Source organism: Streptomyces sp. NPDC000941 (assembly GCF_053599555.1).
Genome location: NZ_JBSFMM010000052.1, coordinates 1 through 56,132 on the forward strand (window position 1 = coordinate 1; position 56,132 = coordinate 56,132).

The following is a 56,132-nucleotide window of genomic DNA, read 5'->3' on the forward strand; positions in this document are numbered from 1 at the left end:
TTCGGCGATCGAGGCCATCATTCCGTACTCGACCCCGTTGTGAACCATCTTCACGAAGTGTCCGGCGCCGCTCGGACCGCAGTGGAGATAGCCCTCCGGCGCCGTTCCGTCGGTGTGTCTGCTCGGGGTCGGCTCGGCGGAGCCGGTGCCCGGCGCGATGGTGCGGAAGATAGGGTCGAGCCGGGCGACGGGCCCGTCCTCACCGCCGATCATCAGGCAGTAGCCGCGCTCAAGTCCCCAGATTCCGCCGGAGGTTCCGCAGTCCAGGTAGTGGATGCGGTGCGGGGCGAGCTGAGCGGCGCGGGTGATGTCGTCGCGGTAGTAGGAGTTGCCACCGTCGATGATGGCGTCGTCCGGGTCGAGGAGCTCGGTAAGCTGGTCGAGGGTGGGCTGTACGACGGCGGCGGGCAGCATGAGCCAGGCGGCCCGCGGCCGCTCCAGCTTCGCCACCAGGTCGCCGAGCGAGCGGGCGGCGACTGCGCCCTCGCCCTCCAGCACCCTGACGGCGCTTTCGTTGACGTCGTAGACCACACAGTGGTGGCCGTCGCGCATCAGCCGGCGCACGAGGTTCGCGCCCATCCGGCCGAGCCCGATCATGCCGAGCTGCATCGGGGTGTCAGTGGCCATGGCTGCTCTCCTCTAGCAGGTGTTGTCAATTGATCCCGCTTGATGGCTCACTACGGGGGTGACGCGCCTCGCACAGACCGAGAAGACGGTAGTTCGCCTGACTGTTTATCGGTCGTGGCTGTAGGTGCAACATCTCGCGGGGCTCCTAGGAGTGCCCTTGGTGTTTCAGGGCGCGGTAACGGCGGATGAGCGCATTGGTCGACGAGTCGTGGTCGAGTTCCGGCTCAGCGGCGGAGGTGAGTTCGGGGGTGATCTGCACGGCGAGTGCCTTGCCGAGTTCCACACCCCACTGGTCGAAGGAGTCGATGTCCCAGACTCCCCCCTGGGTGAACACGCTGTGCTCGTACAGCGCGACGAGCGCCCCGAGCAGACGGGGTGTCAGGATTTCGCCGAGCAGTACGTTGGTGGGGCGGTTGCCCTCCATCAGCCGATGCGGCGCGACGTCGGGCGGGGTGCCGTCGTCCCGTACTTTTTGCTCGGTCTTGCCGAAGGCGAGCGCTTGAGCCTGAGCGAAGACGTTCGACGACAGAATGTCGTGGTGGTCGCTCAGTGGGTTGAGGCTCTTGCCGAAGCCGATCAGATCGATGGGAATCAGCCGGGTTCCCTGGTGGATGAGCTGGTAGAAGCTGTGCTGGCCGTTGGTACCCGGCTCTCCCCAGTAGACGGGTCCGGTGTCGTAGTCGACCACGTGGCCGTCCACGGTCACGTGTTTGCCGTTCGACTCCATGGTGAGCTGCTGTAGGTAGGCCGGAAACCGTTTCAGATACTGTTCGTAAGGCATGACGCCGATGCTCTGGACCCCGAAGAATTCCACGTACCAAACGGCGAGGAGCCCCATGAGCACGGGGAGGTTCGCCTCGAGTGGAGCCGTGCGGAAGTGTTCGTCCATGGCGTGGAAACCCGCGAGCATGTCGTGGAAGTGTTCGGGCCCGATCGCGATCATGGTGGACAGGCCGATGGCGGAGTCCATCGAATAGCGACCGCCGACCCAGTCCCAGAACTCGAACATGTTGTCCGTGTCGATGCCGAAATCCGCTACGCGCTGGGCATTGGTCGAGACCGCGACGAAGTGCCGTGCGACCGCCTCGTCGCTGCCGAGCGCACCCACCAGCCAATCGCGTGCCGAGCGGGCGTTGGTCAGGGTCTCCAGGGTGCCGAAGGTCTTGGAGGAGATGATGAAGAGAGTTTCCTCCGGGGAGAGGTCGCGGGTCGCCTCCACGAAGTCGGTCGCGTCAACATTGGAGATGAAACGGAACGTCAGGTCACGCTGGCTGTAGTGGCGCAGTGCCTCGTACGCCATGACCGGCCCGAGGTCGGAGCCACCGATGCCGACATTGACGATGTTCTTGATCGCCTTTCCTGCGTGGCCTCTCCACTGGCCCGACCGGATGCGCTGGGCCAACGCGGCCATGCGGTCCAGGACGGAATGCAACTGGGCGACGACATCGACGCCGTCGACGACGAGCGAGCGCCCGCGCGGCATGCGCAAGGCCACGTGGAGGGCGGGACGGTCCTCGGAGACGTTGATGTGCTCCCCGCGGAACATCCTGTCTTTGCGCTCCTCAAGTCCGCACTCCCGGGCGAGCTCGCACAGCAGTCGCACCGTCTCGTCGGTCACCCGGTTCTTGGAGTAGTCCAGATACAGTCCTGCCGCTTCCGCGCACAGGCGGTCGCCGCGTCCCGGATCCTGGGCGAACAGCTCACGCAGATGGGTGGTTCCGATCTCGGAGTGATGTTGCTCGAGCGCTTTCCACGATGGCTGTTGCCGGAGGGGGGTAATGGACATCTATCGGCCCTCACGTCAGGACGGACTGGGTCAGACAAGAGCCTCTCGCTGCGCGGAGATACACGCCAAGAGGTCGTTCCAGGAGGCCGCAAAGGACGCCGCTCCGTCGCTTTGGAGCTTCGCGGCAAGGGCGTTGACATCCACGCCCGCGTCGGCGAACCGCGCGAGCACCGCGTCGCAGCCGTCGCCATCGGCCGGCAGAGGCTCGCCTACTTCTCCGTGATCGTAGAAGGCCTCGAGTGTCTCGTCGGGCATAGTGTTGATCGTGAACGGCGCGGCGAGTCCGTGGACGTAGAGGGTGTCCGACGCTGCGGGGTCCTTGGTACGAGTGCTCGCCCACAGCAGCCGCTGCATGCGTGCGCCTACGTTCTCCAGGCGCTGTGCCCGCTCCCCGTCCATCAGCATGCGATAGGACCGGTAGGTGTCCTGGCCGACGGCGAGGCCGAGTCGGTCCCGCAGATCGTCCGGCACCTTGCCGCTGACGGCCGAATCCCACCGGGACATGAAGACCGAGGCCACCGAACCCACCGCGGGATCGAGTGCTCGCTCGGCCCGCCGCTCGACCCCGGTCAGGTACGCGTTGGCGGCGGCCCTGTAGTGGTCGGCCGAGAACAACAAGGTGACGTTCACCGGTATACCCGAGGCGACGCACTCGGTGATCGCCAGGAGTCCTTCGACGGTGCCGGGGATCTTGATGAACAGGTTTTTCCGGCCCGCTCGTGCGTGCAGTTCCTTCGCCGCTTCGATGGTCCGCGCAGTGTCGTAAGCCAGAAGAGGCGACACCTCCAGCGAGACCCAGCCGTCCATGCCGTCCGTTCTCTCATGGATGGACAAGAACAGATCCGCGGCCCGCTGAAGGTCCTTGATGGCCAGCTCGAAGAAGAGCTCCTCGTCGGGCAGTCCGGATGCGGACTTGGCACGGATCGCGTCATCGTATCCGCCAGAGGAAATAGCCTTGTCGAAGATCGACGGGTTCGACGTCAGACCGGTGACTGAGTAGCTGTCGATGTAGTGCTGCAGTTGCCCGGAGTCGAGCATGCCGCGCGTGATGTTGTCCAACCACAGGCTCTGCCCGAGTTCGTGCAGGGATTGAGTCGCTTTCACGTGTGTCTCCTAGCCCTGTGACACCAGCTCGCGTGCTGCCTGGGCGACACGCTCAGGTGTGAAGGCGCACTTGTTGAGCAGCTGTTTGAGGGGCGCGGAAGCGCCAAAGCTGTGCATACCTGCGATCGGCCTACGGTCGCCGACGTACCGCCCCAGCCGAGCGTGGAGGCCTCTTTGACCACCACCCTGGGAGTCACCGTGGGCGACAGCACCTGGTCACGGTATGCCCGTGGCTGACGGTCAAACAGTTCTGTCAGGTGCAGCAGCGACAACAGCGCAGAGGCATGTAGGGAGCGATCCGGGTCCGGCCAGATCAGATCGGCGGGATCGAAGCGCAGGAGCCGATGCCACAGCGGGAGGGCGACGGGTGCCATGCCCCTCGCAGTTCCAGGACGCCCGGATTCGGCCTTCCGGATCGCGTCCATACCCAATCTACGAATCGGGTTCACCGACAGCGTGTCCAGGTAGGTCATCGCTCAGCCGCCCTCCATGCTCCGCGCGGCATGTCTACGGTTGCACTGCGTCGACGAGCCTGCCCGAGAAGCCGGAGTAAAGCGGCCGTGCGATGAGGCAGGTCACCGGTTCGGGGAGGACCGCCTGTGCGGGCAAGATGCTTGAATGCTGGCCGAGTGCGGGTCGTCTCGCTCACCCACTCCTGCCAGCCTAGGAGCGCCCGTGCCCACCCTCAACTTTTCATCCGGCCCCAGCCCCTAGGTGTGTCCGCGTAGGTCGGGGAGGGTCGGGACGCCCGCGCCCGGGGTTGCGTCCGGGCGGATGGAAGGGCTCAGGCAGGACGATCGGCGGTTCGACGGGCCTGGTCCTCGGCGAAGGCGTCCCCACGCAGGTACATCGCCAGCACCAGGTCCGCCTGCTCGATCGCCTGCTTGCGGTACAAGCTCGAAGTAGGGGAAGTGGAGCATCAGCGGATAGTCCTCGGGGCTGGTGGCATCGCAGCACTCCATAGCGCAGGTCGAACGGCTCGGCGTCGACCAGCAGACGGATGAGCTTGCCATTGATGACCGTCTGGCCGGACTCGGGATAGCCGTAGCCCGCCTCCGCGTATGGCAGTGGATGCAGTTCGTGGACGCCGTTGAGATAGCTGCCGGGCAGGCCGTGCGGCTCACCCTCCTCAAGATTGCCCCGCCAACCGATGTGTCCGTTGGACAAGACGAAGACGGATTCGCTCTGTGCCAGAGCGTCCCAGCAGAGCCCAGTCTCGCGCACGCGCCAGGGCTCGACCACGTAGGCAGAATGCGTAATCACGCTCTGTCCCCCACCAACTCGTCGAGGTCACCCACGACGACGTCCGCGCCGCGCTGGCGCAGCGCGTCAGCCTGACCGATCCGGTCGATTCCGACGACGTACCCGAAGTGGCCTGACCGTCCAGCCTCCATGCCGACAAGCACGTCCTCGAAGACCGCGGCCGCGCCGGGCTCGACGCCCCGGTCATACGCAGCTTCGAGGAAGGTGTCCAGGTGCTGCTTGCCGGGCAGCTTGCGCTCGACGGCGACGACACCATCGATCCGTACGTCGAACAGTCCCTCGATCCCGACCGACGCCAGGACATCATGGGCGTTGGCACTGGAGGAGACCACGACAGTGGGCAGTCCTGCCACCCGCACGGCTTCGACGTAACGGACGAGCCCGTGTACGCCTCTACGCCCTGCGCGTGGATCTGCTCCAGCAGCAGGACGTTCTTGCGGTTCCGAGACCGTGCACGATTTCCAGCTCCGGAGGGTCGTCGTCCGAGCCTTCGGGCAACTCGATGCCAGGAAGGCTCGTACGCCGTCGGCACGCGGACGGCCGTCGACGTACTCCTCATAGTCGGCCGCTGCATCAAGAGGCCGACAACCCAGGCCTTCCCGGCGGCGGAGGGATTCGTCGAAGGACTCCTTCCAGGCCGCCGCATGCACCACCGCAGTCTTGGCCAATACCCCATCCGGATCGAACAGACGGGCACACATGACATCCGGGATACCCAGCATTGTCATGATTTGCCATGCCCGTTCTGCTGCTCGTTAATCCCCGAGTCTGCGAACAGCAATACCGACAGGTCGGCGTAAGTCGCAGGCGATAAGGGGCTCCTCGAAATCGGCAGCGATGCTCTTCCTGTCAGTTGCTTCGACCTTGAACAATATAGAGATGGTGCCGACATTGGCCGTCAGGATCGTGGACTACTTCAGATACCGCTGGTTGGTCACCTGAAACCGGGGTTCATCCTTGAGTGGCCGAGGCTCGGCCTCCGCCAAGCCATGTCCGGGGCAGGCACTGCCGAGACGCCGCTTGCGCGGGTCCCAGGATCGTCTCCTGCAGGCGTCTGACGGCATCGATGTGGTCCGCGGTCCATACCATCTTCACGGCTGCTGCGGTTCCACTTCCGTCCGCTTCGCTGAGGTCGCGGCGCACCGCCTGGACGAGGAGGCAGGTAGGGAGCCGGCTTTCGATTCGGTCGGGAACAGTGCCCGTGCCCGCCAGCGCTCGCGCTGTCTTCTCGTACCAATCGACAAGCGGCACGCTTGCCTCAAGGACCTCTGCACGTTCCGCGGTCCGATTCCCTTTGGGGGCCGAGTCCTCGCCCCTCCAGAGGTGGAGGACGGCGTCGGCTGTGAGCCGGATGATGACGCCCGCATTGATCAATGCTGTTACACCTGCCAGGGGGACGTGCTTCGTGCCGCGTTCAGCAAGGAAGCCGCGGAAGGTTTCGTCCAGTCGGCGTGCCGCCGATACTGCACGGTCTCTGTCGTCGCTTGGTATCGGAGCCGTCGGCACGCGTGCGTCGTAGCGGGTGAGGCTACATTCGATCGCACTGCGCAGGTAGCAAGCGCTGTGGGAGAAGGTCTCGGACAGGGCCTTGCCGAGTGCGGAGCCTGCCCCCCGTGGCCAGAACAACCCCCCGGCCACGAGGCTCACTGCGCAGCCGATGGCCACGTCCTCAAGGCGGACAAGCCCGACGTTCCATCCCTCGGGCTCGACGATGTTGTACAAGATCAACAGTGCGGTGCTGAAACCGGCCTGGCTGACGGTGAACGAGACAGCTTCGGGTGCCATTCCGGCGAAGGCCACGGCTGGCGGGAGTAGGAGCCAGAGGGCTATGGGGTGCATGCCCAGAGTGGCGATGAGCCCTCCGCCGATCAGGAACCCAACGGCGTTTCCCAGCAAGCCGCGTAGGGCGTTCTGCCCGGTGTTCAGTGCACTGGAGCGCAACACGGTCAGCGCGCCGAAGACGACCCAGAACGAATGTTGGACGCCGGTGAACTCCGCCACGAGCACAGCGAGGCACAAGGCGGTCGCCCCGCGCACACTGTTGTGGAGCCACACCGAATGCCGTTCGGCCTGCGCACTCACGCGCTCCCGCGCGGAGGAGAGCGGGGACTCCACCCCCTCGGTCCGACACCCCAGAAGGTGTTGCCACCAGCTGCGCTGATGGGCGGCCACGGCGACTTCGATATTCACAGAGATGGCCGAGATCGCGCAGGCCATCTGCTGAGCGTGAAAGCTCGGCTGCAACGACCTGACAAACTCCGACACCGCCACGTCCGAAACCGCCCACGGGGATGTATCGCCGCGGTGGAGTGGAACGAGAGACGTGACCGTGCGCTCCATGGCTGCCCGTGCCTGTTCCAGACGCCTCAGACCGGCGTCCAGCTCGCTCGGATCGCCGACGGCTGACTCCAGCATTGCAGCGCCCCGCTCCAGCAGAGCCGCAGATTCCAACTTCACTGAGCAAACCGCTGTCGCGGCTGGCCCGGGCTGAGACTCCAGCGGCGCTCGCTTTAGAATCGTATTGAGCCACACCACCTGGTCGATCACCCGAGTCAGAGCGCGCGCTGCCGTGCTAAGTCCCGTTGGCCGGTAAGACGTGCTGAAGAAGGACGTGCGCACGGCTGTCACGGCAGCGGTGGCCTCTTCGGTCAGCACGTCGAGCGCCGCTCTACTCTGCGGCTCAAAGTCTCTGCGAACGCATTCGGCCTCGGCGCGCAGCCGCCGAGCAAGCAATCCGCACGCGTGAGCGGCCGACAGCCGCAATGGCTCGCGGACAGGTGCAGGCCAAAACACGGCGATGGCGATCAGCGAGGCCGCCCCGCCCAGCAGCCAGCCGCCGAGCCGGTCCGGGATCGAACTCACCGAGCCAGGCATCGTGACCGGCAGGATGAAGCTCACAAGGAGGGCGGTCGTCGCGCTGGCCAGCACAGAGCTGACCACGCCGACGAACAGAAGCGTGGAGACGATGGCGAGGGTGGCCGCCGCAGCGGCCCAGATCACCTGGGACGCCAGTGTTCCCAGGCAGACCAAGATGGCCCCGGACAGCACCAGACCGGTCTGCGCTGACAGCCGCACGTGCATCGGACCGCTGAAGTCAACGAACAGCAGGCCTGCCAGGGCACCGAATGCCGCGAAGATCGCAAAATCCCGGTCGCCGACGAACTCGACGGCAATCGCTACGACTGCGGGCATGACAACTCCGATTCGCACCGCTCGCCGCAGCATCGAAGGCCCTGCGGGGCGAGCACGGAACCATCGAAAGATCCGCACGTACGCAGGACCGCGATGCCTCCAGTTCTCCGGAGAATCGAAGCCCCGTGACACCGCGCTCACGCCTTCCATTCTCTGCGCACAGGCAGCGTCCCGCATGAGGCGACTGGAATCACTGCTGCACTTGCACGCCGACTGCGCCGCGGAGGCCCGGAGACGCCGCCTGGCCAGAACGCGGAGGCCACTCTCTGCTGCCCGGCCCACAGCCTGGCGACCGTCGCTGAGCTGGAGCTTCCACAGCGAAGCTCAGCTTGGACGCTCGGCACAGTTACCGTGGAACTCTGGCCGGGCCTGCGAAATGAAAGCTGATGGCGTCTCCGGCCCCCCGCTCTATCCCGCCGCACCGTAAGGAGCGGACAAATGCCCATCGCAACCCCCGAGGTCTACAACGAGATGCTGGACCGGGCGAAGGCTGGCAAGTTCGCCTACCCGTCTACCAACGTGACCTCGTCGCAGACGCTGCACGCCGCTCTGCACGGCTTCGCCGAGACGGAGAGCGACGGCATCGTCCAGATCTCACCTGGCGGTGCCGAGTTCCTGGGCGGCCAGTACAACAAGGACATGGTCACCGGCGCCGTCGCGCTGGCGGAGTTCGCGCACATCGTGGCTGAGAAGTACCCGGTGAACGTCGCCCTCCATACCGACCACTGCCCGAAGGACAAGCTGGACGGCTACGTGCGCCCGCTGCTGGCGATCTCCTGGGAGCGCGTCGCCAAGGGTCAAAACCCGCTCTTCCAGTCACACATGTGGGACGGCTCCGCGGAACCCCTCGCAGCCAACCTCGCCATTGCCCAGGAGTTGCTCGCCGAGGCCGCCAAGGCCAAGATCATCCTGGAGATGGAGATCACTCCCACGGGCGGTGAGGAAGACGGCGTCTCCCACGAGATCAACGACAAGCTGTACACCACGGTGGAGGATGCGCACCGCACCGCCGAGGCGATGGGCCTGGGTGAGAAGGGCCGCTACCTGCTCGCTGCCTCCTTCGGCAACGTGCACGGCGTCTACAAGTCGGGCCACGTCGTGCTCCGCCCGGGTCTGCTGCGCGAGCTGCAGGACGCGGTCGGACAGAAGCACGGTAAACCTAACCCGTTCGACTTCGTCTTCCACGGCGGCTCCGGCTCCATGATCGAGGAGATCAATGAGGCCCTGGACAACGGCGTGGTCAAGATGAACGTCGACACCGATACCCAGTACGCCTTCACCCGCGCTGTCGCCGGCCACATGTTCCGCAACTACGACGGAGTGCTGAAGGTGGACGGCGAGGCCGGCGACAAGAAGGCCTACGACCCGCGCACCTGGGGCAAGGCCGCCGAGGCAAGCATGGCCGCCCGGGTCGGCGTAGCCTGCAAGAACCTGCGCTCCGCTGGCAAGAAAATGAAGTAATCGCGCGAGGGCGTCGACTGAGCACCGCACCTCACCAGATAAGACATCCTCTTAGTAAATACGGAAAAGGATCCGGGGCCGGCGTGCCAGTAGGTGGGACCCGGCGTACGCTGAGCAGATGTAGGGAGTTCTGCGGTGCACATGCGAAGGGACACCCGTATGAGAATGCGTTCCACGGTCGGTAAGGGCCTTCAGAGCACAGGATTCTCAACGATCCGCTACGGACTGGCGCTCAATCTCCTGTCGATTGGGCGGCTCAAGTTCGAAAGTTATGAGGTCGATAACATTCGGCCCCTGGTCACCGCGAGTCCTGTATTCTCGCGACTCCTCACCCAACTCGGCGAACAAAAACTGGCCAGGCTCATCGGTGTAACAGAGATGATTACGGGATCACTGATTGCGGCGAGACCGTTCGCGCCGAGAGCCTCGGCGCTAGGAAGCCTGGGAGCCGCTGGGATATTCGCCACGACGCTCAGTTTCCTGGCCACAACACCCGAGGCGTGGCAGGAGAGGCACGGAGAACCAAAGCTCTCTCTCGCCGGCCAGTTCCTGGTGAAAGACATCGTGTTGCTAGGGGCTTCTCTGCTCACGGCTGCCGAATCTCTGCAGACCGGACAGCGTACGTAGTCCACAACGCGATAGCGACGAATCCCGGGAGCCTTTTCACATGCAGGAGTGAATTGTAGCTCGGGGCTGAATTTTGACGGCCGACTGTAACCCTAGGCTAGCTCAATCCTCCGCGGGTCACTCTTCCATGTCTTCGCCGCGCTCACGGAGTTCATCCACGAAGTCATCGACAGCAAGGAGGGCCTGACCGCCGCTCGCACCCGCGGCCGGGTCGGCGGACGCCCTAGTACCAGTTGCAGTTCGCTATCGCTGCTGGTCAGAGCCATGTTTTGGAGTGTACTCGGCCGATGTCCCGTCAGGTGGCGGGAGTTCGTGACCTCGGGTGCGGCGGGCCGTTGTGTTTGTCGTGGAAGATGATGTGCGGCCCGATGTCTGGTCGGCGGAACTGGAAGAGTTGCTGGTGCGGATCGGTCACCGGTTCAGGCGGGTGGATCTGCGGCGGCGAATGCGGGCCTATGTGCACGGCCTGCTCGGGCCGGTGGACCGCAAGAACAGCTGGCAGCTGGCCGAGCATGCCGGTCACCGCACTCCCGTCGGACTGCAGCACCTGCTGAGCCGTGCCTGCTGGGATCCCGACGAGATCCGCGATGACCTGCGAGGAGTTCTTGGTGGTGCTGGCGGCAAAGGTTCGCCGCAAACTCGACAACGGCGCCAGGCGCCTGCGGGAGGCGGACCGACATTTGAAGCGTCCGGACTCGAAGTACTCCTCGAAGCTCTCCTATCGGATGAACACCCGTGACCGGCGGCCGACACGACGGATCACAGCCAAGGTCATCACGCTGCAGCCCGCGATAGTTCAGTAGTCAAGCAACGGCATTGACCCGTAACATCGAAATGGAACAAGATCGAACACCGGATGTTCTGCCACATCACCGCGAACTGGCGCGGCAGGCCCCTGACCAGCTACCAGATCGTCATCGAGACCATCGCCGCCATGACCACTCGCACCGGGCTCAGAATCGGAGCCGAACTCGACACCGGCCGATATGACCTGGGCACCACAGTTCCACCCGCAGCAGGAGACCGCCCGGGTATGGATCACGCGCCACACCAGCGGTAGCACGGTGCCCCTGACTTTCCATGATCGTCCGGGCGAGGGGTGAGACCTTGTCTTACGGACTCGTGACATGGTGAGCGTGGTCCTGTGGTGCGGCGGAGTCGGCGCCTAGCGTGGGCGGCATGCGTGTACTGGTCACCGGCAGTGCCGGGTTCATCGGGTCCCATGTCGTGGAGGCACTGGCGGCGCGCGGACACGAGCCCGTGGTGTTCGACGTGCGGGAGGACGCGGACGCGGACGTGCGGAGCGGGGAGGCGGTCTCTCGTGCTCTGCGTGGGGTGGACGCTGTGTGCCATCAGGCGGCGATGGTCGGGCTGGGCAGTGGCTTCGCCGACGCCGCGGAGTACGTCTCCCACAACGATCTCGGCACCGCCGTACTCCTTGCGGCCATGGCGGACGCGGGCGTTCGGCGGCTCGTGCTGGCCGGGTCGATGGTGGTGTACGGGGAGGGTCGGTACACCTGCGAGCGGCACGGAGTGGTGCGGCCGGGCCCTCGGGACGTCGCCGATCTGGCGGCCAGGCGCTTCGAGCCCACGTGTCCGTTGTGTGGCGAGGAGTTGTGCTGCGGTCTGGTCGGGGAGGATGCGCCTGCCGACCCGCGGAATGCGTACGCGACGACGAAGCTGGCCCAGGAGCACCTGGCGGCGGCATGGGCACGGTCGACGGGCGGGGCGGCGGTGTCGCTGCGCTACCACAACGTGTACGGGCCGGGCATGCCGCGGGACACCCCCTACGCGGGCGTCGCCTCTTTCTTCCGCTCGGCGCTCGCCCGGGGCGAGGCCCCGCGCGTGTTCGAGGACGGACGCCAGCGGCGGGACTTCGTGCACGTACGCGATGTGGCGGCGGCCAATGTGGCGGCGCTGGAGGCGGACGCGGCCGAGGGCGTGCTGGCCGTGTACAACACCGGCAGCGGTGAGCCGCACACCGTCGGTGAGATGGCGCAGGATCTGGCCCTGGCGTACGGCGGGCCCGCGCCCGTCGTGACCGGGGAGTACCGGCTGGGGGACGTCCGCCACATCACGGCGGATTCGTCGCGGCTGCGGGCCGCGTTGGGCTGGAAGCCCGCGGTCGCTTTCCAGGAGGGGATGCGGGAGTTCGCGCGGGCTCGGCTTCGCGGGGAGTGACGGGCGTGACCCACGGTCTCATCCCTCGGCTGCGGGAAGGGTCACCTCGAAGCGGCAGCCGCCGGGGATGTTGCGTACGGCGGCGCGGCCCTGGTGGGCCTCGACGATGCCGCGGACGATGGCGAGGCCCAGGCCCGCGCCGGCCGGGGGCGTGCGGGCGTGGGTGCCGCGCCAGCCGGTGTCGAAGACGCGTGGCAGATCCTCTTCGGGGATGCCGCCGCAGCCGTCGGTGACGGACAGGACGACACCGTCCGGGCCGCGCTCGGCCGCGACGGCGACCGTGCCGTCGGTCGGTGTCCGGCGGATGGCGTTGACCAGCAGGTTGCCCAGCACCCGGCTCATCTCCTTGCCGTCGACTTCGACCGTCACCGGCTCGATGCGGTCGCCCACCAGCCGCACACCGTGCTGGCGGGCCAGCGGGTGGGCCCCTGCCAGGGCGTCGCCGACCAGGTCGTACAGGGAGATGCGGGAGGGTGTGAGGGCGAGGGCGCCGGCGTGGATGCGGGAGAGTTCGAAGAGGTCGCCGACCATGTCGTTGAGGCGTTCGACCTCCGTGCGGATCTGCTTCAGGTAGCGGTCTGGGTCGGCTGCGACGCCGTCCTCCAGGGCCTCGGACATGGCGCGCAGGCCGGCGAGCGGGGTGCGCAGGTCGTGCGAGATCCAGGCGACGAGCTCGCGCCGGGAGGACTCCAGGGCGCGCTCGCGCTTCCTGGACTCGGCGAGCTTCGCGCTGGTCGCGGCCAACTCGCGGCTGAGCGCGGCGAGTTCGGCGGTAGCCGGGACGTTGGGGGCCGCGAAGTCGCCGCCGTCACCGAAGGATCGGGCGGCGAGCTGGAGCTCCCGGCTGCGGGCGACGACCCAGCGGCCGAGCAGCAGCGCGGTGGCCAGGGAGACGACGGCGGCCATCGCGACCACCGTCGTGACGACGGTCAGGTCGTGCGCGGAGAGGAACATCGCCTGCGCCACGGCCAGCGTGCCCGCGAGCATCGAGGTGACGGCGACGGCGGCCACCACGGTGAGCGAGGTGGTGAGCGACCGCCGCCGGGTCAGCAGCAGGACGCACGCCCCGAGCACCCCGGCCGCGGCGGCGCCGAGGAAGGCGAACAGCGCGATGAGGAGGATGTCGCGCACGGTCACTCCTCGCCGTCGGCGGGGTCGAAGCGGTAGCCCATGCCCCATACGGTCTGGATCAGGCGGGGCCGCGCCGGGTCGTCCTCGACTTTGCCGCGCAGTCGGCGGACGTGGACGGTGACGGTCGACAGGTCGCCGAAGTCCCAGCCCCACACCGCGCGCATCAGGTCCTCCCGGCTGTACGCGCGGTTCGGGTGCTGGAGGAAGAAGGCGAGAAGGTCGAACTCACGTACCGTGAGGGCGAGTTCACCGCCGTTCTTGGTGGCGCGGCGGGCGGCGGGGTCGACGGTGAGACCCGCCGCGCTCAGGGGCCGTACTTCCTGGGCGGGCCTGGCTAGCCGTGTGCGGCGCAGCACCGACTCCACCCGCAGCACCAGTTCCCGGGGGCTGAACGGCTTGGTGACGTAGTCGTCGGCGCCAACCTCCAGGCCCAGGATCCGGTCGTCCTCGTCGCCGCGCGCGGTGAGCATGATGACCGGCACCGGCCCGCGGCCACGCATCCGGCGGCACACCTCCAGGCCGTCCATGCCCGGCAGCATCAGGTCCAGCACGACCAGGTCGGGCCAGTGCGCGGCGGCACGGGAGAGGGCGGCCGGCCCGTCCCCGGCACGGTCCACGACGTACCCGGCACGGTCCAGATATCCCGAGACGACCTCGGCGACGGTGCGATCGTCCTCCACCACAAGGACGCGGGCGGCATCGGCCGGCCGGTGTTCGGCGGCCCCTGTCCCCATCGGCTCGTACGGCTGTTGCATGCAGCCAGCCTCGCACCGCATCCCCGCCGATGCCGCTCCCCACTGCCGACGTCCGTGTTTCGTAAGGAGCCGGAGCCCGAAATGCACCTTTTGCGCTCGTAGGGTGAGAGCCGTGACGACCTCTCCCACAACATCGGACGTCGATGTGGTGCTGCCCTGCCTGAACGAAGCCGAGGCCCTCCCCTGGGTGCTCGCCCGCATCCCGCACGGCTGGCGCGCCCTCGTCGTCGACAACGGATCCACCGACGGCTCGGCACAGCTGGCCCGCGAACTGGGCGCGTCCGTCGTCCACGAGCCCTCCCGTGGTTTCGGCGCCGCCTGCCACACGGGGCTGACCGCCGCCACCGCCGACGTGGTGTGCTTCTGCGACTGCGACGCGTCCCTCGATCCGGCGCTGTTGGTGCCATTCGTGAGCGAAGTGCGTGCCGGGGCCGCCGACCTGGTGCTCGGCCGGCGCCGCCCGCAGGGCCGGGGCGCATGGCCGGCACACGCCCGCGTCGGCAACCTCGCACTCGCCCGGATGCTACGCCGCCGCACCGGACTGCGCCTGCACGACCCCGGCCCGCTGCGCGCAGCCCGCCGCCAGGCGCTCCTAGGCCTCGCCCTCACGGACCGGCGCAGCGGCTATCCGCTGCAGATGGTCGTGCGGGCCGCCGACGCGGGGTGGCGAATCACCGAGCACGATGTCCCGTACCTGTCGCGCACCGGCGCCTCCAAGGTGACGGGCACCTGGCGCGGCACCTGGCAGGCGGTGCGCGACATGCGTCGGGTGCTGGCCGAACCGGGCCCATCGTCCTCGGGAGCAGGAGTCCCCCGTTGAACACGCCGACCACGCTGCTCGTGATCGCCAAAGAGCCGCGGCCGGGGCGGGTGAAGACCCGGCTGACCCCGCCGTTCACCCCCCGGCAGGCGGCGGCGCTCGCCGAGGCGGCTCTCTCGGACACCCTGCACACCGTGGCGGTGACCCCCGCATCCCGGCGTGTCCTCGTGCTCGACGGGACACCGGGCCCGTGGCTGCCGCCCGGCTTCGATGTCGTACCGCAGTGCGCGGGCGGGCTGGACGAGCGGCTGGCGGACGCCTTCGCCGGATGCGACGGCCCCGCGCTGCTGATCGGAATGGACACCCCCCAGGTGACACCCGAACTCCTCACCGTGGACTTCACGGGCTGCGACGCGTGGATCGGCCCCGCCGAGGACGGGGGCTTCTGGACCCTCGGACTCGCCGACCCCGATCCCGGCCTCCTGCGGGGCGTCCCCATGTCGACGGCCGTGACAGGGGCCGTCCAGCGAGAACGGCTCGTCGCGGCAGGCCTGCGCGTGCGCGATCTGCCCCGCCTCCGCGACGTCGACACGGCTTTGGACGCCGCGGCCGTCGCGGCGTGCGCTCCGCACGGCCGGTTCGCCGCGGAGTTCGCCCGGCTCACACAGGTCACGGGCCGATGAGCCTCCCGCATGACATCGGGCCACCAGCCGCCTCGGGAAGCACACGTGTCGCCACGCCCCCGTGGAGCGCGGACGACCCCTACTCCCACGCCCTGCGCACCGGTCGCGGCCCGCTCTTTCTGCGGCGGGCCGACGGCTGGCTGCTGCCGCTGGAGGTGGAACGGTGGTGTGCGGCCGCCGACACGGTGGACCTGGGGGTGCTCGGCCGCTGCGAGGGCGCCGTGCTCGACGTGGGTTGCGGGCCCGGGCGGCTGGTGGCGGCGCTCGCCGCGCAGAGGCGACGCGTGCTTGGCATCGATGTCAGCGAGGCTGCCGTCGCCCAGACCGTCCGGCTCGGCGGGTCAGCGCTGTGCCGCTCCGTCTTCGACCCGGTCCCCGGCGAGGGCCGCTGGGGCACGGCCCTGCTCATGGACGGCAACATCGGCATCGGCGGCGACCCGCGCGCCCTGCTCCACCGGCTGGCCCAACTGCTCGCCCCACATGGGCTGCTGATTGCCGAGACGGCGCCCGTGGACGTCGACGAACGCGTCCGTGTCCAGGTCCTCCGTGTCTCGGACACGGGGCACACCATCGGCACCCCGTTCCCCTGGGCCCGCCTGGGCACCCCGGCCCTGCTGCGCCACGCGGACCGCTCCGGGTGGCGTGCCGTCGATCAGTGGACGGCCGGCGGCCGCTGCTTCGTCGCCCTGCGCAGCCGCAGCACCAGCAGCAGCCCCGAGCCGCCGAACAGCACGGCCGTGATCAGCAGCCAGCGGACGAGGAAGACGTCCGCCGGGAGCCCGGTGGCGGACCGGTAACGGCCCGCCGCCTGCCCGCTGATCAGCGGGAACCACACCAGCAACAGCAGCCCGGACAGGACGGCCGGCACACGCACGTATGCGGTCCACTCCCGATGGCCCACCGCGCCGAGTGCCCGTACGGTCGTCCGGTCCGCCGCCGCGTACAGCGGCAACAGCACCAGGTCGTGGAGGACGGCCGCACCCACGAACCACAGCGCCACCTCGAACCAGTCGCCCGCCAGCAGTCTCGCCCCCACGTAGCCGGCCAGCAAGAACGAGCAGGCCAGGAGGAGGAGTTGCCACGGGCTGCGGAGGGGAGGGAGCCGTCTTTTCATCACAGGTCTCCGAACGTCATCCGGGACACCCACTTGGTGTTGAGCACACCGGGCGCCGCGGGCACGATGACCCGGGCGGGGTAGCCGTGGTCGGGGGTCAGCGGCTCGCCGTTGACATACAGGGCGAGGAGAGAGCGTGGGTCCGCCACCTGGTTGGCGCGCAGGGCGGCCCGGCGGAAAGCGCCATGTCGCTGGAGGGACTCCACCAGCATGTCGGGCACCGCGTCCGCGTCGTATCCGGCGAGGACGGCGAGGTCCCGCAGCCGTACCCCCCTCCACCATTGATCGGAGGTCGACCAGCCCTCTACGCAGGCGATGGGCAGCGCCGAGCTGTGCAGGGGCAGTCGCAGCAGGTCGGCCCGGCTCAGCCGAAGAGTCCCCGAACGCCCGGCGACGATCAGCCGCCACGCCTCCTCGCTCGTCTCCGCGGCGCCGATTCCCGCGTACGCGGCCGTCTTGTTGATCTGGAAGCCGCCGGGGCCGCTGCCGGGATCGGCACCACCATGCGGTGCCAGGACGGCTGTGGCCCGCAGCCCGTCGAAACTCTGCCCCGCCGTGGTGCCGAACAGCAGCAGCGAGCCGCCCCCGACCAGCCACAGCGCCCCGCGCCGGGAGACGGTCGGCGGATCGGGCCGCGGGGACGTCAGCGAAGACGCCGGCTCCGCTTCCCGCAGCCCGGTGCGCAGTGCGCGCACGGCGGCCGGCGCCCGCAGCACCACGTGCACGACGAACGCGGCGAAGAACACCCACGCGCCGTAGAAGTGCAGCGGATAGAAAGAGCCGGGAAAGACGTAGTCGAGCTGGACGTTGAGCACACCGGTGACGAACTCGAACAGCACACCGCCGACCAGCAACAGCAGCGAGATCCGCTCCAGCGCGTGCGCGAGAGAGCGCGCCGGCGGAAGCGCGAACAGCTTCGGCACGACCGACCACAGCTTCGCCAGCAGGACGGGGATGAGCGTGATGCCGAGCGTGACGTGGACGCCCTGGGTGAGCCGGTACAGCCAGGGCGGATCGGTCGGCCAGGGAAAGAGATAGAAGCCGAGGATCCCCTTGTCCGGGGTCTTGTCGTTCACCGGCGACAGATCCGGGTTGTAGGCGGCGTACGACATCAGCCCCGTCACGAACAGCACCGTGATCCCACCGAGCAGGACCACGCCGAGAACGGAAGTGAACCAGGGACCGCGCAGCGGGCTGCGCCAGAACGAGGGGGAGGACGGAGAGCGTGGCATGAGCCGACCGTAGGCCCGGGCCACCCTGGAAAAGCGTTCGCGACCCATGACGAAACGCTGACATCCGGGCCGCGCGCCGCTCGGGCCACCGCCCCGCGGCCTAGCGTTCCGGTGTGACCCGCGCTCTCGTCCGTGATCTGCTCACCGCCGTTGCCGCCGCCCTGCTGGTCGTGGCGGCCGTGCTGGTCGGCCGCCACATCCAGCACACCAGCCACACGCTGTTCGTCGGCTGGCCCCCGCTGTACGCGACCTGGAACCCACACATCGGGCTCGGCAGCCCGGCCGCCCTGACGGTGGCTATCGCCGTGGTGGCGTACGGACCACTGCTGGCCGCACGGCTGCCGTGGCGCACACTGCTGACCGTGGCCTGGGGCACCGCCATGGCCTGGACGTGGTCCCTCGCCCTCGTCGACGGCTGGCACCGGGGCATCGCGGTCCGCCTCACCACCCGCTATGAGTACCTCCAGGTCATCGACCGCTTTCACGACATCCCGGCCGCCCTGAAGGACTTCACCCACCACATCCTGCTGCACTCGCCCGGCCACTGGCCCCCGCACACCGCCGGACACCCGCCGGCGGCCACCCTCACCTTCGTCCTCCTCGACCGGATCGGGCTCGGCGGCGGGGGCTGGGCCGGGGTCTGGTGCATCACCGTCGGGGCCACGGCCTGCGTCGCGGTACTGGTGGCGCTGCGTGTGCTGGCCGGGGAGGATCTGGCGCGGCGGTCGGTGCCGTTCCTGGTGCTGGCGCCGAACGCGGTGTGGATGGGCACCTCGGCCGACGGGTACTTCGCGGCGGTCGCCGCTTGGTCCGTAGCCCTGCTCGCGCTCGCGCTGTCCGGGCGCAAAGGGCCCGGGACGTATGCCGTCGCGTTCGGTTCGGGGCTGCTGTTCGGCCTGACTTGCTATCTCTCCTACGGGCTCACGCTGTTCGCGCTGATCGCAGTGGGCGTACTGGTGGTCGCGAGGGGCCGTGTCCGGGACCTGGCCAGAGGACTTCCCTTTCTGCTCGCCGGGCTCGCCGTCGTCCCGGCCATGTTCACTCTCGCCGGCTTCAACTGGTGGGAGGCGTACCGCCTGCTGGTCGACCGGTACCACCAGGGAGCCGGCGGCATCCGCCCGTACGGCTACTGGGTATGGGCGAACCTCGCCTGCACCGTGCTCATCACCGGCCTCGCAACCGCCGCGGGCCTGCGACGCGTCGGCGTCACACTCTTCCGGCAGCGCACCGACCTCCTCCCTGGACCAGGAGCACCCGGCCGCCCCACCGCTGAAGCGCGCCTCGCCCTGCTGGTACTGTGCGCCCTGCTCGCGCTGCTCGTCGCAGACCTGTCCGGCATGAGCAAGGCCGAAACGGAACGCATCTGGCTGCCTTTCTCGATGTGGCTGCTGCCCGCGTGCGCACTCCTCACCCGGCCCCGTGCCTGGCTGACGGCACAGGCCGTCCTCGCCCTGTTCCTCAACCACCTGCTTTTGACCGGCTGGTGACCATGGATCCGGCCACCTGCTCGGTCAGGCCGGCCAGTAAGGCACATACCGTCGTCCGCCGGTACACGCCCCGCGTCCGCGAAAAGGGCCCGACCGGCGTCCAGGGAACCGGCGGATGCGCCATGTCTCGGGCCGGGACGGTAGAAAGGGGGCTATGTCGCGCCGTTCACCAGCCTCCGAGTCCGATGCCGAGGCGATGGTCACCGTGTGCCGTTCAGAAACGTGTCGCGGCAGGTCAGGCCGCATACCTGTACTCGTTGATCAGGCCACTGAGGACGCGAGTCTTGCGCTTGCCGGAAACCCATCCGACCTGGTGGGAGGCGGTGCGCGGTGTACGGGAGGTCGACCGGCGAAGTCGCCCGAATGGGCGCTCTCGCGAGGCTGGAGCTCACCGCGGCAAGATGATCGACCGTGCTGCTGCGACTGGCCTACTTGGGCGTGACGAATGCGTTCGCCATGCTGCACCTGCTACCAATGGGCGATCGAGACAAGACTGTCGAGATACTCGCCCTGCGCCACCAGATCATGACGCTGGAGCGCCAACTCAGGGAGGAGCGGGTGCGGTTCACCCCGAGCGACCGTGCCTTTCTGGCGGCGCAGCTGCACGGCTCCCCAGGGACGTGCTCCGCGGAGTGCGGCTGCTGGTGCGTCCGGACGCGGTACTGCGCTGGCACCACGACCTTCTCGCCCGCCGCCATACTGCCGCCTCCCGACCCAGGCGCTCGGGACGGCCTCGGACCGCGCACTCCGTGTCCGGATACCGCATACCTCCGGCGTACCACCTCGGCCGGACCGCGTCACCGGTCCCGACACAGATCCAGACCCCGAAACGCCGAAGTCAGTAACCCAGCTCAGCCGGACCCAGCCGAAAAGCTGTGGTTAATCCCTCGGCACGAAGCAGAGGAAATCGTGCGGGGCGCCGTCGGGTAGGGCCTGACACACGCCATTTTCCAGGCGCTCGGTTGTCACGGTGTACTTGGCCGCAGCCGACCAGCAGGGAACCTGCACCCACTTCGGCCGCTCGTCGGGATCAGCTATATCCGCCGCGCAGTCACCCCCCTGGGCCCCCACGATGCCGCCGCTGTTCAACCACCGGCTGATCAAGGTAGAGAAGGGCTCATTGACCGAGTACAACAGCAGGCCCAGGAGCGCGGTGGCTGTAAGCCCGGCCACCCAGTGCAGCACCGAGTTGCCAGGTCCTGGTGTGGTCGGCGGTCCCACCTTTGTGGTCGGCTGGCTGAGCGTCGGCCGGGAGGGCCGATTGTCCGATGTCTTCGGCCCTTCTGCCTCTTCCAGTTTCTTTGTCGGGCTTGTCGGCGTGGCAACGGGCTGCGTTGTCATTTCCCGATCTCGGCGCGACCAGGTAGTCGGGCTTGCCGACGGTTGCTCATGGCCTGGCGCTCCGAGGTTTTGGAGGGTGGTGGTGTGCGAACGGGCGGCGCGGTTGTAGAAGCGGATCTGGCGGGCGACGGTGTTCTGTGCGAACTGCTGTGGTTCGGGACTGCCACGTCGGCGCATACGATCACGGGCTCTGAGCCATGCCGTCTCCAAGCTCATGGTGGCCCCGGCACCGGTGACGCCCGTTTCCAGCGCGTCGATCAACTCTCCGGTGAACTCCGGGAACCGCGCACCGGGCGGGACAAACGAGCGGCTCGTCGATGGGGCGGAGGTCAGGAGGCAGTCTGCCCCTGCCGGAAATCTCATCCGTCCTGGTGGGGGCGGGTACATCGGGTTTCCCCAAATCTGGCCGCGGTCGCTCGAGCTGGCGCTCTCGCGTAGCTGCTCTCAGCGCGTCATGATGATCGACCGTGCTGCTGCGACTGGCTTACCTGGGTGTGACGAACGCGTTCGCGATACTGCGCCTGCTACCGATGACTGATCGGGACAAGGACGCGGAGATCCTCGCTCTGCGCCACCAGATCACCGTGCTGGAACGCCAACTCGGCAAGGACAAGATCCGGTTCACGCCCAGCGATCGGGCGTACCTGGCAGCGCTGCTGCACCGGCTGCCACTGCACGTCCTGCGAAGATTACGACTGCTCGTACGCCCCGATACCGTGCTGCGTTGGCACCGCGACCTCGTCGCACGCCGCCATGCCGCCTCCTGCCGGCCCAAACGCCCGGGACGGCCACGCACCATGCGCTCCATCCGCATCCTGGTACTGCGCCTGGCCAAGGAGAACCCGAGCTGGGGGTACAGACGCCTGCACGGCGAGCTGCTCGTGCTGGGAGTGAAGGTGGGCGCGTCCACCATCTGGGAGATCTTGAAGGATGCCGGCATCGACCCGGCGCCCGAACGGAACTCCAGCACCTGGGCCAGCTTCCTTCGCGGCCAGGCTGATGCTCTGCTGGCCTGCGACTTCATGGAAACAGTCACCCTGTCGGGGATGCGGATGTACGTGCTCGTGGTGATCGAACACGGCAGTCGCCGGATCCGGATCCTGGGCGCCACCGCGCATCCGATCGCATCCTGGGTAGCGCAAGCGGCGAAGAACCTGGTCATGGACCTCGAAGACCTCGGCTGCCGGGCACGGTTCATGATCAGGGACAGGGACGGGAAGTTCCCCGAACTGTTCGATGCCGTCCTCAAGGACGCGGGGATCGACGTCGTGCTCACCGGCATCCAGATGCCAAGGATGAACTCGATCATGGAAAGATGGATACAGACCTGTCGCCGCGAGCTCCTGGACCGGACGTTGATCTGGAACCAACGACATCTCCTCGCCACCCTGCGCGAGTACGAGCAGTTCTACAACGGACACCGACCACACCAAGGCATCGCCAACGCCAGACCTCTGCACCCCCTGCCCCCGCCGATCGACGATCCGGACACGTTAGCCCGCCTCAACATACGTCGACACGATCGCCTCGGCGGCATCCTCCACGAGTACCAGCATGCTGCTTGACCTGCACGGATGAGGTTTCCGGCAAGGGCACACCAGCTCCTCGCGCTCTGCGGTGGTGAGCAGGTCCTCCCGCTCGCCGTCATCCGCCTCGGCCTGCCGGATCCAGCCGCGCAGGGCCTCGTGATGCACGCCGAGCTCCTCGGCGAGGCGGCGGATAACGGGCTTCGGTTCCGACGCGCGGTACATCCGCACCGCACGCTCACGCAACTCCAGCGGGTACTTCCTGGGGGCAGGCATCGTCAGATCTCCTCTCACGAGATCCATCTGACCTGCTGTCACCCCTCCTCGCATCTCGGGGGAACCTCATACCGCCTGCTCCATGAGATCACATCCACTGCCTGTGCGACCCAGTCCGGGTCCGCGCAGGTCAGCGCTTCCAGTGCGGCGCGAACCGCCTCCCCGGCCAGTTCCAGCCGGTTCAGGTCCCGCACCGCCGCGACCACGTGGGTGGAGTCCGTGCGCTGCTTGCCTCCTGCGGCCAGCAGCCCTTGTTCGACCAGCCTGGCCACCAACAAGTCCAGCACCTTCTCTTCCAGGCCATGGGCGGCGACCCGGGTGCGGAACTGGGAGAGGACACTGAAGTCGAAGCCGGGATCCTCCAGGCCCAGTCCGAGCGCGTAGGACCAGGAGAGTTTGTCCCGCACCGCCTCGGCAGCCTGCCGGTCGGTCAGGTTCTCGGCCATCTGCAGCACCGTGACCAGTGCCAAGCGGCCTGGTGACCAGCCACGCGGCCCTGTCACCGCGAACGCCCCGGCGAACTCGGCATCCGCGAACAACTCACCCAGCCGATCACGCACCACGACCGGCAGCGGCACCTGACGTCCCCGGTACTTTGCCCGCACCGCCCGAGCCACCTCCGGCGCCGGCTCCGGCCACGACCGCGGCTCCATCGACACAGACCCCCTCCCGCTCCATGACCGGGAACGAGAAGGACCGGCCACCGGACCAGCCTGCCGCAACAATCAACACCCCGACCAGCACAAACAGCAAATAGGCAACAGGATCGGGCAGTGCCCCGTCTGCCAGCGGACGCCAAGGGGCATTACCTCGCCTTGACGCGGCAGGCACCCTGCGGCCGGGACACCCGAGCACCGGCTACCTGCGGAAACACGCCGACCGAGGCCCTCAGCCCACGGCTTCCCCCTGTCGCATGGGGAGCACGACACCGCGCTCCCACCCCGAAAGGGGGTCGAGAACCGACAAGGGGTTCATATACCTCTCGATGCAGAGAACATCCGAATCGATCGGGTGACCTCGGGGGACTGTGGTTGACGACGGCGCACAGGGGCTCGGTACGGCGCGGCAGGTCTACCGGATCGGGTGACGGACGAATCGGGCACCGTTGACACGTCTGCGAGTTGGGAGCACGAGGGCTCCCAGAGGGCTCCCACTTGCTCCCAGCCCGGACATGGTTAAGGCCGCCTCCGCTACCCGCGGAAACGGCCTCCGACCTGCGATGATGCTGGTCGGGACGACAGGATTTGAACCTGCGACCCCTTGACCCCCAGAACGGTCCATATCACGCTGTAGCGGCCCATTCAAAGACTTATACCGCTACATGAAGCCCAAGAAATGCACACCCCGCATATTACGTGCCAGTCGGTGCCACCGAGCCGCAGTCGGACGACGCATCCCTCTTTCGAGTGACGCGAACCACTGCAACGACTTTGACCCCGTGAGGGCCGAGCCCACTGCCATCGACCTTCCCTTCCCGATCCGTGAAAGGCCGGACGCCTGGAACCCCCATCCGAGGCCGACCCTCGGCAGGCGTCTTGCTGGCCGAAGCGCTGCCCGGCTCGACGGCCAAGGACCATCCCCGCCGGCCCGGGGAGCAGAGCCACCTCATGACGAAGGGCAAGGATCCCGGCGTTGTTCGCGACGGTCGACCGGCCCAGCGAAAGAAGGCAGCCCCGCAGTCGGCAGAAGATCAGGTAGAGCAGTCACAGACCCATAATCACTGATTGTGCCCATACTTGGGCGACCGCACAGCCCCAGGTCAAGTGCCATGCCGGAGCGCATCATGCGATCCCAGCTGATGGTCGTTGCACCCATACAGTGTGACAAGGTCAATCAAGTGGACGTCATCGCGGCGAGCGGCCACCTCGCGGAGCGGCGGGGTGAAGCCGTGCTGGGAGAACAAGGCCAGGGCGGCATCGGCACTGTCATGGCCTTGAGAATCCAAGACGGTGCGGATGCGCTCCAGGCGTTCCAGGTCTTCCACTCCACGGCGTCGGACGGTCGCCTTGGCCTCGCCGAGCAGGGCGATACGCGCCTTGGGGGTGCGCGGCTTGTCGCCGGGAGTGAGGGCGACGACATCGAGTTCGTGCTTGGCGCGTCCCTCGATGTCATGGATGTCGGTGGTACCGACCGCTCCGGCGGTGATGCCGGCTTCGTCGGCGGCATAGAGCCGCACCCAGTCCCGGGCGAGTTCTTCGAAGTGGGGGCCGAGGATCTGCGAGGCGAAGGTGGGGACAGCCGCCTGCCACACCTGCTGGCCTTCGCGGCGCTCGAGCAGGTCGGTGTAGGGGACGGTGATCAGCTGGTTGAAGCGGATGATCGGGTCGGCCACGGTGATGGTGGGCTTGCGTTGGCGCAGCAGGTCGTCCTCTCGGCGCAGGTAACCGGAGGAGAGGAGGACATCGAGGATGTGGGCGAGGGCGGTGCGTTCGCGCCCGATGAGTCCGCCGATCTTGCTGGGGGTGGTGGCTCCGGCCGCGACGGCGGAGAGGACCTCGTAGTAGACGACGCGGTTGGTGATCCGCGGGTCCTCGCGGAGCAGGTACTCCGTCTCGTTGCGGGTGAACAGGCCGAGGTCGATGTCGAAGAGGTTGTCCACGACCCAGTCACCAAAACCGTCGATACCGGCCGGCGGATCGTCTTGCACCAACTGCCGGTAGCCCGGGGCCCCGCCGAGGACCGCGTGCAGGTGGAAGGCCAACTGCGGGTCGTCGATGCCCCACAGCGCGGCGGCCTGCCGGTGGCTGAAGGGGCCCAGCCTCATGTCCAGTACGGCACGGCCGCGCAGCGGTTTGGTGCCCGAGAGCAGTTCGTGCATCACCGACATCGCCGACCCGCACAGGACGAGGCGTCCACCGGGGGCCCGGTCGGCCTGCGAGCTGTCGTACAGGTGCTGGAGCAGCGAGGGTAGCTGCGGGCTGTGGGTGAGCAGGTACGGGAATTCGTCGATCACCAGCAGCGGGGCGCCGCCGGCTTCGGCCCGCCGGACCACCACCTGAAGCGCTGTGGTGAGGATCTGCTCCCAGTCATCGAGTCGGACGGCACTCTCGGGCAAGCCGGCGTGCCGCGCGATGGCGGCACAGAAGCGGTGCTGCGCCGCGCGCGTTCCCTCTTCCTGGACCGCCGTGATGTACAGGCCACCCGCCACATCGCACAGGGCACGCAGCAGGAACGACTTGCCGTGACGGCGGCGCCCGGAGACCAGCCCGATGCGCAGCGGCTGCCCTCCCCTCTCAAGGAAACGCACCAGCGCCGCCCACTGCGCGTCGCGGTCGAGCACATGCCCTGGTTTCTCCATGCTCGTCTCCAGATATGCCTACACGAACCCTACGGGATTAGTATAGCTTAGTTTATACAAAACTCGATGAGGCAAGGCTATACAGCCGTCTGGACGCCGCTGCACCTGTCATCCTGAGGTGAGGGGTGTCAACATTCCATTTAGGCTGCTGAGCTGGGCGTTTCCTGCGGATGGTGAGACAGCCGGGGCGACGTAGTGTGGTACGCGTCAGGGGCTCGTAGGCCGTGTTGTAGGGACCTTACGCAGGTGTCGTTCACCCGTGATCAGGAGTCGGTCGGTGCACTCGGCGCGGGCTGTACGTATTCATGGTTCGGCGAACGCGTTGGACCGGGGACTTTGCGGCGGCGTCGGGATGGCGGGTGCGCGGTTGCCCGCGAAGACGGCGTCGAACGCGGCGGTGAACTTGCTGTCCCGGTCCCGGATGAGAAGCCGGAAGCACCCAGCCCTGTCCTCGAGATCCATGAGCATGTTGCGGGCGGGTTGGGTGACCCACACGCCTGTAGGGCGTGCGGTGACACCCAGGACGTGAACGCGCCGGGTGGCGATCTCCATGATGAAGAAGACATAGAGACGTCTGAGGAAGATGGTCTCTACGTGCATGAAGTCGCAGGCGAGCAGCGTGTGGGCCTGGGTGCGGAGGAAGGAGAGCCAGGTCTGCTGGGATGCGCGCTGCGGTGCGGGCGGTAGACCGGAGCAGCGCAGAACGCGCCGGATGGTGGCGGCTGAGACCCGGTGACCGAGCCGTCGGAGCTCACCTTGGATCCTGACGTACCCCCAGGTCGGATTTTCTCGCGCCAGGTGCTGAACTAGGGCGGGTGGCAGGCGCTGTGCGAGAGCGGAGAGCAAGCTTCTGGCTCACGTCTGGTGTACCGTGCGGGCTGAAGCTGGCCTGCCCAGCCGGGGAGCGGAGCCACGGCCGGCAACTTCGGGTGGGAGATGACGTGCAGCGCAGCGACGGCATACCAGTGCCCTCGTCCTTCTCGGGGATCGCGTCGAACCGCGCCATGGGCAGGCTTGTGCACGCCATGAGCGGAGGTTCCCGACTCCAGGCCTGGCAGAACAAACAGCTTGTGATCGTCGTGTACGAGCAGGGCAGCGTGGTCGGCCTCGCCGATGACCCGGCCCCCTTCCACTTCCGCTACGACGAGGTGAGCAGCTTTACCCAGGACGTGGTGAAGCGATACGTCAACCAGAGCTACCGAGGCATATCCACCACCTGTTGGATCGGCCTCAACGATGGCCGCAGTCACCGGTTCCAGGGGCAGTCCACTCGGACGGAGCGCAATGTCGTCGACGATTTCCGCCAGCTTGTCGACCCGAGGATCGCCGCAGCCCAACTCCCGGGAATGCTGGCGATGATGCGCCAAGGGCAGGTTGTGGCCTTCGGCGCCTATGTCCTGGAGCCGGGTGCGCTCACCACCGGGACCGGCCGCAAGCACAAGCGGCTGCCCTGGGCCCAGGTCGAACAAGTCACCTTGGAGCGCGGCCTCGTCAAGGTGACCGAGCGGGGGCGACGCCGCGCCTGGGCCACCGCGAGCACCTCCGCCGTCCCCAACCTCACCGCGTTCTCCAACCTGGTGCGCGAAGCGCAGGCAGGTCGCTGAACGCCCCCTGCTCCGAGCGGTTGGTGACGGACCGGCTGGAGTTCCGTCGTCCACTGACGCCTGACTGATCCTGTTGCCCATTTGCCGTTTGTGCTGGTCGGGGTGTTGATCGTTGCGGCAGGCTGATCTGGTGGCCGGTCCTTCTCGTTCCCGGTCACGGAGCGGGAGGGGCACGGTGTCGATGGAGCCGCGGTCGTGGCCGGAGCCGGCGCCGGAGGTGGCTCGGGCGGTGCGGGCGAAGTACTCCGGCCGTCAGGTGCCGCTACCGGTCGTGGTGCGTGATCGGCTCGGTGAGTTGTTCCCGGATGCCGAGTTCGCGGAAGCGTTCGCGGTGACGGGGCCACGTGGCTGGTCACCGGGCCGCTTGGCACTGGTCACGGTGCTGCAGATGGCCGAGAACCTGACCGACCGGCAGGCTGCCGAGGCGGTGCGGGACAAACTCTCCTGGTCCTACGCGCTCGGACTGAGCCTGGAGGATCCCGGCTTCGACTTCAGTGTCCTCTCCCAGTTCCGCACCCGGGTCGCCGCCCATGGCCTGGAAGAGAAGGTGCTGGACTTGTTGGTGGCCAGGCTGGTCGAACAAGGCCTGCTGGCCAAAGGAGGCAAGCAGCGCACGGACTCCACCCACGTGATCGCGGCGGTGCGCGACCTGAACCGGCTGGAACTGGCCGGGGAGGCGGTTCGCGCCACACTCGAAGCGCTGACCTGCGCGGATCCGGACTGGGTCGCACAGAGCGTGGACGTGGCCTCATGGAGCAAGCGGTACGGACCGCGGGTGGACAGCTGGCGCCTGCCCACCTCCCGGACCAAGCAGCAGAAACTGGCCGTGGACTTCGCCCGGGACGGCTTCGCCCTGCTGGGCGCGGTCTACCACTCCAGCTCCCCGGTCTGGCTGCGCGAACTGCCCGCGGTGCAGGTCCTGCGGTGTGTGCTGCTGCAGAACTACACCCGCACCACCACCCGAGGCGGCCGGGAGGTCGTCAAGCGGCGGGAGAAGACCGATGAAGGCGGTGACGGCCGCCCGCCCGGCCACCTACGTCTGTCCTCGCCCTATGACACCGACGCCCGATGGTCCGCCAAACACGACATCTTCTGGAACGGCTACAAACTCCACATCAGCGAAACCTGCACCTCCGCCCCCGAAGCCGCACGCACCCACCCGAACCTCATCACCAATGTCGCCACCACCCACTCCACGCTTCCCGACAGCAAGGCTCTCGACGCCGTCCACCACGCACTCCAGCAACGCGGCCTGATCCCCGATGAGCACTATCTCGACTCCGGCTACGCCACCGCCGAACTCATCCACGGCTCAGTGAAGACCTACGGCATCGCACTGATCACGCCGGTCCTGCTGGACACCTCCCGGCAGGCCAAAGCCCAGGCAGGCTTCGCCGCCACCGACTTCACCATCGACTGGGAAGCCGAGAAGGCCACCTGCCCCGCCGGGCATACCAGCAACGCGAGCGCCCAAACGATGGGCATCCCGGTCGGGGTGCACACCAGGTACAGGCGAAGCCCCCAGAAGAACCGCGAGTGCGAGGCGCAGTACCCGTATCCGGCCCAGCCGGCCATCTCCGACCGCTTCACCGTCGGATGCGAACGCCCGCACTCCACGGGTGTCGAGTCCACGATCCATTGGTTGTCGAACCAGAAGTCCGTGTCCACCGCGAGCATTCGTATTGCCTTCTTGACCAACGGCAATGCGGCCTTGAGACGCTTGTTGTACCCGGACTGCTGCGGCAGGTACGGGAACATCGCGGTGAGGTGCTTGCGGGCGTACCGCAGCCACCGGGCCTCGGAGTGGAAGCCGAGCAGTGCCTGGGCCACGGCGAGCGTGACCAGCTCGGCATCGCTCAACTGCGGTGGACAGCCCATCCATCGCTCCACCTCCAGCTCGTCATCGATCTTCACGTACAGTGCAGTCAGCAGGGTGTCCAGATCGTTCGTCACACAACGATCATGGACACCCTGTTCACGTTCCCGGACGCACCGCCCTCTGATACCCACGGGGCGGACTCAATGCCTGAGCAGCCACAGAACCCGGTCCCACGACAGCAGGTGGTACACGACCAGCGCACCGGCGAGGATCACGGCGAGAGTGCGGGATCCCGCCTCGTACAACGCCGCCGCACCACCGAAGAACACAGCCAGCTCCAGCAGGAACCGCAGCGGACCAGGTGTCGCAATCACCGTCCCTCCGGACCGGGATGCATCGTCTGGGGTGGCAAACACTCCCCACAGCACAGCCACGGCCAGCGGAACGGCTACAACGGAGACGTACCGCAGGGAAGCAGGCACGGCAGCCCATGCCCAGAGCCCGAAGCACACCAGTGCCACCAGCTCAAACACGAACCTCACACCAAGAGCCAACGGGCGAAAGCCATACCCGAACGACATACGCGCAATTCCTTCCGTCGCAGCCCCTCCATGATCACAGACCGGCGAACGGGAAGACCACACATCGGACTTGCTCGTCTAGGAGTGACACAGGTTTCCGGCACCCACAGGGCACGACGCGGTGCGGCTACGTCCCCTGCGTCCCCGGACATGACCGCAGTCGACCGAGAGTGCGCACGCCATACTCCGTTGACAGCCTGTCCGATAGCGAGTGAGAGTGGCGTCCCGTTGACATGAACGGGACCATAAAGGGGCGGCAGTGGCTGAACAGGGCATGGCTGATGACCTGGGCGTCAAGGGCACACCGGTCGATGCGCCACTGTGGAGCAGTGATTTTCGGCTGTTCTTCTCCGCCCGCACAACGTCCCTTCTGGGCGACTCGATGATCCCCGTCGCGATCACTGCTGCCGTCGTCGAGGCGGGATACGGGGCGAACGGCGTCGGCTACGCGCTGGCCGCACAAATCGGGCCCTTCGCCGCGCTGCTCATCTTCGGCGGGGTGCTGTCCGATCGCTTCGGGGCGCGCAGGCTCATGGTCATCGCGGACGGGGCTCGGCTGTGTTTCCAGACGGTGCTCGCGCTGTTCTTCGCGCTGGGCACGCCGCAGTTGTGGCAGATCCTGGTGCCACTGGTCCTGGTGGGGGCTGGCGGGGCTGTCTTTCAGCCGGGGGTCGCGAGCATCACACCGCGCATCGCACGGGATGTTCTGAGGGCGAATGCCACACTGCGCGTCGCTGAAGCGATCACGATCGTCGTCGGCCCGTCGCTGGCGGGGCTGCTGCTGGCAGTCTCCTCACCCGCGGTCGTGATCGCTTTGGACGCCGGGACGTTCGCGGTCAGCGGTGTCTGCCTGCTGCTGCTCCGCTCGGTCCAGATGGTGCCAGCGGGCGGAAGCGGCGGCGTGTCGTCGTTCCGTACAGACCTCGTCGAGGGGTGGTGTGAGTTCCGGGCCAGGACATGGCTGTGGAGCGTCATCGTCGTTTTCATGTTCTTCCAGCTGGCCGCCGCGGGCCCCACCCTCACCCTCGGCTACAGTGCGATAGTCACCGAGCACGGGGCCTCTGTGTTCGGTCTGGTGATGTCGACCCTGGGCCTCGGCAGCGTGGCCGGCGGGATCATCGCGATAAAGCTCCGTCCACGGCATCCGCTCCGTGCCGGCGCCATCGCCATGACCGCCTGGGTGCTCATGCCGCTGACCGTGGTCCTCGACCTGCCCGCGCCTCTACTCGCGACGGGCTTCGCGCTGAGCGGAGTGGGCATGGCGTTCTGGGCCGTCATGTTCCACACCAGCGTGCAAACGCACGTCCCGCAGCGGATCCTCGGCCGGGTCCACGCCTACGACGCGGCAGGTTCGCTTGTGATGAAGCCGGTGGGGCAGGCGACGGCCGGACCGGTCGCCGCCGTCGCCGGGGCAGTGCCGGTGCTGTGGATGTCCGCGGCCGCGGGGGTCGCCGCCTGGGCGCTGATGCTGGCGATCCCAGCCGTACGCGACCTGAAACGCGTGGACCGCTGAGCCCCGCGGCCGGGCGCACCAGTCAGGATCGTTGGTGGAGACGTTGAGGCAGCTGCGCTGCGGGCCGAGTTACCCGAGCCGGCCCGCGGCCGACTCCGGCAGCGTGACGGAAACGTCGAGCTGGGCCAGGATGAGACTGGCGATGCTCAGCACGGCGGCGAGGATCCAGAAGAGCCAGAACGGGTGGGGAAGCTTGTTCCCGGCAACGCTCGATCGCGCCGATCACACGGAACAGCCTGCTCATTCTGCTCTTGGTTTGTGTGTCGCGGGTGTCCTTGGCTGTCATGCCATCAGGCCTTCCGTGAAGGGAATCGCGGCGCAGGGCTGTCGGCTACTGCTCGCCCAGACTGGTGGCGTGCTGATCCACCTCGATGTCCGAGCTCCGTACGCCGGTGAATCGTGTGGGCCGGAAGACCCCAAGGAGGGCCTGTTCCTGATCGGTTGTGATCTCGTCCGCGACCAGCCGTCCCAGAATCGGCGCCAAGGTGACCCCGCTGTGCGAGACGAGGCAGTAGACGCGGGACTGCGCGGAGGCGTAGCCGGCGACGGTGTGGCCGTCTGCGGGCAGTGACCGGAAGCCGACGCGCAGGTCGATCTTCGGTGCCCTGCCCGGGGCGGGCAGCAGTGCGGAGAACCGCCGAGCGAGGGTGCTCGCGATGTCCCCGTCCGCGGACGGAGGGTCTTCTGGATCGACGTCGGCGTTCAGATCGAGAGCCTGCAGGACGGTATGCCCGCCGGCCGCGGGGCGGAGGTTGAGGCCGGGGCTGTGGATCACACAGCGCAGGTCGAGTTCCGGGGACCTGGCGTACCCGAGCAGACCGACGGTCTGCGATCCGCGACCGGTATCCGTCACCATGGGAACGTCGATCCCGGCCCGTGCGGCGAGGCGTTCTGTCCAGCGGCCTGCCGCCAGGACGACTCGATCGCCCGCGCAGACCTCGCCTGTGGCCAGGGTGACGGATACTCCGTCAGGCCTGTCGGCGATGGCCACGACCTCGCCGATCGCGCACGTGGCTCCGTGCCGCTCGGCGTCCGCCAGCAGGTTGTTCACGAAGAGGTCCGGCAGAACGTATCCCTCGCTGGGGAAGTGTGCGATGCCCGTGATGGCCGCCGGGATGCGGAGATCACCTGCGATCCGCGTTGCTTCGTCGGGCGTGACCCAGTGTGCGGGGTAGCCGAGGGCCTGCAGTCGTTCCACGTTGTTGGCGAGCCGCTGCTCGTTTGTGGCGTCTGCCCACTGCAGCGCGCCGCTGGGGAAGTACGACGGCATGCCGGGCAGTTGCTCGGCGAGCCTGGTGTGCTCCTCCATCCCTGCGAGGTTCAGCCGGTGGTAGTCCGGGTCGGGCTTCCTGCTGGAGTTGGTCCATGCGAATGTGGTCGCGGTCGTACCGGTGCCGGCTCCCCACTGATCGAGCAGGAGAACGTCCTCGCCGGCGACGGCAAGCTGCCGCGCGACGCTCACCCCCAGCACGCCGGCACCGATGATAATGACCTTCATTGTGTGCACATTTCCTTTCCGGCAGCGGCACGCTGCTCATATGGCGGGGACGGGAAGCTCCAGGAAGAACTCGGCGGTTCCCGGACGGACGAGGGTCGTGACCACCTCGACGGTGCTTCCGTCATCGGCACGCAGCTCCCTGCGCCTCATCAGCGCGGGCGTTCCGGTCTCGCTGTGCAGCAATGTGGCGTCGTGCTCGTCGAGGGCCACCGGGTCGAGGTAAAGCCGGATCGCGTCGATCGGCACTCCCCTGCGCTGCAAGTACGGGAGGGTGACGAGGTCTTCGAGGTTCTCGTTCAGCAGGTCGGGGGCGGCCGCGAAGAGCACGACGTGCCGCTCGACCGACTGAGGCTCCTCGCGGACGTTCAGCTTGCGGCGGACCAGTTCCACTACGGCCGTGTCGGCGGAGGCACCGGGGAGGGCCAGGATGGCGTCGGCGGCCCTGACAATCCGCGCCGAAACGACTTGGTGTCTGCCCGGTGCCCCCTTTGCGGCTGCCGTGGGGGTGACGAAGTTGAGCAGATTGATCTGCCGCGTCACATCCGCGACGAACGATCCGTGGCGCCGCCGGCGGATCGCCAGTCCCGCCTCGGCCAGGTCGTTGAGGACCCGTTGGGCCGTGGCACGGCTGACGCCGTACTCGGCGGAGATATCCATCTCGCTTGGCAGACGCGAGCCAGGCGGCAGGGCCCCAGCCCGGATCTTCGCTTCGAACTCTCGCCTGATCTGTACATAGAGTGGCACGGTCATGGGTAGACCGTACATTCACTCAATTGACTGGTAGGAGCGAGCTGACCAGCCAGTTCTGCGCCCGCGCTTATGGGCGGGACGCCGTTCGCGACCTGTCCCGCGCGGTTGCCGGGCAGGTTCGAGGGCGACCGCCAAGCCGAGCCGACGACGGTACGGACGCGGTTGCGCCCGGTGCCTTCCGGAACGCCGATGACGGGCGAGATCGGACCCGCCTTCACCGATTCACTGAAGACACGTCGGCCCCGTAACGGCCGACGCCGTTCCCACGGCGGAGATCCTTTTCAGCCGGTAGTCGAGTGCCAGCGGGCTGGGCCCTTGCCTGATTCGTCATGTCGGTCTCCTGCCTGATCTGCACGGCGACCAGCGCCGCCCTTAGACCGTACAATGAGCCAATTGACCGGACAATAGGCCTGTCGGTGGCGGGCCCGACTTGATCCGGCACTCGTTGTAGTCCCGCCTGCGTGCAACGAAACGTCGATGCCAGCCGAGGAACGTCCCTGGTGTCATGGGGGAACACGTGTGCCTGGTGACACCTGGGTATCAGCGAGGACAGTGCCGCGAACCACCGCCGGTCCGCCCACTCACCTGGAGCGATGCGTTGCTGAACGGCACAGGATGCTGGAGCAGGCATTGACCGCACTGGCGGCCGCGGGCGGAGCTGCCGTGGTCCAGGCCGTGGGAACCAACGCCTGGGCTGGCCTGCGGCAGGCGATGGTGCGCTGGTTCGCCTGGGGCGACGCCCGGCGCGAGCAGGCGGAACTGGAGCGCCTGGACCAGACCGCGGGCGAACTACAGGCCGCGGACGGCGACGTGGCAGAACGGGCGCGCATCCTGTGCCGCTCGGAAATACGATTCGATGCCGTGTACTGCGGCGATGCCGTTCGGTCAGGCAGCCTGGCGGTACTCGTTGATCAGGCCACCGAGAACGGGCCGTCGTTCGATTCGATGGGGCGTGAGGTCGGTGACGTTGGCCAGGGCGGGTAGTTCGGTACTGTCCGGGGGGAGTTGCTGCCGGGACTGGTGGGGGCGGTGCTGGTTGTAGTGCCGGATGTACTCGGTCAGCACCTCCACGGCATGCGCCTCGTTGTAGATCAAGAGCCGGTCGAGGACTTCGCGGCGTAGGGTGCCCACGGCTCGCTCGCAGACTGCGTTCGCCTTCGGTGCCCGGGGCGGGCTGAGCAGGATCTCCATGTCGTCGGCCTGGAAGACGGCGTCGAAGGCGCTGGTGTACTTGCTGTCCCGGTCCCGGAGGAGGAAGCGCAGGGAGTCCATCCGGCACCCCAACGTCATGGTGAGGTTCCTGGCCTGTTGGACGGTCCACGGGACGGTGGGGTGCGCGGTGACGCCGGCGAGGTGAACGCGCCGGGTGCCGTGTTCGATGAAGACCAGGGCGTACAGGCGCTTGAGGGTGATGGTGTCGATGTGGAGGAAGTCGGCGGCGAGGATGCCGTGGGCCTGGGTGGTGAGGAATTCACGCCAGGTCGGGCCGGAGCGCTGCGGAGCGGGATCGATGCCAGCCGCGTGCAGGATCTCCCAGACTGTGGACGGTGAGCTTCCCCCGCTGTGCGGGAGGTGCTGACTAGCTGGTCAGGGCGGGTTGGCGGGGTTTCAGGTTCACCGGTTCGGTCGTTGCCTGGTTGGCGTAGTGCTTCTCCTCGAACTCGATGGGGCTGAGGTAGCCGAGTCGTTTCTGGATGCGGCGGGGGTTGTAGAACCCGTCGATGTATTCGAAGAGCGCGAGGTTCGCCTCGGCCCGGGTGGCGAAGGTGCGGTCTCGGATGCCCTCGGTTTTGATCAGCATCCATAGGTTCTCGGCCAGCGCGTTGTCGTACGAGTCGCCCACCGACCCTATGGACGCATCAATTCCTGCCCGCACCAATCGCGTTGTGAGCTTGATAGACGTGTACTGGCAGCCGTGGTCTGCATGATGAATGAGCGTGCCGGGCTCGACTTCGCGGCTGGCCAGGGCGTACTCCAGCGTGGTCAGGACCAGGTCGGCATCCGCGCGGGCGGAGGTCTCCCAGGCCACCACCCGGCGGGAGAACGCATCCCGGATCGCTGACAGCCACAGCGGCCCTTCCAGCGTGGAGACCATGGTCAGGTCGGTGACCCACAGCCGGTTCGGTGCGGGGGCGGTGAAGTCGCGCCGTACCAGGTCCGGGGCGAGGCCGGCGTCCGGGTCGCGGCGGGTGAAGCCCTTGCCGGTGCGGCGTGGGCTGATGCCGGTGAGACCGGCTTGGCGCATCAGCCGCTCGACCCGTTTGCGGCCGATGGCTACGCCCTCGCGCTTGAGGACGGCATGCACGCGCGGGGAGCCGTAGATCCCGCCGGAGTCCGCGTGGACCTGGCGGATCTTCTCGGTGAGCCCGGCGTCCTGGCGTTTCCTGTAGCACGGTTCCTCCTCGGCCCGGCACCACCGGTAGTAGGTGGAGGAGGGGATGTGCAGTTCCCGGAGTACGGGCTCGACCCCCAGGTGCGGGTGCTCGTCGATGAGCGCTCTCACCTGGGCCGGGTCGGGTCGAGCTGCGCGGCGAAAAAAGCCGAGGCCGTCCGCAGGACCTCGTTCGCCCGGCGCAGCTCGCGCACCTCGCGGCGCAGCTGGGCCAGCTCTGCCTTCTCCTCGGTGGTGAGCAGGTCGTCCCGCTCGCCGGCGTCGGCCTCGGCCTGCCGGATCCAGCCGCGCAGGGCCTCGTGATGCACGCCGAGCTCCTCGGCGAGGCGGCGGATGACGGGCTTCGGTTCCGACGCGCGATACATCCGCACCGCACGCTCACGCAACTCCAGCGGGTATTTCCTGGGGGCAGGCATCGTCAGATCTCCTCTCACGAGATCCATCTGACCTGCTGTCACCTCTCCTCGCATCTCGGGGGAACCTCACGGGGCGATCGGGTAGCCGAGGCGTGCGAGTTCGCCCTGTATCCGGCGGTGGCCCCACGTACTGTTCTCTTTGGCCAGGCGCAGGATGAGCTGTTTGACGGTGGGCGCGGTGGACGGCCTGCCGGGGCGGCGGTGCTGGGGAAACGTCCACTTCCGCGCAATGAGTTGTCGATGCCAGGCCAGCAGTGTGGTGGGGGTGACTGCGAATACGCGGCGCCAGTGTTCCCGCGGGACCAGTCAGGAAAGGATAGCGAGCCAGATTCGGTCGGCGGGCTCGTAGCGGACTCGGGCGATCTGGCGGCGTAACACCGCGTTCTCGTGCCGCAACGCCAAGACCTCCGCGTCCTTGGCCACGCGGCTGCGCAGCACCGCTGCGGGCACCTTGATCAGGTTCCGGACCAGCGTGGTGACGATTGAAAGCGGCATCGGCAGATCATCCCAGGTGCCGCGCAGGCCGCCGCCCTGCGCGGAGAAACTGCAGGCCAGAACAGAATCGTATTTCCGAGCGGGACAGGTGGCGAGGGATCGCTACCCGGTACGACAAAACCGCTCAGTCCTACGAAGCGGCCGTCGCCCTCGCATCACTCCTGATGTGGGCGTGAAGGCTAACGAACCAACTCAGTCCATGTCCTCCTCGTCCTCATCCTCCTCCATGCTCTCGTAGCCGGAGTGGAACAGCGTGGAGAAGCTGGGGTACTTCGTCGTGTCGCCGTACTTCGGTGCGAACTCGTAGGCGGCCCACTCGCCGTCCGGCCCGACGTCGGTCGGATCGAGCAGCCAGAAGTCCTCTCCCCGGGCGATTTCGATAGACCGGCGAAACAACTGAACATCGTCCTCGTTGCCGGGTATCGAGTCGTAGGTCTCGGCAACGCGTCTGCCGGCCTCGCTGTCCCGCATCCACACGACGCGGCCGCACGGATGGACGTCGTCCACCCAGGCATCCAGGCGCGTCCACCCGTCGCTCGCCAGGAAGAATCCCCGCAGGCTCGGTGGGAACCGCACTCCGAGCCGCTCCTCGGATGCCACCAGAGCTTCCTCCCGAGCAGGGGCTTCACCCAACCACGGCTCAACCCGCTCCCCTTGATCCAGAGCTTCCAACTGATTGTCGTCCAGCAGATCGACCAACTCTTTGTCGTCGGCACGGACCTTCACGTACAGCTCGCCGTATCGCTCCAGAAAGACACGCCACTCCTCCGGCGTGGTCAGAACAGCGGCAACTTCATTCTCTTCAGGCTCAGTTGTCTCACTCACGCCGATCATGGTGCCAGGTGGCTATGACAATGCCGATGGCTGCCGACCGTACCGCGTGCGAGGGCCAGCTCGTAGTTGCTGCCTCTGATGCGGGCGTGGCATTTGACGACACCGCCTAGGCCCCCACAGTCATCATTCGGCCACGCCCTTGACCGATCGTCACGTCTCTCGTTTCCGTCAGCACCCACGCCACCCCAGCCACCACTCCTTCAAGCACGGGCAGAGCAGCGAGGAGCGGCCCGAATAGCAGACGCCGGAGCCCACGCCACGCAAGCAGGCGGACTCCGCCGTCCTCGTCGGGCGGTCCACCCCCACGTCGGCGGGGAGCACTCGGCCGGTGCGTTGGTCTCGCCCTCCGGCGGCGGTCCACCCCGCGTCGGCGGGGAGCACGGACGTGTACGCCAGCGTCATGGGGATGGGGTCGGTACACCCCCGCGTCGGCGGGAAGCACCACATTGCCGATGTCGTGATCAACCTGGTCCGCGGTCCACCCCCGCGCCGGCGGGGAACACACGTACTCAGCGATCGCCTGCACCATCGCGGTCGGTCCACTCCCGCGTCGGCGGGAACACGATGTACCGATCGGCCTCGGCGCAGGCGTCGGCGGTCCACCCGCGTTGGCGGGGAGCACGTGCCTCCCCAGGCGTACGGCACTCCCTTGTACGGTCCACCCCCGCGTTGGCGGGGAGCACCCGCGCCGCGTTACGGACCCGCCGCAACTCGGCGGTCCACCTCCGCGTTGGCGGGGAGCACATCTCCGGCTGCGCGTCGAGCATCCGTGCGAGCTGTCCACCCCCGCGTCGGCGGGGAGCACGCGGGCGCGCCGTAGGTGCCGCGACGCCATAACGGTCCACCCCCGCGTTGGCGGGGAGCACCTGATCGGGGATGAGCCGGTTGACCTTGAACTCGGTCCACCCCCGCGTTGGCGGGGAGCACCCCATCGGGGGCGCCGGGCGGGCCGCAAACCGCGGTCCACCCCCGCGTCGGCAGGGAGCACAACAGCAGGGCACCAAGCCCGGCCCGTTCCGGCGGTCCGCCCCTGCGTCGGCGGGGACCACTGATGACCTGGCCGACGCCTCCGCCCGCAGTCGGTCCACCCCCGCGTCGGCGGGGAGCACGCTCCCGGGGCAAACCCCGGCGGGGCTTTCGCCGGTCCACCCCCGCGTCGGCGGGGAGCACGGGGTGGGCACCCCGAGCCCGCGCATGTACTCCGGTCCACCCCCGCGTCGGCAGGGAGCACAGCTGCCCGGCGTTGGTCATGTCGATGGGCTGCGGTCCGCCCCCGCGTCAGCAGGGAGCACCTGCGGCCCGGGCAACTGCCGCGCCTCGGGAACGGTCCACCCCCGCGTCGGCGGGGAGCACCTTGAAATCGGACAGCCAGTTGCGGGCATTGCCGGTCCACTCCCGCGTCGGCGGGGAGCACAGCAGCGGAACGCCGTTGTAGGTGGCCACCATCGGTCCACCCCCGCGTCGGCAGGGAGCACGAGACCTTCGCCCTGGAGGCGCTCGGGCGCGTCGGTCCACCCCCGCGTCGGCGGGGAGCACTGAGGCGACGTTCGCCGCGTACATGGTGACCGCGGTCCACCCCCGCGTCGGCGGGGAGCACCACGGTGGTTCGTACCGGCTGGAGTTGAAACACGGTTCACCCCCGCGTCGGCGGGGAGCACTCGACGACCGGCATGCCATCTGGACCGCGGACCGGTCCACCCCCGCGTCGCGAGGAGCACTTGGGGCGCCCCTTGGGACGGCCGGGCTTGGCCGGTCCACCCCCGCGTCGGCGGGGAGCACGACATCCGCCGCCACCTCATCCGTGTGTTCGGCGGTCCACCCCCGCGTCGGCGGGGAGCACGAGTTGACGGCAGCTTCGGCGCCGGACTCTCCCGATCCACCCCCGCGTCGGCGGGGAGCACAGTTCCGGCATCTTGAAGTCACTCCGAGCATGCGGTCCACCCCCACGTCGGCGGGGAGCACGAGGAACGGCGCGTACGTTCCCGGGTGTGGTTCGGTCCACCCCCGCGTCGGCGGGGAGCACGTGCTCGTACAGCCAGTCGTAGACGTCCGCTTCGGTCCACCCCCGCGTCGGCGGGGAGCACTACTGGCCGACCACCAAGCGCGCGTTGGAGGGCGGTCCACCCCCGCGTCGGCGGGGAGCACGCACGGTCTAGCCCAGCAGTACTACGCCCAAGCGGTCCACCCCCGCGTCGGCGGGGAGCACAGACGGGCGGTGAGCTCCCGACTGTCGGTGATCGGTCCACCCCCGCGTCGGCGGGGAGCACAAACTGACGCCGCATCAATGCCGATTGTCTCGCGGTCCACCCCCGCGTCGGCGGGGAGCACCCGATCGCCTCGCCCAGCTCGCGGAACGACATCGGTCCACCCCCGCGTCGGCGGGGAGCACCGTGCCCAGGTCCGGATCGCGGCCAGCTGCTCCGGTCCACCCCCGCGTCGGCGGGGAGCACAAGACCAGGCCGAGCGCTGGCAGGACGTACCGCGGTCCACCCCCGCGTCGGCGGGGAGCACCTACTGGTGACGCCCGCCGAAAGGCGCTGGGACGGTCCACCCCCGCGTCGGCGGGGAGCACCACGGATGCCCGAGGAGCCCTCTGTTCATCGCCGGTCCGCCCCCGCGTCGGCGGGGAGCACGTCGGCAGAATTCGTCAACATGATCACTTCTCCGGTCCACCCCCGCGTCGGCGGGGAGCACTCCCACTTGTGGGCCAGCGGGTCGTTGCCGATCGGTCCACCCCCGCGTCGGCGGGGAGCACCCCAAGCCGGAATGCCCGGAGCGCGTGGGGTTCGGTCCACCCCCGCGTCGGCGGGGAGCACGTCCACGTCCGGATCATCCGGGGCCCGTAGTCCGGTCCACCCCCGCGTCGGCGGGGAGCACCCCTACAAGGTTCCCGCAAGAAGGCGGTATCACGGTCCACCCCCGCGTCGGCGGGGAGCACCTCTGTAGCCTTCGCCAGAAACACGTGACTGGCGGTCCACCCCCGCGTCGGCGGGGAGCACGCCATGGCCATGATCTCGTCCGGCGGCAGCAACGGTCCACCCCCGCGTCGGCGGGGAGCACGTCATCGAGTACAGCGGGGTCCCTCCCAGAACCGGTCCACCCCCGCGTCGGCGGGGAGCACCAACGGCCGCGGCGGTCGGGTGCTGATGCTGGCGGTCCACCCCCGCGTCGGCGGGGAGCACCCTGAAGCCAGCACCGGAGTTCGGAACACGTACGGTCCACCCCCGCGTCGGCGGGGAGCACCGCCCGTGAGGCGCTGGGTGCCCTCCCGAACACGGTCCACCCCCGCGTCGGCGGGGAGCACCCTGAAGCCAGCACCGGAGTTCGGAACACGTACGGTCCACCCCCGCGTCGGCGGGGAGCACGGCCGTCGCGAGTTGCTTGTCGGGGTACTTCTGCGGTCCACCCCCGCGTCGGCGGGGAGCACGCCCACGGCCAGCGCTTCGACATTCCCGGCTGCGGTCCACCCCCGCGTCGGCGGGGAGCACGACGGGGAAGGTGTGGTCTACCGAGCCGAGCACGGTCCACCCCCGCGTCGGCGGGGAGCACCATCGCTGGATGCGACGGGTGCGCCCGAGGATCGGTCCACCCCCGCGTCGGCGGGGAGCACGTGACGTACACCGGCCCCGTGACATCACCTCGCGGTCCACCCCCGCGTCGGCGGGGAGCACGAGATCGACCCCGCGTTGAGGGTGTAGGTCTGCGGTCCACCCCCGCGTCGGCGGGGAGCACTGCGGAGTGAGCACGGCGACCCACTCCTCCAGCGGTCCACCCCCGCGTCGGCGGGGAGCACCAGGCGTCGATCTTCGACGTGCGGTTGAGCACCGGTCCACCCCCGCGTCGGCGGGGAGCACTCCTGCCGGGCGTGCCCGCCCACGTGCTGAACCGGTCCACCCCCGCGTCGGCGGGGAGCACTGGTCCATGTCTGACTGGGGCTGGTCATGCTGCGGTCCACCCCCGCGTCGGCGGGGAGCACCCGGACATCGATGATCCGGAGCACTACCGCATCGGTCCACCCCCGCGTCGGCGGGGAGCACCAGGAAGGCCCAGAGAGGGGGTCTCTCCGGGCCGGTCCACCCCCGCGTCGGCGGGGAGCACGCGTCCGGGCCGGTAGCGGGCAGGGCGGTGTGCGGTCCACCCCCGCGTCGGCGGGGAGCACGGCGGGGGAACTACAAGTCGTCGGCGGGGGAACGGTCCACCCCCGCGTCGGCGGGGAGCACGAGCAGGTGGAGCGGGAGCGCGCCGAAGCTGCCGGTCCACCCCCGCGTCGGCGGGGAGCACCGGCGGGCGGGGATTCGCGGTTGGCCGTGTGGCGGTCCACCCCCGCGTCGGCGGGGAGCACAGTCAGGGGTGTACGGACTTCCGTACAGCGACCGGTCCACCCCCGCGTCGGCGGGGAGCACCCCGCACCGCCCGCTGGTGGCCCCTGAGCGACCGGTCCACCCCCGCGTCGGCGGGGAGCACACTTTCTGACCTGCACGTTAAGAGGGTCTTTGCCATTCCTTTGTCGTCACTCGGGTGGGGCGCATGGGCGCACATTACACGCGCACGGCAAGGGGTCTGAGCGGTTTGCGGTCCGATTGTCAGTCCTCTGTGCTTTGATGCCGCATCGTCTCCGGAGCAACAGACAGGGGGTGGACGATGCGAGCAGCTATGAGGGAGCTGGACACGAGTCCGTGGGGGAAGTCGCGTGGGCTCAGGGAGCCGTACGACCTCGTGTTGCATCTTCTGGATACAGCAGCCATGGCGGAGACGCTGTGGGACGTCTACCTCACGGACGGCCAGCGCCGCACCGTTGCGGCCGGTCTCGGGCTAGGTCAGGCGTGGGATCAGGCCCGGGTGGTGGTGGCGTTTTGGGCTGCGCTGCATGACATTGGCAAGCTCTCTGTTGGTTTTCAGGCGTCAGACCGGGCGGGCTGGGAGCGTCTGAGCGCGGTCCTCGCTGGGGATCAGGGTGTGGCAGGAGCGGAGCGGGTGGGGCATGCTCAAGCGGGGATGGAGTGTGTTCCGGGGCTTCTTCAGGACCTCGGCTACGAGGATTCGGGACAGTCTTGCGCACTCTGGCGGGCTGCCGAGGTCGTGGGAGGGCATCACGGTCGGTTCCATGCGTTGGAGCAGGATCGTGTTCTCAACCCGCACTTTCGGGAGCTGCTGGGTGGCGCGGCGTGGGATGAGCAGCGCAGTCGTTATGCGAAGGCCGTCCATGCGCTGTTGGGCGCTCCTGTGGCGCCTTCTGAGTGCTCTGTGGCCTGTGCGGTGCTGGTGACAGGGTTGGTGATTCTGGCTGATTGGTTGATGAGCCAGGAAAGCTATCTGCGTGAGCGTCTGGCCAGCCCTGCTGTGTCGTTGGAGGAGCATTTAGGTCTGGCGCGTGCGGCGGCGCCCGGGGTTGTGGCTGAGGCTGGGATTGCGCCGGTGACATTGGTGCGTAAGGAGTTCGCCGATGTTCACGGTTTCGCGCGCCCCAATCCCCTCCAGCAGTCTTTGATGGAACAGCTGCCTGGTGCTGTCGCGGTTCACGGGCCGGGGATTGTCCTGGTGACGGCGGCGACCGGGGACGGTAAGACGGAGACGGCGCTGGAGGCCGAGCGGATTCTCTCCGGTGCGAGCGGGAGTCAGGGGATCGCGTTTCTGTTGCCCACCATGGCGACCAGTGACCGGATGTACGCGCGGGTGTCGGGTTTCGTGGCCCGGCAGCTTGCGCGGGGCGTGTCAGAGGGCGCGTCGGTTTCCTTGACGCACAGCATGGCGTGGCTGAGTAGCGCCTACGGTGCGGTCGATGCGGACGCCGGTGCCGAGGTGCTGTCGTGCGAGGACCAGGCACAGGCTGCTGGCGATCGGGATGGTGCCGGGCTTGTGCCGAAGCGCTGGCTGCGGGGTGGGAAGCGTCCTTTGCTGGCGCAGTTCGCTGTGGGCACCATCGACCAGGCGCTGATGGCCGTTCTCCCGGTCAAGCACAACGCTCTGCGGCTGCTTGGCCTGTCGGGCAAGACGGTGATTATCGATGAGGCTCATGCCTATGACCCGTACATGCAGGTGCTGCTGGGGCGGCTGCTGCATTGGCTGGGCGCTTACGGGTGTTCGGTCGTGCTGTTGTCGGCCACGTTGCCGGTTTCGGTCAGTGACCGGCTGATCAAGGAGTACCTCAAGGGCGCTGGGCACAGCCGTCGTGCTCTGCGTGGACAGTCGTTCCGTGCCCCGTATCCGGGATGGTTGTTCGTGCCGGCGGCCCTCGGCGAAAACGGCCCTGTTCAGGTGAGCATTTCAAAAGCGATGCAGCGGAAGCAGGCTCGAGAGCGCAACAGCTTGCTGAAGGTCCAGCAGTACGCGGTGCGGCACACAGGGCGGCCCAGTGATGAACCGGGCGGCAGCCGAATGGTGGTGATGAAGCGGGAGTTGGAGCCTGCGCTGGGGCCGCAGGGAGGATGCGCCGTGGTGGTGTGCACGACGGTCGACGACGCCCAGCAGACGTACAAGGAGCTTCAGACGCACTTGGTCGCGCGTGGTCTGTCTGCCTCAGAGCTCATGCTCCTCCACGCGCGCATGCCCGGTGAGGACCGGGAGCGGCGTGCGGAGGCGATTGCCGAACAGCTGGGGCGGACAGGGGACCGGCCGCACCGGCGCATTGTCGTGGCGACTCAGGTGGTGGAGCAGTCGCTGGACCTGGATGCCGACGTGGTCATCAGCGATCTGGCTCCGCTCGCCCAGCTGCTGCAGCGGGCCGGGCGGTGCTGGCGGCACGAGAAGTGGTGGGCCGAGCACGGGCGGCCGGGAGGTCGGGAGCGGCCCGCATGGGCGAAGGCCGCGGGACCGCGTCTGGTGGTCCTGGACCCGTTATCCGAGGGCGGCGGGGTCCCGGCCCACTGGGGGGAGGTGTATCCCGAGTTCTTGCTGCGGGAGACCTCCGAAGTGCTTGCGGGGCGGGGGGATAAACCCGTCCGAATCCCGGAGGACGTGCAGGACCTGGTCGAAGAGGTCCACGGCGACCGCACGGACCGGTTTGATTGGGAAGACCCGGAGCGGTCGAGTATCTGGTCCGCCTATCAGGGCAAGAATCTCGCCTTGGAGACGGTCGGCCGTACGGTGGTGATTCCTGGGGTGCGCCAGGTGGTCGGTTTGGACGAGTTGCACCGGCTCGAACAGGACGAGTGGGAAGCGACGACCCGCCTGGGCGCGGATTCGCTGCGTGTGTTGTGCGTCTACCGGCAGCCTGGGGGACAGCTCACGCTGGACGAGGCGGGCGGAAATCCGCTGCCGGTTCCAGAGCCTGGTGAACGGATCCCGGCAACCGAGGTTCGACGGGTCATGCGGCGCACCACCCCTGTCCGTTCGACATGGATCGGGAAGACGGAGGCCGAGCAGGATGTCCCCGAAGTTTGGGGCGACCATCCTCTCCTCGCGGACCTGGTGTTGCTGCGTCACGACGTCGATGCCGAGGGCGTTCGCGGCGTCCGGCTTGAGCGTGGTGAGTTCCGCCTCGACCCCGATCTTGGCCTCCTCCGTACCTGACAACCCCTCAAGGTCCCCGCAGCTGATTGGGGAGTCCGAGGGGCAGTGTCAGTGCCATCGGATAGATCTGGACCAGGCGGCTTACGTGCCGGCCTGCCGCTCGGGTGCGGGGTTAGGGGAGGGATCTTCCAGTGAGAAGGAAGTATGACTGCGCGTTTCGATCTGCTTGAAGAGCCATGGATTCCGATCCGCAGGGTTGGTGGGGAACCGGCTCGTGTGGGACTGCATGAGCTGTTCCATGAGGCGCACCGCATTGTGGACCTTGAGCTGCCTGTTCCGCCGGCGGCCTCGGGGTTGCTGCGAGTTCTGTCCGCGATGGCTTTCCGTATCGGATCGCTGAAGGAGGAGCGGCTCGCGGACCCGGATGTTGCGGAGAGTGGGGTGGAGTGGCTCGAGGTACGCGATGGGCTGCTCGGCCAGGGTGGTTTCGACCGCGGCGCGGTGGAGGAGTACCTGGGGGCGTACTCGGACCGCTTCGATCTGTTCGGCTCGGAACGCCCCTTTCTCCAGGACCCGCGCCTGGTCAACGAGTGCACCACCCCAAAGGGGAAACCGAACCCCTCGGGGGTGAACAAGCTGGTCATGGGGCGCCCAACCGGTGTGAACGGTGCTGTGCTGTTCGGGCACTTCACCGACACCGCTCCTGTCCCGATACCTGCTGCGGAGGCGGCCTGGCACCTGATCGCACAGCTGTACTACGGCCCCGCCGGGCAGTGCACCCCGCGTCGCATCACCAGTACCAAGCCCGGCAACGGAGACGCCGGCCCCCTCCGTAAGACCGTCTCCTTCCACCCTTGGGGCCCGAACCTCTTCACCACGCTCATCCTTGGCATCCCCCGTTGGCAGGGCAGTGAGGACCTGGACGCAGAAGACGTGTGTCCCTGGGAGGGTGACGAGCTTCCGGATCCGCTGGGCAGGCCCTCGCCGCTCACCTGGCCGGGTCGGCTGCTGACCGGGCGCGCGCGGCACGCCATCCTTTTGGTCCCGAGCTCTGACGGCCGCCAGGTCACCGATGCCTATATCACCTGGTCCACTCACCAGCCCCCGTACAAGGCATTCGACCCCTATGTCGTGCAGCAGCAGAACAAACAGGGCGACTTCTACCCGCGGCCTGCCAGCCAGGACCGAGCGGTGTGGCGGGATGTCGACGCCCTGTTGCTCAAGCAGGGCGCAGACGGCCAACGCCCTGCGGTCTTCTCGGATCTGGCCATGCTCGCTCCCAAGCTGCGGGAATCCCTGCGGGTTCGGGCCTACGGTTTCGATCAGGACGGCCAGCAGAAGGATTTCGGGTGGTATGCCGCCACCACCCCGCCTGTTCTGCGGTATCTCGAAGAGCAGGACAGCCGCATGGCCATGCGTATTCATGTGTGCCATCAGGCGGCCGAGGATCTCGGCCGCGCGTTGGAGTACGCCGCGAAGCTGGCCTGGACCGAGTCCGGCGGTGGGAAGACCGACATGAAGAATCCTGGCCCCTGGACGCCGCCGGCCATCGCGGCCTACTGGTCCGCCGCAGAACAGATTTTCTGGCAGATGGTCACACCGGACGTGGAGGTGGCCCCGCACCCCGCCTTCCTCAAGGCTGCTGAGGAAAGCCTCACACATGCCATGGGCCTGGCTCGCAACGATATCCGGGCGGCGAAGGCGTTCAACCATGCCCGAGCAGTCCTGCGGAAAGCAGTCCCCGCAAACCCCCAGCCGTTACCTGATCGAGGAGTGAGCCCCGCCCGATGACCACCAGCGCCGATCCCACGCCGAGTCAGGCCAGTGCCGCAGAACGGCGTCAGCGGTACCGGCAGTTCGCGGCGAACATAACGGACCTGTGCGAGGACAAACGCGTCCAGGCCGACCTCCGCAGCGGCCTGGGCCTGCCGTACATCCGGTGCAACCGCATGCACCACTACCTGGTGCGATTCACCTCCGAAACCATGCACCCCGACGCCCGCCAAGCCCGGTACACCGTGGCTTCGCTCATTGCCGCCCGGCCCCGCAGAACCCGCGACGCCGACGCCCAGGCAGCAGCCGACCGCGAACAGGACAGTGAACAACAGCGTCGTTCATCGGGCGAGGACCGGCAGGACAACGCGGGTGCCGCAGGCACAAGGCCGCGCTCCAATCTCGGTGTCAGCCTGGCGGAGGCGGTCCGCCGACAGGGGCTGAAACCCGACTCGGCCGAGGGAGAGCTCCATCTGCTCACCCGGCAGAGCACAGACGCCTTCCTGCCCCGGCTGCCGTCCCTGGTCCGGCTCCTGCTGAACTCCGGAGCCACAGTGGACTGGGCCGTGCTGCTGCAGGACCTGGAGTGGTGGAACCACGACCGCGACCACATCGCCACCCGCTGGTTGGACGGCTACTACCGCACTCTCCACACCAGCGAAAAGAACGACGCCCCGCACGCCCGTCACGCGTAACGAGCAGTCACCGCTGCACACCTTTCCGCACAGTAAGGATTCCTTTCATGAGCCTCTATCTGGACCTGCACGCGGTGCAGAGCATCCCCGCGGCCAACCTGAACCGTGACGACCTCGGCTCGCCCAAAACCGTCCGGTACGGCCGGGCGAACCGTATCCGAGTCTCCAGCCAGTCCTGGAAGCGGGTCATCCGCCATGGCGTGGAACAGGAACTGGGCGAGTACGCTGCCCGCACTCGCCTGCTTCCGCTCAAGCTCAAAGCCGCACTGCGACAGTCCGGCTGGCCAGAAGACCTCGCCGAGTTCGCTTGGACACAGACCGCCTCGGCTGTCGGCAAGGGACTGAAAACAGAAAAGGAGGGCCACACCTCCGTCCTCCTTTTTCTGCCCGAGTCCGCCATCACCGAACTGACCACCCTGTGCCAGGAGCACCGTGCGGACCTGGAGAAGGCCGCCCCGAAGAAAGACAAGGCAGGGCAGATCCTGCCCGCGGACAAGATCGTCGCCATCCTGAAGAGCCGCACCGCATCCATCAGCCTTTTCGGTCGCATGCTGGCCGAACTGCCCGGCGCGAATGTAGACGGTGCCGCCCAGGTCGCCCACGCCATGACCACCCACGCCAGTGAGCCCCAGCGGGACTATTTCACGGCAGTGGATGACTGGCTCGGTCAAGCGGGCGAGACGGAAAGCGGCAGCGGACACCTGAGCACTGCGGAATTCAGCACCGGCGTCTTCTACCGTTATGCCTCGGTCAACCTCGATGACCTGCTGCGCAATCTCGACCACGACCGCAAACTGGCCCACGTGCTCATCGGCGCCTTCGCCGACCAGTTCCTGATGTCCCTGCCCCAGGCAAAGAAGACCAGTACCGCCCCGCACACCATCCCCGACCTGGCCTATCTGGCCGTACGAGCACGGCGGCCGGTCTCCTTCGCCGCCGCCTTCGAAACCCCCGTCGCCGCGGACCGCAACGGCGGCTACTCCACCCCCTCACGGCAAGCTCTCGCCGCCTACGCGCAGCAGGTCGAGCGCCTCACCGCCAGCCGCGGCCTCACCTTCCACGGGCACGCAGGCATCGACGACACAGGTATCGACGGTCTCGGCGACCGCTACGTCTCCTTCCCCGGCCTCATCGACGCCGCCGTCGCCGCCCTCCCCGACGACCAAGAGGAACAGCGGTGAGGAGCGGTCTCCTACTCCGGCTGGCCGGCCCCCTGCAATCCTGGGGTGAACGCTCGGCATTCAACGTACGGGACAGCGCCACGTTCCCCACCCGCTCGGCGCTGTGCGGCATGTTCGCCGCCGCGCAAGGTCGCGACCGCACGGCGAATCCAGGACACTACGCCGACCTGGAGTTCACCATCCGCGTCGACCGCCCCGGGCGCCGGCTCGTCGACTACCACACCGTGGGCGGCGGCCTCAGCCCGGAGCAGACCGTGGCCACCAGCGGCGGCAAACGCAAAGGAGCCGCCGTGATCTCCCGCCGCCACTACCTCGCGGACGCGGTGTTCGTCGTCGCTGTGACCGGACCCGACTCCGACATCACATGCATCGCCGACGCACTGGAACGCCCCCACTGGGCCCCTTACCTCGGCCGCCGCTCCTGCGTGCCCGACGAACCCCTGCTCCTACGCACCCACGTCACCGACCCCGTGAAAGAACTGAAGACCAAAGTGCCGCTCACCCCGACCGAGGAACCACCCGGGACCAACCCAGCCGACCGCGCCCCCGCCGGCACCACCTTGGTGGACTTCCTCCACGAACACCCCTGGGAGTCGGTACAGCACGACACTGAGGTCGTGGGCGCCACCACGGTTCTGGAGGTCGCCGACGTCCCGGAGAGCTTCGCACCGCACGCACGCCGCTACGGAACACGACGCCTGTACAAAACCGAGGTGCCAGTGCCGACCTCGCTCCTGGTCGCCCCCAACGAAAACCTCAGCGACAGGCTGATCTCCTACGCGCTGGGGGCTGCCGCATCATGACCGCCTACCTCGCCCGCATCCGGCTCAACCCATTCAGCCGCAACGTCCAGCGGGATCTGCGAGATGTAGCAGAACTCCACCGCACACTGATGAACCTGGTACCCGACGGACTCGGCGAAGCAGCGCGCAAACAAGCTGGCCTGCTGTTCCGCCTGGAGGAAGACCAACACGGCAGCACCCTGCTGGTCCAGGCAGCCTGTCCCATCGACTTGGCCGGACTGCCCACCGGATACGGAAACGGCGAAGTCAAGGACCTCGCCCCCATGTTCAAAGCACTCAAAGCCGGCCTGCCGGTCCGCTATCGCATCGCCGCCAACCCCGCCAAACGCGAACGGCTCCCCCTGGAAAAGACCGACACCCCGCCCACGGACTCCGAGGACAAACGCAACAAACGGGGCCGGATCCTCCCCCTCAGCGGAGCCGAGGCCGACCAATGGTGGACACGCCGCGCCGCAACCGCCGGCCTGAACGTACACACCCTGCTCCCCACACCCCTGGGATCCGCAAAAGGCCGCACCGGCAAAACCGAAAAGAAGCACACCATGCGACACCAGCTCATCCGGTACGACGGCATCGCCACCATAACCGACCCCCACGCCCTCACCGACGCGGTCATCACCGGCATCGGCCGCGGCAAACCATACGGCGCCGGGCTGCTCAGCCTCGCCCCGGCAGGTACCGATTGAGCACACCACCCAGCCAGGACGCCCGGGCCCGCCTCGCCGCACCAACCCTCGCGATGCTCCCCCGAGTGGCCGACTCCCTGTCTTTCCTCTACCTGGACATCGTGCGCGTCGTCCAGGACGACACCGGCGTCTGCGCCCAGATCGACACCAAAAACGGCACCGATCTGGTCTACATACCCACCGCTTCCCTGTCCTGCCTGCTCCTCGGCCCGGGCACCTCCATCACCGCCCGGGCCCTGACAACCCTCGCCCGCCACGGCACCAGCGTCATCTGCACCGGATCCGGCGGCGTCCGCGCCTACGCCGGCATCCTGCCCGACTCCCTCACCACGACCTGGGTAGAACGCCAGGCACGCGCCTGGGCCACTGAGGACACCCGGCTCGACATCGCCATCCGCATGTACGAGCGCCGCTTCGACGACGATGTCCCCGACGGCACCACCCTCGCCCAACTGCGCGGCATGGAAGGCCAGCGCATGAAATCCCTGTACCGCCTGCTGGCCCAACAACACGGTATCGGCCGCTTCCGCCGCAACTACCACCCCGACCAGTGGCACACCCAGGACCCCGTCAACCTCGCCCTCTCCGCAGCCAACACCTGCCTGTACGGCATCGTGCACGCCGCACTCCTCGCCATGGGCTGCTCCCCCGCCCTCGGCTTCGTCCACTCCGGCACACAGCACGCCTTCGTCTACGACATCGCCGACCTGTACAAAGCCGATACCACCGTGCCCCTGGCCTTCTCCCTCCACCAGTCAACAGACCCAGAACGCGATGTCCGCCGCAAACTCCGCGACGGATTCCGGCTATACCGGCTGCTGCCCCGGATCATCAACGACCTCCAGTGGCTCCTCGCCCCCGAAACCGACCAGGAGCCCCCACCCGACCGGCAAGACGTCGAGATGGTGCACCTCTGGGATCCCAAGGCCGGCCCACTCCCGGCAGGGACCAATTACGGCCATGGCCATGGCCCCGGGAAGGACCTCTAACGTGGCATCCATGGTGGTGCTGGCAACAACAGCAGTTCCCGATCACCTCAGAGGCGCCCTGAGCCGCTGGACCATCGAGGTCACCTCCGGCATCTTCGTCGGAACCGTCTCCGCACGGGTACGAGACGAACTCTGGAACGCAGCAGCACAAGTCGTCGGCGACGGCGCAGCCGTACTCATCCACCCCGCCGCCAACGAACAAGGCTTCTCCCTGCGCACAGCAGGAACACGCCGCCGTACACCGATGGACTTCGACGGCCTCACCCTGGTTCGCTTCACAGCCCAACAACGGCCGACTCCCCCGGCCCCACACACCCAAGCAGGGGAAGGCATGACCAAATCACAAAGCGTAAAGGGATAGCAAAGGCATCGCTAAGCTGCAGGTCACAAAGTGTGCTCCCCGCCAACGCGGGGGTGGTCCGCCGATCGTGCACATCCCCGGCAAGCGCCCCAAGTGCTCCCCGCCAACGCGGGGGTGGTCCGCAAGATCACGTATCGGAGATACCTTGGTACTTGTGCTCCCCGCCAACGCGGGGGTGGTCCGGGACCCCCGCGGTTCAAGATCAAGATTCGGCCGTGCTCCCCGCCAACGCGGGGGTGGTCCGACGAGCGGGACGGGGGAACCGCGGTAGATACAGTGCTCCCCGCCAACGCGGGGGTGGTCCGAATCCAGACCTCCATGTCACCTACCGGAGGGTGTGCTCCCCGCCAACGCGGGGGTGGTCCGCTCTTCAGCGGGTTCCGGAGGAAAGTTGAAGCGTGCTCCCCGCCAACGCGGGGGTGGTCCGTTGGCCACCAATTACACACGCCCCCTTCACCCGTGCTCCCCGCCAACGCGGGGGTGGTCCGCTTGTCGAGGACATAAGCAAGACCCCCGAGGCGTGCTCCCCGCCAACGCGGGGGTGGTCCGGAACTGTGTGACAGCGTCCTCCTGCTGATCGGGTGCTCCCCGCCAACGCGGGGGTGGTCCGTGGTCGTGGATCGAGTGGTGCCGACCCGGGTTGTGCTCCCCGCCAACGCGGGGGTGGTCCGGCAAGGGCGGCACGACGACGCCGAGCGTCCCAGTGCTCCCCGCCAACGCGGGGGTGGTCCGCGCCGTGGTGACGCCCGTAGGGCTAGGTACCGGTGCTCCCCGCCAACGCGGGGGTGGTCCGTCCACCCTGATATTCGGTCGGGAGCCGTCCGTGTGCTCCCCGCCAACGCGGGGGTGGTCCGCAGTACCGGACGCAGAACCTCAACCGGCTCGTGTGCTCCCCGCCAACGCGGGGGTGGTCCGAACGCTGCGCTGACGACGTGCTCGGCCCCGTCGTGCTCCCCGCCAACGCGGGGGTGGTCCGTCCTGTACGGCGGTGGCGGCTTGATGCTGTGGGTGCTCCCCGCCAACGCGGGGGTGGTCCGGCGAACCGGAGGCTGCCCGCGCCGCGGAAGTGGTGCTCCCCGCCAACGCGGGGGTGGTCCGGTGTGGGACCTCCCTGAGATCGAGGTGCGGCAGTGCTCCCCGCCAACGCGGGGGTGGTCCGGACATCACCCAGTACGACAACGGCATCATCCCGTGCTCCCCGCCAACCCGGGGGTGGTCCGTTCATCCGGTCGCCCGACGACAAGGCCCTGACGTGCTCCCCGCCAACGCGGGGGTGGTCCGCCCACCCACAACAGCGGGAGCGCCACCATCCAGTGCTCCCCGCCAACGCGGGGGTGGTCCGGGGCCCCGGAGGCGGAAGCGGTTTGCCGCCTCGTGCTCCCCGCCAACGCGGGGGTGGTCCGCCGAAACCCGAGAAGCGCGCAGCCGCCGCCGTCGTGCTCCCCGCCAACGCGGGGGTGGTCCGGTGTGGCGCGAGGACACCGGGTGGATCTCGCTGTGCTCCCCGCCAACGCGGGGGTGGTCCGCTGAGCAGCTTGCGGGTGCGCTGGTCGTATAGGTGCTCCCCGCCAACGCGGGGGTGGTCCGGTGTAGCTGCCGCCGTCGGCGCGTGTGACCTGGTGCTCCCCGCCAACGCGGGGGAGGTCCGTCAGTTGGCGGACTTGATGTTGAAGCTGCTGAGTGCTCCCCGCCAACGCGGGGGTGGTCCGCAGCGTCGTCAGCCGATGCGATCCCCTGCCGACCCTGGCAGGGGAACGCACAACCGCGTGCACAGCCGGTGCACATTCACGCGGGAACACACGGGAAACTGCAGGTAGGCGAAGGAAGTCCGTCGGGGCACGCAACGGCCCTGGCCAGGGGATTTTCCCAGGTCAGGGCCGTAATGGCGGACGAGTCGGCCTGTACGCCGGGTACAGGACCGGCGGAACAAGGCCGCGGCCAGGCGTTTCTTCCGCAGGCTCCTCAAGAGGACCGGTGCGGTGCCGCGGGTGGTCGTCACGGACAAGCTCCGCTCCCACGGCGCCGCTCACCACGAGGTCATACCCTCCATGGAGCACGGCAGTCGAACCACCTGAACAACCGGGCGGAGAGCAGCCGTCAGCCGACGAGGCAGCGCGAACGCGCAATGCAAGGCTTCCGCTCCGTGGGCGGGGCCCACCGGTTCCTGTCCACCTTGGCGGCATCTCACCCCATTTCCGGCCCCCACCATCTCATAACCGCCCCGAATACCGGGCCGAGATGAGCATCCGCTTCGCCATCCGAGAGTAGGTCACTGGCGTCGCCGGTCGGCCCACCGCGGCCTGAGCGCGGGCCGGCATCCAGGCCCACCAGGCCCCGACGCGCCGTCAGACACCCACGCCCCGATAACGCAACAGTGCCGGTATGCGGTCTCCCCTGACCACTGACCCAGCACTTGCACTCATCGGTGCCATCACTTTCACCCGCTTGGCACACTATTTATTCCGACAAGGCCCAGCACGGCTGTCTCGTTACGGCGCTCCAGAACCGGATACAGCACTCACACCCTGGGAGTGCCCTATCTGCCGGCGGACGACAAGGGGCTTTGCCGCCCCTTGACGCAGGTCGTCCACCGCGGCCGAAAGCCCCACGAACGGACTGCCTGCGGAAACCTGCCAGGAGAGATCAGCAGCGGTGCGCCCTACCCCTTTCACGGTGGGAGCACGAGATCGTGCTCCCACCGTGAAAGGTGCTCGAGCGCCAACAAGGGGTCCTTATGCCTCTCGATGCAGAGGGCATCCGAATCGGTGGGGTGACGTCGGGGGCCTATGGTTGACGACGGCGCGTGAGGGCGCGGTACGGCGCTGTAGGTCTACCGGATCGGGTGACGGACGAATCGGGCACCGTTGACACGTCTGCGAGTTGGGAGCACGAGGGCTCCCAGAGGGCTCCCCATTGCTCCCCGCCCGGAAACGGTTAAGGCCGCTTCCGCTACCCGCGGAAACGGCCTCCGACCTGCGACGACGCTGGTCGGGACGACAGGATTTGAACCTGCGACCCCTTGACCCCCAGCCGCGCGGCAATTCTCCTCTTATGCTCCATTTTAATACTCCTGCAGATCTGGCCCGCTGTCAAGCTCCTTACGAGCCCGTAGACGGCAGTCGTCAAGTGTCAACGCAGTGCTCCCACAAGCGCACCCGACGCAGATTCTCGCTGAGTCGCGGCCCCGCACACACCTGCAGATCCGAGTGCGGCTTCGAGCCTGGATCTCGGCGAACCTTGACAGGCACTGCGCGGAGCGTTGGCTGACGGGCTCCATCACTCGGCGCCTTACCGCCAGCCGATGCCTGTGGGGCTCCGCTATTCATCGCTGCTGGTCAAGCGCCCCACCCGGCGTGCAGAGAGCTGCGACCATGGTGAGATGATCGTGTCGCTTCTGTACCAGGTGACTCGACGCCTTCTCGCCGTCCCGACGGTGCTTCTACGGCGGGACACCTCGAAGGAGGCCGAACTTCTCGTCCTGCGCCATGAAAACGCCGTGCTACGACGCCAACTACAAGGGCGAGTAGGGTACGGACCCGCGGACCACCTGTGGTTCGCCTCTCTTCCTCGCTAGGGCCTGTCCGGCGGATCATGCCGGGCGGCCCACCGGCGCTGAATCGCTGTAGCGACCCGCCGGACAAGGAGCTGGATGGAGCAGGTTGGGTCCGTCGATAAATGCCTCGACATCGGTCGCGGTGATCGGGGACGCTTCGCGCGATGACCAGAATCGACGACACGCCGCCCGCGTGGGACGAACGCACCCAGCTCACCACATTTCTCGACTACGCACGTGACACCGCCCGCGCCAAGTGCGATGGCGTCGCTGCGGAGAACGCACGCAAGGCGCTCCTGCCGGGCTCACCGCTGATGACCATGAGCGGAGTGATCAACCACCTCCGCTGGGTCGAGTACTACTGGTTCCAAGTGGTCTTCCTCGGCGAGGAGGACCGGGGCCCCTGGACCGAAGAGGACCCCGACCGCGAGATGCGTATCGCCGTCGACTTCCCGCTCACGCAGTTGCTCGACGAATACGCCGAACAGAGCACCCACTACCGCGAACTGGTCGCCGGGAACGGCCTGGACAAGCAGGCCCAGCGAGCCGTGCGCAACGGCCTCCACGTCGACCTGCGCTGGATCCTCCTCCACCTCACCGAGGAGACGGCCCGCCACAACGGCCACCTGGACATCCTGCGCGAGATGCTCGACGGCACGACCGGCGACTAGATCCGGCGGAGGTCGTGGGCGGAGCCAGAGTCGGATCGAAGCGACAGTGACGGTGCCGTGGAAGATGTAGGGGGCTTCCCCATGATTGTGGACACCGGTTGTCATGCGGCGGTGGCCAGCTTATTAGTTGATCGCTGTTCGTAGGTGATCGGGCTGATCTGGCCGAGGCGGGAGTGCCGTCGGCGGATGTTGTAGCGGGTCGCCCAGCGGAAGACCGCGAGGCGG

General features: G+C 67.8%; 39 protein-coding genes, 1 tRNA gene, 12 pseudogenes and 2 CRISPR repeat arrays. Of the genes and pseudogenes, 24 read left to right on the forward strand and 28 right to left on the reverse strand.

The window, feature by feature from the left end:
- The 7 genes and pseudogenes from ACWDSL_RS18710 to ACWDSL_RS18740 all read right to left on the reverse strand — a co-directional run.
- A partial coding sequence (locus tag ACWDSL_RS18710; protein ID WP_450486669.1) for an NADP-dependent phosphogluconate dehydrogenase occupies positions 1-627 on the reverse strand: 627 nt, incomplete at its 3' end.
- Positions 628-772: 145 nt separating this feature from the next.
- Positions 773-2,413, reverse strand: coding sequence for a glucose-6-phosphate isomerase (gene pgi / locus ACWDSL_RS18715; protein WP_450486671.1), 1,641 nt, complete (start codon positions 2,411-2,413; stop codon positions 773-775).
- 30 nt (positions 2,414-2,443) lie between these two features.
- Complete coding sequence (tal, locus tag ACWDSL_RS18720; protein ID WP_450486672.1) at positions 2,444-3,517, reverse strand: transaldolase; 1,074 nt, start codon at positions 3,515-3,517, stop codon at positions 2,444-2,446.
- Entirely contained in the window at positions 3,514-3,990 is a 477-nt protein-coding gene (locus ACWDSL_RS18725; protein ID WP_450486674.1) for a transketolase-like TK C-terminal-containing protein, read from the reverse strand. The genes tal and ACWDSL_RS18725 overlap by 4 nt, the downstream gene beginning before the upstream one ends.
- Before the next feature lie 466 nt (positions 3,991-4,456).
- Positions 4,457-4,780 (reverse strand): annotated as a pseudogene (locus ACWDSL_RS18730) (family 65 glycosyl hydrolase); the annotation flags it as partial.
- Entirely contained in the window at positions 4,777-5,508 is a 732-nt protein-coding gene (locus ACWDSL_RS18735; protein WP_450486676.1) for an HAD family hydrolase, read from the reverse strand. The pseudogene ACWDSL_RS18730 and the gene ACWDSL_RS18735, both read right to left, overlap by 4 nt.
- Positions 5,509-5,731: 223 nt before the next feature.
- Positions 5,732-7,972, reverse strand: a complete 2,241-nt coding sequence (locus tag ACWDSL_RS18740; RefSeq protein ID WP_450486678.1) for an FUSC family protein — start codon at positions 7,970-7,972, stop codon at positions 5,732-5,734.
- Between the two features lie 438 nt (positions 7,973-8,410).
- Between ACWDSL_RS18740 and fbaA the strand changes: the two genes are divergently transcribed.
- The 5 genes and pseudogenes from fbaA to ACWDSL_RS18765 all read left to right on the forward strand — a co-directional run bounded on the left by fbaA (position 8,411) and on the right by ACWDSL_RS18765 (position 12,241).
- Positions 8,411-9,433, forward strand: coding sequence for a class II fructose-bisphosphate aldolase (fbaA, locus tag ACWDSL_RS18745; protein WP_450486680.1), 1,023 nt, complete (start codon positions 8,411-8,413; stop codon positions 9,431-9,433).
- 165 nt (positions 9,434-9,598) lie between these two features.
- Positions 9,599-10,060 carry a YkgB family protein gene (locus ACWDSL_RS18750; protein WP_450486682.1) on the forward strand — a complete coding sequence of 154 codons (462 nt, stop codon included), beginning with the start codon at positions 9,599-9,601 and terminating at the stop codon, positions 10,058-10,060.
- Between the two features lie 358 nt (positions 10,061-10,418).
- Positions 10,419-10,658: pseudogene (locus tag ACWDSL_RS18755) on the forward strand (transposase); the annotation flags it as partial.
- Between the two features lie 222 nt (positions 10,659-10,880).
- A pseudogene (locus ACWDSL_RS18760) lies at positions 10,881-11,075 on the forward strand (ISAzo13-like element transposase-related protein); the annotation flags it as partial.
- Positions 11,076-11,239: 164 nt separating this feature from the next.
- Entirely contained in the window at positions 11,240-12,241 is a 1,002-nt protein-coding gene (locus ACWDSL_RS18765) for an NAD-dependent epimerase/dehydratase family protein (RefSeq protein ID WP_450486684.1), read from the forward strand.
- An 18-nt stretch (positions 12,242-12,259) separates the two neighbouring features.
- On the opposite strand, the gene ACWDSL_RS18770 is transcribed toward ACWDSL_RS18765, so the two are convergent.
- Both ACWDSL_RS18770 and ACWDSL_RS18775 read right to left on the reverse strand, forming a co-directional pair.
- A complete protein-coding gene (locus ACWDSL_RS18770; RefSeq protein WP_450486686.1) occupies positions 12,260-13,372 on the reverse strand; it encodes a sensor histidine kinase in 1,113 nt (370 codons plus the stop codon).
- Between the two features lie 2 nt (positions 13,373-13,374).
- Positions 13,375-14,127 (reverse strand): response regulator transcription factor, encoded by a 753-nt coding sequence (locus ACWDSL_RS18775; protein WP_450486688.1) that lies wholly within the window; start codon positions 14,125-14,127, stop codon positions 13,375-13,377.
- Positions 14,128-14,230: 103 nt separating this feature from the next.
- On the opposite strand from ACWDSL_RS18775, the gene ACWDSL_RS18780 reads away from it, so the two are divergent.
- From ACWDSL_RS18780 to ACWDSL_RS18790, 3 genes are read left to right on the forward strand one after another with little or no spacing between them, the layout of a single operon-like run.
- The gene (locus ACWDSL_RS18780) at positions 14,231-14,947 is read left to right on the forward strand and encodes a glycosyltransferase family 2 protein (protein ID WP_450486690.1); all 717 of its coding nucleotides are present in this window, start codon (positions 14,231-14,233) and stop codon (positions 14,945-14,947) included.
- Positions 14,944-15,570, forward strand: coding sequence for a TIGR04282 family arsenosugar biosynthesis glycosyltransferase (locus ACWDSL_RS18785; RefSeq protein WP_450486692.1), 627 nt, complete (start codon positions 14,944-14,946; stop codon positions 15,568-15,570). Before ACWDSL_RS18780 ends, ACWDSL_RS18785 begins: the two co-directional genes overlap by 4 nt.
- Entirely contained in the window at positions 15,567-16,367 is an 801-nt protein-coding gene (locus tag ACWDSL_RS18790) for a class I SAM-dependent methyltransferase (protein WP_450486694.1), read from the forward strand. The genes ACWDSL_RS18785 and ACWDSL_RS18790 overlap by 4 nt, the downstream gene beginning before the upstream one ends.
- 316 nt (positions 16,368-16,683) lie before the next feature.
- Here the strand turns inward: ACWDSL_RS18790 and ACWDSL_RS18795 are convergent, their stop codons facing one another.
- Positions 16,684-17,916, reverse strand: a complete 1,233-nt coding sequence (locus ACWDSL_RS18795; protein WP_450486696.1) for a molybdopterin-dependent oxidoreductase — start codon at positions 17,914-17,916, stop codon at positions 16,684-16,686.
- Positions 17,917-18,029: 113 nt separating this feature from the next.
- On the opposite strand from ACWDSL_RS18795, the gene ACWDSL_RS18800 reads away from it, so the two are divergent.
- The gene (locus ACWDSL_RS18800) at positions 18,030-19,403 is read left to right on the forward strand and encodes a hypothetical protein (RefSeq protein WP_450486698.1); all 1,374 of its coding nucleotides are present in this window, start codon (positions 18,030-18,032) and stop codon (positions 19,401-19,403) included.
- Positions 19,404-20,282: 879 nt separating this feature from the next.
- On the opposite strand, the gene ACWDSL_RS18805 is transcribed toward ACWDSL_RS18800, so the two are convergent.
- Complete coding sequence (locus ACWDSL_RS18805; protein ID WP_450486700.1) at positions 20,283-21,005, reverse strand: hypothetical protein; 723 nt, start codon at positions 21,003-21,005, stop codon at positions 20,283-20,285.
- Positions 21,006-21,211: 206 nt separating this feature from the next.
- Here ACWDSL_RS18805 and ACWDSL_RS18810 point away from each other — a divergent pair, with 206 nt between their 5' ends.
- The gene (locus ACWDSL_RS18810; protein WP_450486702.1) at positions 21,212-22,309 is read left to right on the forward strand and encodes an integrase core domain-containing protein; all 1,098 of its coding nucleotides are present in this window, start codon (positions 21,212-21,214) and stop codon (positions 22,307-22,309) included.
- Here ACWDSL_RS18810 and ACWDSL_RS18815 read toward each other — a convergent pair.
- The 5 genes and pseudogenes from ACWDSL_RS18815 to ACWDSL_RS18835 form a co-directional block, all read right to left on the reverse strand.
- Positions 22,238-22,546, reverse strand: a complete 309-nt coding sequence (locus ACWDSL_RS18815; RefSeq protein ID WP_450486704.1) for a transposase — start codon at positions 22,544-22,546, stop codon at positions 22,238-22,240. The two genes, ACWDSL_RS18810 and ACWDSL_RS18815, sit on opposite strands and share 72 nt — an antisense overlap.
- Positions 22,547-22,614: 68 nt before the next feature.
- A pseudogene (locus tag ACWDSL_RS18820) lies at positions 22,615-23,199 on the reverse strand (transposase); the annotation flags it as partial.
- A gap of 573 nt (positions 23,200-23,772) precedes the next feature.
- Positions 23,773-23,893: transfer RNA gene (locus ACWDSL_RS18825), tRNA-OTHER, on the reverse strand.
- Positions 23,894-24,305: 412 nt separating this feature from the next.
- Positions 24,306-25,844: an ATP-binding protein gene (locus ACWDSL_RS18830; RefSeq protein ID WP_450486706.1), complete on the reverse strand. Its 1,539-nt coding sequence runs from the start codon at positions 25,842-25,844 to the stop codon at positions 24,306-24,308.
- A 303-nt stretch (positions 25,845-26,147) separates the two neighbouring features.
- Positions 26,148-26,444, reverse strand: a complete 297-nt coding sequence (locus ACWDSL_RS18835; RefSeq protein ID WP_450486707.1) for a hypothetical protein — start codon at positions 26,442-26,444, stop codon at positions 26,148-26,150.
- 341 nt (positions 26,445-26,785) lie between these two features.
- Between ACWDSL_RS18835 and ACWDSL_RS18840 the strand changes: the two genes are divergently transcribed.
- Both ACWDSL_RS18840 and ACWDSL_RS18845 read left to right on the forward strand, forming a co-directional pair.
- Positions 26,786-27,448: a DUF6585 family protein gene (locus ACWDSL_RS18840; RefSeq protein ID WP_450486709.1), complete on the forward strand. Its 663-nt coding sequence runs from the start codon at positions 26,786-26,788 to the stop codon at positions 27,446-27,448.
- A 181-nt stretch (positions 27,449-27,629) separates the two neighbouring features.
- Positions 27,630-28,907, forward strand: a pseudogene (locus ACWDSL_RS18845) (transposase); the annotation flags it as partial.
- A 2-nt stretch (positions 28,908-28,909) separates the two neighbouring features.
- On the opposite strand, the pseudogene ACWDSL_RS18850 reads toward ACWDSL_RS18845, so the two are convergent.
- Both ACWDSL_RS18850 and ACWDSL_RS18855 read right to left on the reverse strand, forming a co-directional pair.
- Positions 28,910-29,401: pseudogene (locus ACWDSL_RS18850) on the reverse strand (IS982 family transposase); the annotation flags it as partial.
- Positions 29,402-29,467: 66 nt separating this feature from the next.
- Positions 29,468-29,848: a YrdB family protein gene (locus ACWDSL_RS18855; protein WP_450486711.1), complete on the reverse strand. Its 381-nt coding sequence runs from the start codon at positions 29,846-29,848 to the stop codon at positions 29,468-29,470.
- A 274-nt stretch (positions 29,849-30,122) separates the two neighbouring features.
- Between ACWDSL_RS18855 and ACWDSL_RS18860 the strand changes: the two genes are divergently transcribed.
- The gene (locus ACWDSL_RS18860; RefSeq protein WP_450486713.1) at positions 30,123-31,361 is read left to right on the forward strand and encodes an MFS transporter; all 1,239 of its coding nucleotides are present in this window, start codon (positions 30,123-30,125) and stop codon (positions 31,359-31,361) included.
- A 69-nt stretch (positions 31,362-31,430) separates the two neighbouring features.
- On the opposite strand, the pseudogene ACWDSL_RS18865 reads toward ACWDSL_RS18860, so the two are convergent.
- The 9 genes and pseudogenes from ACWDSL_RS18865 to ACWDSL_RS18905 all read right to left on the reverse strand — a co-directional run.
- Positions 31,431-31,556: pseudogene (locus ACWDSL_RS18865) on the reverse strand (hypothetical protein); the annotation flags it as partial.
- Positions 31,557-31,692: 136 nt separating this feature from the next.
- Complete coding sequence (locus ACWDSL_RS18870) at positions 31,693-32,859, reverse strand: NAD(P)/FAD-dependent oxidoreductase (RefSeq protein WP_450486715.1); 1,167 nt, start codon at positions 32,857-32,859, stop codon at positions 31,693-31,695.
- 36 nt (positions 32,860-32,895) lie between these two features.
- Positions 32,896-33,609: a GntR family transcriptional regulator gene (locus ACWDSL_RS18875; RefSeq protein WP_450486717.1), complete on the reverse strand. Its 714-nt coding sequence runs from the start codon at positions 33,607-33,609 to the stop codon at positions 32,896-32,898.
- 885 nt (positions 33,610-34,494) lie between these two features.
- Positions 34,495-35,160: pseudogene (locus tag ACWDSL_RS18880) on the reverse strand (integrase core domain-containing protein); the annotation flags it as partial.
- A 28-nt stretch (positions 35,161-35,188) separates the two neighbouring features.
- Positions 35,189-36,112: an IS3 family transposase gene (locus tag ACWDSL_RS18885; protein WP_450486719.1), complete on the reverse strand. Its 924-nt coding sequence runs from the start codon at positions 36,110-36,112 to the stop codon at positions 35,189-35,191.
- A complete protein-coding gene (locus ACWDSL_RS18890; RefSeq protein WP_450486721.1) occupies positions 36,109-36,417 on the reverse strand; it encodes a transposase in 309 nt (102 codons plus the stop codon). The genes ACWDSL_RS18885 and ACWDSL_RS18890 overlap by 4 nt, the downstream gene beginning before the upstream one ends.
- Positions 36,418-36,489: 72 nt before the next feature.
- A pseudogene (locus tag ACWDSL_RS18895) lies at positions 36,490-36,912 on the reverse strand (integrase core domain-containing protein); the annotation flags it as partial.
- Positions 36,913-37,104: 192 nt separating this feature from the next.
- Positions 37,105-37,746: an SMI1/KNR4 family protein gene (locus tag ACWDSL_RS18900; protein WP_450486723.1), complete on the reverse strand. Its 642-nt coding sequence runs from the start codon at positions 37,744-37,746 to the stop codon at positions 37,105-37,107.
- A 1,278-nt stretch (positions 37,747-39,024) separates the two neighbouring features.
- Positions 39,025-39,192: a hypothetical protein gene (locus tag ACWDSL_RS18905; RefSeq protein WP_450486725.1), complete on the reverse strand. Its 168-nt coding sequence runs from the start codon at positions 39,190-39,192 to the stop codon at positions 39,025-39,027.
- Positions 39,193-39,496: 304 nt separating this feature from the next.
- A CRISPR array of direct repeats spans positions 39,497-42,210; the repeat unit is 29 nt; unit sequence CGGTCCACCCCCGCGTCGGCGGGGAGCAC.
- Between the two features lie 189 nt (positions 42,211-42,399).
- Between ACWDSL_RS18905 and ACWDSL_RS18910 the strand changes: the two genes are divergently transcribed.
- The 11 genes and pseudogenes from ACWDSL_RS18910 (at position 42,400) to ACWDSL_RS18960 (ending at position 55,907) form a co-directional block, all read left to right on the forward strand.
- Positions 42,400-45,255: a CRISPR-associated endonuclease Cas3'' gene (locus ACWDSL_RS18910; RefSeq protein ID WP_450486727.1), complete on the forward strand. Its 2,856-nt coding sequence runs from the start codon at positions 42,400-42,402 to the stop codon at positions 45,253-45,255.
- Between the two features lie 144 nt (positions 45,256-45,399).
- Positions 45,400-46,986 (forward strand): type I-E CRISPR-associated protein Cse1/CasA, encoded by a 1,587-nt coding sequence (gene casA, locus ACWDSL_RS18915; RefSeq protein ID WP_450486729.1) that lies wholly within the window; start codon positions 45,400-45,402, stop codon positions 46,984-46,986.
- Positions 46,983-47,663, forward strand: a complete 681-nt coding sequence (gene casB / locus ACWDSL_RS18920; RefSeq protein WP_450486733.1) for a type I-E CRISPR-associated protein Cse2/CasB — start codon at positions 46,983-46,985, stop codon at positions 47,661-47,663. The genes casA and casB overlap by 4 nt, the downstream gene beginning before the upstream one ends.
- Before the next feature lie 47 nt (positions 47,664-47,710).
- Positions 47,711-48,844 carry a type I-E CRISPR-associated protein Cas7/Cse4/CasC gene (gene cas7e, locus ACWDSL_RS18925; RefSeq protein WP_450486735.1) on the forward strand — a complete coding sequence of 378 codons (1,134 nt, stop codon included), beginning with the start codon at positions 47,711-47,713 and terminating at the stop codon, positions 48,842-48,844.
- Positions 48,841-49,647 carry a type I-E CRISPR-associated protein Cas5/CasD gene (cas5e, locus tag ACWDSL_RS18930; RefSeq protein ID WP_450486737.1) on the forward strand — a complete coding sequence of 269 codons (807 nt, stop codon included), beginning with the start codon at positions 48,841-48,843 and terminating at the stop codon, positions 49,645-49,647. The genes cas7e and cas5e overlap by 4 nt, the downstream gene beginning before the upstream one ends.
- A complete protein-coding gene (gene cas6e, locus ACWDSL_RS18935) occupies positions 49,644-50,333 on the forward strand; it encodes a type I-E CRISPR-associated protein Cas6/Cse3/CasE (protein WP_450486738.1) in 690 nt (229 codons plus the stop codon). The genes cas5e and cas6e overlap by 4 nt, the downstream gene beginning before the upstream one ends.
- Positions 50,334-50,386: 53 nt before the next feature.
- Positions 50,387-51,322, forward strand: a complete 936-nt coding sequence (gene cas1e / locus ACWDSL_RS18940; RefSeq protein WP_450486744.1) for a type I-E CRISPR-associated endonuclease Cas1e — start codon at positions 50,387-50,389, stop codon at positions 51,320-51,322.
- 1 nt (position 51,323) lies between these two features.
- Complete coding sequence (cas2e, locus tag ACWDSL_RS18945) at positions 51,324-51,683, forward strand: type I-E CRISPR-associated endoribonuclease Cas2e (protein WP_450486740.1); 360 nt, start codon at positions 51,324-51,326, stop codon at positions 51,681-51,683.
- Positions 51,684-51,715: 32 nt separating this feature from the next.
- Positions 51,716-53,392: direct repeats of the CRISPR family, unit length 29 nt; unit sequence GTGCTCCCCGCCAACGCGGGGGTGGTCCG.
- 201 nt (positions 53,393-53,593) lie between these two features.
- Positions 53,594-53,951 (forward strand): annotated as a pseudogene (locus ACWDSL_RS18950) (DDE-type integrase/transposase/recombinase); the annotation flags it as partial.
- A gap of 1,111 nt (positions 53,952-55,062) precedes the next feature.
- Positions 55,063-55,248: pseudogene (locus tag ACWDSL_RS18955) on the forward strand (integrase core domain-containing protein); the annotation flags it as partial.
- 152 nt (positions 55,249-55,400) lie between these two features.
- Positions 55,401-55,907: a DinB family protein gene (locus tag ACWDSL_RS18960; RefSeq protein WP_450486742.1), complete on the forward strand. Its 507-nt coding sequence runs from the start codon at positions 55,401-55,403 to the stop codon at positions 55,905-55,907.
- 101 nt (positions 55,908-56,008) lie between these two features.
- Here ACWDSL_RS18960 and ACWDSL_RS18965 read toward each other — a convergent pair.
- Positions 56,009-56,132: pseudogene (locus ACWDSL_RS18965) on the reverse strand (IS3-like element IS1206 family transposase); the annotation flags it as partial.

Bases quoted from the DNA above. Each gene is read 5' to 3' on its own strand.
- pgi (WP_450486671.1), bottom strand. From the start codon at position 2,413: ATGTCCATTACCCCCCTCCGGCAACAGCCATCGTGGAAAGCGCTCGAG.
- ACWDSL_RS18725 (WP_450486674.1), bottom strand. From the start codon at position 3,990: ATGACCTACCTGGACACGCTGTCGGTGAACCCGATTCGTAGATTGGGT.
- ACWDSL_RS18735 (WP_450486676.1), bottom strand. From the start codon at position 5,508: ATGACAATGCTGGGTATCCCGGATGTCATGTGTGCCCGTCTGTTCGAT.
- ACWDSL_RS18740 (WP_450486678.1), bottom strand. From the start codon at position 7,972: ATGCCCGCAGTCGTAGCGATTGCCGTCGAGTTCGTCGGCGACCGGGAT.
- fbaA (WP_450486680.1), top strand. From the start codon at position 8,411: ATGCCCATCGCAACCCCCGAGGTCTACAACGAGATGCTGGACCGGGCG.
- ACWDSL_RS18750 (WP_450486682.1), top strand. From the start codon at position 9,599: ATGCGTTCCACGGTCGGTAAGGGCCTTCAGAGCACAGGATTCTCAACG.
- ACWDSL_RS18765 (WP_450486684.1), top strand. From the start codon at position 11,240: ATGCGTGTACTGGTCACCGGCAGTGCCGGGTTCATCGGGTCCCATGTC.
- ACWDSL_RS18775 (WP_450486688.1), bottom strand. From the start codon at position 14,127: ATGCAACAGCCGTACGAGCCGATGGGGACAGGGGCCGCCGAACACCGG.
- ACWDSL_RS18790 (WP_450486694.1), top strand. From the start codon at position 15,567: ATGAGCCTCCCGCATGACATCGGGCCACCAGCCGCCTCGGGAAGCACA.
- ACWDSL_RS18795 (WP_450486696.1), bottom strand. From the start codon at position 17,916: ATGCCACGCTCTCCGTCCTCCCCCTCGTTCTGGCGCAGCCCGCTGCGC.
- ACWDSL_RS18815 (WP_450486704.1), bottom strand. From the start codon at position 22,546: ATGCCTGCCCCCAGGAAGTACCCGCTGGAGTTGCGTGAGCGTGCGGTG.
- ACWDSL_RS18830 (WP_450486706.1), bottom strand. From the start codon at position 25,844: ATGGAGAAACCAGGGCATGTGCTCGACCGCGACGCGCAGTGGGCGGCG.
- ACWDSL_RS18835 (WP_450486707.1), bottom strand. From the start codon at position 26,444: ATGCACGTAGAGACCATCTTCCTCAGACGTCTCTATGTCTTCTTCATC.
- ACWDSL_RS18855 (WP_450486711.1), bottom strand. From the start codon at position 29,848: ATGTCGTTCGGGTATGGCTTTCGCCCGTTGGCTCTTGGTGTGAGGTTC.
- ACWDSL_RS18860 (WP_450486713.1), top strand. From the start codon at position 30,123: ATGGCTGATGACCTGGGCGTCAAGGGCACACCGGTCGATGCGCCACTG.
- ACWDSL_RS18870 (WP_450486715.1), bottom strand. From the start codon at position 32,859: ATGAAGGTCATTATCATCGGTGCCGGCGTGCTGGGGGTGAGCGTCGCG.
- ACWDSL_RS18875 (WP_450486717.1), bottom strand. From the start codon at position 33,609: ATGACCGTGCCACTCTATGTACAGATCAGGCGAGAGTTCGAAGCGAAG.
- ACWDSL_RS18890 (WP_450486721.1), bottom strand. From the start codon at position 36,417: ATGCCTGCCCCCAGGAAATACCCGCTGGAGTTGCGTGAGCGTGCGGTG.
- ACWDSL_RS18900 (WP_450486723.1), bottom strand. From the start codon at position 37,746: ATGATCGGCGTGAGTGAGACAACTGAGCCTGAAGAGAATGAAGTTGCC.
- ACWDSL_RS18905 (WP_450486725.1), bottom strand. From the start codon at position 39,192: ATGGTGGCCACCTACAACGGCGTTCCGCTGCTGTGCTCCCCGCCGACG.
- ACWDSL_RS18910 (WP_450486727.1), top strand. From the start codon at position 42,400: ATGAGGGAGCTGGACACGAGTCCGTGGGGGAAGTCGCGTGGGCTCAGG.
- casA (WP_450486729.1), top strand. From the start codon at position 45,400: ATGACTGCGCGTTTCGATCTGCTTGAAGAGCCATGGATTCCGATCCGC.
- casB (WP_450486733.1), top strand. From the start codon at position 46,983: ATGACCACCAGCGCCGATCCCACGCCGAGTCAGGCCAGTGCCGCAGAA.
- cas7e (WP_450486735.1), top strand. From the start codon at position 47,711: ATGAGCCTCTATCTGGACCTGCACGCGGTGCAGAGCATCCCCGCGGCC.
- cas6e (WP_450486738.1), top strand. From the start codon at position 49,644: ATGACCGCCTACCTCGCCCGCATCCGGCTCAACCCATTCAGCCGCAAC.
- cas1e (WP_450486744.1), top strand. From the start codon at position 50,387: ATGCTCCCCCGAGTGGCCGACTCCCTGTCTTTCCTCTACCTGGACATC.
- ACWDSL_RS18960 (WP_450486742.1), top strand. From the start codon at position 55,401: ATGACCAGAATCGACGACACGCCGCCCGCGTGGGACGAACGCACCCAG.